The following is a 57,671-nucleotide window of genomic DNA, read 5'->3' as shown; positions in this document are numbered from 1 at the left end:
ACAGAAAGAACACGCTTTGCATGCTGCTGACCAATAACATAGTCATCAAGAACTGTTATAATTTCCTGTGGCGTAGGAACACCATCACGCACCTTAACCCCAGAAGACTTATTTTCTTCCCGAATAATATCCATGCAAAGCTCTACACATTCATCACAGATAAATACAGTAGGCCCCGCAATGAGCTTACGCACCTCATGCTGACTCTTGCCGCAGAACGAGCAATAGAGAGTATTTTTTGATTCGTTCCCGCTATTGCTAATTTTGCTCATTTTTCTTTCCTTTCACCACAATATATGAACACTTTGCCTTTTCAAAGGAAGCCTTTCATCATGAAAACTAAAAGACATATAGAAAACCATGCATGTCTCAATACTTTTAGGTGTTTCTCTTATTTTGCGATATTTTTTATAAAACTCTTGATTTAAAGTAGCTGTTTTTTCTATAAAAATTCTTAATCTTTTTCTTCTTTTTCAGTTTCTGCACGGTATTGTATAACATCATCAACTAAGCCAAACGCTTTGGCTTCTTCTGCTGTCATAAAATGATCGCGATCGAGAGTTCTCTCTATAACCTCATAATCTTGACTCGTATGTTGAACATAAATTTCATTTAAACGCCGTTTCATCTTTATAATATCTTGCGCATGTCGCTCAATATCTGAAGCTTGACCTTGAAAACCACCAGATGGTTGATGCACCATAATACGTGCGTTTGGCAATGTAAAACGATGACCTTTTGCTCCAGCCGTTAATAATAAAGACCCCATAGATGCCGCTTGCCCCATGCAAAGCGTAGAAACAGGAGGGCGAATAAACTGCATAGTATCATAAATAGCCATACCAGATGTTACGACACCACCTGGAGAATTAATATAAAGACTAATTTCTTTTTTAGGATTTTCCGCTTCCAAAAAAAGCAATTGTGCACAAACAAGCATTGCCATACCATCTTCAACAGGTCCATTAATAAAAATAATCCGTTCCTTTAAAAGACGGGAAAAAATATCATAGGCCCGTTCACCACGATTTGTTTGTTCAATAACCATAGGAACAAGGCTTAATGCTGTTTTCATTGGATCACTCATATTTTTACTTTCCGTTCATATAACAACCGCTCTTTACACATTCAATGTTTTTGTCCATATGTTAACATTACTCTCTTGTGCAAGCTACAATCAAGAGATTGTATAAGATAGATTAAAATCTCAATAGTTAAAATAGCAATAATAACTCTACCTAAACAAATGATGAACATCCGGAATGCGAGATACCGCCCAATGGTAAAAACTTCCTTCCTGAGGTCTTTTCGTAGTCTTTGTCTTTCTGTGAATATGAAAACCTATCAAGCGTGAATCTGTAAGCGGCTTTACGCCAAAAGCTGGTTCAAAAATACGTTCAGTTTTTCGCCCAGTCCAATAATAAAAAGTTTCCTTTTCCTTTGCTTCATGAAAAAAACCATATCGTTTTGCTAATCGTGAAATACCATCATTGCCAAATATTGTAACGCCAAGATTTCCCAGTAAAATCGGCATTTTTTTCCTCTTTAACCAGAACGGTCTCCAAACACGACGCTTAAACCCAAGCCAATGAGGAATAATTTCTGCACCTGCCCAATAATCCTCAAATATTTTTATAATAGGGTTATTGGGCGGAAAATAAAGTGCAGAAACGCCTACTCTTGTATTATTTTCTCTTGCCAACCAAACCTTATCCGCATCTGGATGAAATTGTTTAACAAGGTAAACATCTGTATCTAACCAAACACCTTGTTGATATTTCATCAGCATAACACGAAAAAAATCCGAGAACTGAACAATTGTACACCCTAATTTATCATCAGAAAAATCGGGATCAAGGCGATAAATTGCTGAGCGTGGTAAAATTGATTCGGCTTCATGCAGCTCAACACCAGCAGGGAGATTATCTATTTTTTATCATAACTAAAAAGCTTAACGCGCTGTCCAGTTTTAACCATTGAAGACAAACAAAGCCTATCCACCAATCTTAATTGTCCACTATACCAAAAAGTACAAATATCCATAGATAATACATCAAAAATATTCTAAACTTACGCGAAAGAGTTGTTCAACATCACGAACCCTATCAGCAAGAGCAAAAATCACTATTCTATCACCAGACAAAATACGCGTATCTGCCGAAAGCTGTATTATTGTCTTATTGCGATAAATTGCACCAATTCTCAAACCATCTGATAAATTGAGCTCTGATAATGACTTACCAACCAATGAAGATGTTTGCATCACTTCAGCTTCAATAATTTCTGCTCGGCCATTAAAAACTGAATGAACAGAACGAATACGCCCACGGCGCATTTGTTGCAAAATTCTCGATATTGTAACACTATGGGGATTAAGATATGCATCCACACCAACAGCACGACTAAATTCTTGATAGGCAACATTATTAATCAATACCATATTGGCTTTGCAGCCCAATCTTTTAGCAATAATAGCGCTTAAGAGATTAACCTGATCTTGATTGGTCAATGTAATCATTAAATCGGACTGATCAATTCCCGCATCTTGAAGAATCACTGGATCTAACACGTTACCGTATAAAACTGTTGTTTTTTCAAGCTGATCAGCAATTGTGAGGGCTCTTTCTCTATGCGCTTCTATAATCTTCAATTTTAATTTATGAAAACGCTTTTCAATAGCCTGTGCAACATAAAGGCCAATGTGACCACCCCCTGCAATAATCATGCGGTGGGCATCTTGTTCTTTATGACCAAAAAGCCCAACAGCACGACGCATCTGTTCACGAGAAACAACAAGATAGGTTATATCACCAACGCGTAATTGCGTTTCTGAATGTGCAACCAATAATTCCGCGCCACGTTTAATAGCAGTAACCGTCGTATGAAGATCTGGAAAAAGCTCTGTTAATTGACGCAAAGGTGTATTAATAACGGGACAATCTTCCATGCATTCCAAAGCTAGTGCCACAATATCATCATTACAAAAATAAAGAACATCTATTGCACCAGGTAAAGCAATACGGCGCAAAACCATTTCCCCAACTTCAACTTCTGGCGAAATAACCACATCAATGGGAATATTCTCTCTGGAAAAAAGCGTCTTATAACGTGGTTCTAAATAAGATTGTGAGCGAATACGAGCAATTTTTGTGGGCACATTAAATAATGAATGTGCTACTTGGCAAGCTACCATATTAACTTCATCAAACAAAGTGACAGCAATCAACATATCAGCTTTGTCTGCATCTGCAGCCAAAAGAACTTCAGGCCGTGAACCGTGACCAACAAAACCTCTCACATCCAATGTATCGCGAATCTTTTCAATTAATCTCGTTTCAATATCAATAACAGTAACATCGTGATTTTCAGCAGCAAGACGCTCTGCTATCCCATAACCAACCTGTCCTGCTCCACAAATAATAATACGCATCGCTTTAAGAAACTCCAAGCGCTTTAAGTTTACGGTGCAAAGCTGAACGCTCCATGCCTATAAATTCAGCAGTACGTGATATATTTCCACCCAAACGCCCAATCTGCGCCACTAAATATCTCTTTTCAAATAATTCTCGAGCTTCACGTAACGGCAAATCCATTATACTTTCATCTGAATCCATTTGAAGACGTGGCAAAGAATCACTTACTTCACTGGGAAGAAAGTCCGCTGTTATAGGACCATCACCATCCCGCACAAGAATAAGAAGACGCTCAATATTATTACGTAATTGCCGCACATTACCCGGCCAAGCGTGCGTTTGCAAAATAGCAATCACATCATCACTGATTGCACGCGGTTTAATCCCAACCTGCTGTGATATTGTTTTTACAAAATGATGTACAAGTTCTGGAATATCTTCACGACGCGCTGAAAGGGGCGGAACAACAATAGGAACAACGGAAAGACGGTGAAAAAGATCCTCCCTAAAGCGCCCATCAGAAATGAGGTTTTCAAGATTTTGCGCTGTCGAAGAAATGATACGGACATCCACCTTAACACGTTTTGTGCCGCCAATTCTCTCAAATGTTTGCCCCGTTAAAACCCGAAGAATCTTCCCTTGAGTCTCACGCGGCATGTCAGCAATTTCATCAAGATATAAGATACCGCCATGAGCTTCCTCTAAGGCACCAATTTTACGCTCTCTTCCCTCCATTTCGCTGCCAAACAGCTCTATTTCCATTCTTTCCGGAGTAATCGTTGCAGCATTTATTGTAACAAATGGCCCATTCGAACGCGTTGAGAGCGCATGAATAGCTCGTGCAACAGTCTCTTTTCCTGCCCCTGAAGGACCTGTTATCATGATGCGACTATTGGTTGGTGCTACTTTTTCTATGATTTGACGCAAATTTTTTATAACTGTCGATTTTCCGAGCAACTCTAATGTCTCGTTCGAACGCTTTCGCAATTCTAAAAGCTCACGTTTTAAATTTGAATTTTCAAGTGTTCTCTCTGCAACCAATACAAGTCTATCAGCTTTAAAAGGTTTTTCAATGAAATCATATGCCCCTCGCTTTATAGCGGAAACAGCCGTCTCAATATTACCATGACCAGAGATCATAACGACCGGAAGAGCCGGATATTGTGTTTTAATTTCATCAAGCAGTGCTAAACCATCGAGACGACTACCCTGTAGCCAAATATCCAAAAAAATGAGCTTTGGAATACGCTCACTAATTTGAGCCAATGCTTCATCAGAGTTACAAGCAACACGCGTTTCATAACCTTCATCATCTAAAATACCAGCAACAAGCTCACGAATATCTGCTTCATCATCAACAATCAAGATATCTGATACCATACTATTCCCCTATCTTATGATTTATGGCTTGTATAATATTACCCTGCTTACCCCCATCCGCTGGAAATATCAAACGGATCATCGCACCACGACCTTCATAAAAACTCTCCGGTGCATCATGAAGCTCCATGAAACCACCGTGATCTTCAATAACTTTGCGCACAATAGCTAACCCCAGCCCTGTTCCTTTTTCCCGCGTTGTTATATAGGGTTCTAATAACTTTTGTCTTTGCTCTTTAGGAAGTCCTTTCCCGTTATCAACAACATCCACAACCACCCATTCTTCCTGACGATAAGAACGGATAAGAATATGACCGTGAATATTTTCCTCTCGCATAACTGAATCTATGGATTCGCTCGCGTTTTTGATAACATTGCAAAAAGCCTGTACAATGAGACGGTTATCAAATGCACCCATAAGTGGTAGAGTTCCTAAATCTTGCTCAAAATGAATATCATGTCGCGTCACTTCTATCAAGAAACATGCTTCGCGCAACAATTCTCGTATATCTAAAATATGCATTTTGGGTTTGGGCATACGTGCAAAAGAGGAAAACTCATCAACCATACGCCCAATATCTCCAACCTGCCGAATAATTGTGTCAATACACCGCTCAAAGACCTCTCTATCTTGTGTAATAGCTTTGTTATAACGTTTACGAATGCGTTCAGCGGATAACTGAATAGGTGTAAGAGGATTTTTAATTTCGTGTGCAATACGCCGCGCAATATCCGCCCACGCCGCTGTACGTTGCGCTGCAACAAGGTCTGTAATATCATCAATTGTTAGAACCCAAGATTGCCCTTGTCCATCATCCTCCTCCATCGTAACTTGGACATTACAGACACGCTCTTTTCCTGCAACGTTTAAAGTGACCTGCTCACGATGGTTTTTACGATCCAATGAACGCACAAACTGAAAAACCTGCCAAATTTCAGCGCTTAAAGATAAAAGACTTTTTCCAACAACGTGCTCTGAGCGAATATCAAACATCGCTTCAATAGACCGATTGATAATGGTGATATCACCATTATCATCTATACCTGCTACTCCCGCTGTTACACCCGATAACACAGCTTCAGAAAAACGCCGTCTTTCATCAATTTGATCACGCACTGCAATCAATTCATTACGCCGACTTTTCAATTCACTGACCATGTAATTAAAAGTTTTGGATAATTGCCCAATATCTCCATCTTTTGCTCGTACTGGCACGAAAATTTCCATATTTCCAGAAGCAACATCATCGGCAGCACTAATGAGAAGACGAATAGGACGTACTAAGCGATCAGCAACAGCAATAGCAGCCCAAATGGCTGATAAGAATAAACTAAAAAAAAGACACAAATAAAGCATACCAAATGCAATCTGTGTCAGCAGGCGATTCTCATTTAAATCACGATAACGATCTGTATTAACTTCTGTCAAACGCAAAGCAGATAAAACACCTTTATCAACGTCACGCACCAAATATAAAAATGTGTTTGGAATATTGGTAAATTTTAAAATAATACCAAAATAATCATGAACGCCTGGTTGAAAAGAAAAAGGTCTCGCACTGGTTGCACGTTCAATAAGATGAGAAGGAGGAATTGGCAGTTTATCTTCATCACCAAGAGCACTCGATACAAAAATAGCTCCACTAGAACTTAACAAAAATGCACCACGCAAATTGCGTCCTAGAGCATGACGCGTCAATTGCATCCTATATTCAGCTGGATTACGTTCTAAGAGTTTTTTGTTATCAAGTGCAAATGCCATCGCATAGGATAAATTTTTTAAATTTTGGAGCATTTCATCTGCATAAGCATTTGCTAAATCAATAGAAGAGCCCACAATTTGCCGCGTTGTTGTATCAAACCATCGATCAAGTCCCAAATTTAGTGCTGGACCCGATACAAGAGCTACAGCAACAGCTGGCATTGTCGCAACAAGTGCAAACAATGAAATAAGGCGCACATGAAGACGCGATCCTGCACGCCTTGAACGCCAAGCACGAATGATCGGTATCATCTCATAAAAAACGATGACAATAAGCCCTAAAACCCAAAAACTATTAATTCCTATAAGAATAAGGGTTACTGTTCTACTGGGAACAACAGGAGTTAATCCAATAAGAATAATAAATGAAACAGAGGCCGTAAGTAAAGCCAATACAATAATTGTAATCCCTAAAAAAATATATACCTTACTTAAACGATACAACTCATCGTTATAAGTATTTTTATCTATGTCTTGAAGATTCGTCACAGATGTTATATTCGTCATGAGCTTACATACCCTTATCCCATTATTCTCATATAACCTTTTGTAGCAAAAATTGACAATACTAATACTACATTTAAAATAGGCAAATATAGTCAACGAGAAAAAACTTCTACATTTTGCAAAATATCTTTAAAATAGACTGTGTTCGACGATACTTTACGAAGGAAATGAGATGCGATTAACAAAACAAACAAATTATGCTCTTCGAATGCTTATGTATTGTGCAGATAATCAGGGAACTCTCAGTCGTGTTCCAGAAATTGCTAAAGCATATGCCGTTTCAGAGCTTTTTTTATTTAAAATCCTTCAGCTGCTTGTTCAAGCAGGTTTTATACAAACAGTGCGTGGACGCAATGGTGGAGTTAGATTGGCTAAACCCGCAGCAGAAATTTCAGTCGCGGATGTTGTGAAAGTAACAGAAGACAACTTTTCCCTCGCAGAATGTTTCGATACTGCAGAACCAACTTGCCCCTTGTTTGATTTTTGTGGTTTAAATACCGCACTTCAAAAAGCATTAAATGCTTTTTTTGAGGTGTTATCCGTGATATCCCTTGCTGATCTACAACAACCATCCTTTCAAAATCATTTTAAAATTAATGACAAAAAAGCAAACTAAGATTATAATACAAGGAGATTAAGTATTTCTATTGCAGCAATAATATTAGCCGCTGGACGGGGTGAAAGAGCAGGATCTCCCCATAAAATTCCAAAACAATATCGGCTTCTAGGACAAAAGCCAATTATTTATCATACCGTGCATTGTTTTTTGCAGCATCCAGCTATCACAACAATTATTCTTGTTATTCATCCAGAAGATCGTCAAATCTGTGAACAAGCTATTGACGATTTTAAAGAGCGCCTTACTATCGTTGAAGGAGGCAATACACGTCAAATCTCTACCTTATATGGACTTCAGGCACTCAAAAAATTTGCCCCCCAATATGTGCATATTCATGATGGTGCACGCCCTTTTATCGAAAACAAGCTTCTTAATAACATTCACAACACTATCACGCCTCAAGAAGGTGTTCTTCCTGTTCTGCCCATCTCTGATACCCTTAAACGTATAAATAATCAGCATGTTTTAGAAACAATTCCCCGTACCCATCTTTATAGTGCACAAACTCCACAGTGTTTTCCCTTTGAACATATCTTAGCGGCCCATAAACAAGCAAAACAAGCTTGCAAACAAGAATTCACTGACGATTGCGCAATTGCCGAATGGTTTGGAATTCCTATGCGTACCGTTCCTGGGGATCCTAACAACATAAAAATTACATGGCATGAAGATTTTAATGCTGCACATTTATATCTCCAAAAGAAAATGCAAATATTTCCTGATATTCGCACCGGCAATGGTTATGATGTTCACTCTTTTGAGGATGGTGATTTTCTTATATTATGTGGTATAAAAATTCCTTTTCATAAAAAATTAAATGGACACTCCGATGCGGATGTTGCTCTTCATGCATTAACAGATGCCCTTCTTGCAACTCAAGGTGCTGGAGATATCGGTACACATTTTCCTCCCTCTGATCCTCAATGGAAAAATGTATCATCAGAAATTTTTCTCCGTCATGCTCTTGATATTATAAAACAAGCAGGTGGTCGTATCGCCAATGTTGATATCACAATTATCGCTGAAAATCCTAAAATTAGTCCATATCGTCATGCCATGACAGAAAATCTTATAACAATACTTGCAATAACACCTGATCGAATCTCTATCAAAGCAACAACAAATGAAAGGCTTGGATTTATTGGTCGTGGTGAGGGAATTGCTGCTCTTGCAACAGTGAGCGTCCTTTATTCAGGAGAAATTCCCCAATGACATATCTTTGTGAAAAACACGCACATGAAGTCCTTAATACCTTTCGCCAAAAAGGTTTGCTGTTAACAACTGTAGAGTCTTGTACAGGGGGACTCATTGCTGCATGCCTCACAAATATAGCAGGATCGTCAGATGTTCTCGATTGTGGATTTGTTGTTTATTCAAATGAATCCAAAACACGCCTTGTTGGCGTTTGTGCTGAACTTATAAGAACCCATGGTGCCGTTTCAAAAGAAGTTGCTCTTGCAATGGCTGAGGGTGGATTAAAACATTCACAAGCTGACATTGCAGTTTCTGTAACAGGAATTGCTGGTCCAGGAGGTGCAAGTCTTGATAAACCTGTAGGACTTGTGCATTGCGCAGTTGCTTACAAAAACCACTCCCCCCTGCACAAAGAAATGCACTTTGCTCATCTTAGTCGCAATGCTATCCGCCACGCAACTGTTGAAAATGCTTTTAAAATGATTCTAGAATTGCTTCACTGAATTCCCCATACTAATTTCAAAATTCTTTATTCCCCATCGTGTCTATAATCGTCAACATCTTGAAAAAATTTTATTGTATCACAACTTGAAAATGAAAGATCTGAATAGCGTAAAGTTATCTCACTTCAGTCCTGTGTAGGTTGAATTAATCAAATTTATTCACTTGCACGCCACAAGAGAAAAAACTGTATAAATAAAATGATTAAAGAAAGAGACACTTGTACTTCTCTTAAGTGCTAAGAGCTGGCGCGCAACATCTTGAGAGATAGCAAATAAATGATGCAGGAGGACTTCTTCATAAGTGTACAGATGTAGATTTTATATACTTTTACGAGAATCTATACTATTTATTATGAGCACTATTATGAAATGGGTATGACGCAAGCAGGTTCTATTTGGGCGTTTTGTTTAACGAGTGTGCATCCATTAAAAAAAAGAGAAACAAAAGCATGAAGCTGTGCATCATCTTCATCATTATGCTTTTGAAAGCTGAATTAAAAACAAATAGTAAAGATGGAAACCGGTTTTCACCTTCACGCTGTTTAAGCAATAGGTATTGTTAAAAAATAACAGAATAGACTATGTTACCGTAGAGCCATAAATCTGATGCGCACGCTTCTCAAAAGCCTCGGTAAATTTACGAAACGCAATATCAAACATTGAGCCCATCACTAATCCAAGCGTTTTACTTTTAAATTCATAATCAATAAAAAACTCTATATTACATGCATTGGTATTCTCAATATCATGAAAGGCCCAACGATTTTCAAGATATTTGAATGGACCATCAATATATTTAACTTCTATAAGACTTTTTTCCGGCTGAAGAAATACTTGAGTCGTAAAAGTTTCACGAATAATCTTATAGCCAACGGTCATATCTGCAAGAAGCAATATTTTTTTTCCATATTCTTTTCGAGAACGTATTATTAAAGACTCACACATTGGTAAAAATTCAGGATAACGCTCAATATCTGAAACCAGATCAAACATTTCACTGGCACTATGGGTGATCTGCCGATGTATTGTAAAAATCGGCATAATTATCTCTGTAAGGAAAATTTTTCATCACGCGCTTTTTGCAAAATGGCAAAATCATCTCCAGCATGATGAGATGAACGCGTTAGAGGATTGGAGGCCATATGTAAAAATCCTTTTACTTTACCAATCTTGGCAAAAGACTCAAATTCTTCAGGAGGCACAAAACGAACAACTGGATGATGTTTTCGTGTAGGCTGCAAATATTGTCCAATTGTCATAAAGTCAACATCAGCAGCGCGCAAATCATCCATCAATTGCAAAACTTCATTTCGCTCCTCCCCAAGGCCAACCATAATTCCCGATTTTGTAAAAATTGTTGGATCAAGTTCTTTAACACGTTGTAATAAACGAATTGAATGAAAATAACGTGCCCCTGGACGGACCTTCAAATATTTAGAAGGAACTGTTTCTAAGTTATGATTAAAAACATCAGGCTTAGCAGCAACAACAACTTCTAAAGCGCCATCCTTATGACGAAAATCAGGTGTAAGAACTTCAATTGTTGTCTTAGGAGTTTTTTGACGAATCGCATAAATAACTTTTGCAAAATGCTCAGCACCACCATCAGCAAGATCATCACGATCAACAGATGTAATGACAACATGTTTTAATTCCATCCTTGCAACAGCATCAGCGACACGTTCTGGCTCATTATCATCAACGGCAAGTGGAATACCTGTTGCAACGTTACAAAAAGCACAAGCACGCGTACATATTTCACCTAAAATCATAAAGCTAGCATGCCTCTGGCTCCAACATTCGCCAATATTAGGACAACCAGCTTCTTCACATACAGTCACTAACTTATGCGTACGTACAATACCATGTGTTTCCTTATAAATTGGTGATGTTGGCGCTTTTACACGAATCCAATCTGGCTTTTTTTGAACGCTTGTATCAGGACGATGTGCCTTTTCAGGATGACGCAATCGTCTATTTGCAACTCTATCAACAACCGTAACCATTTAAGCCTTTGCCTTATAAATACGAAGTAACAATCAAAAATATAAAATTTTTCATACAATCCAGTCATCAAGCGTTTAAAACTTGACCATAAGCATCTAATACACTTTCTTTCATCATTTCCGATAAGGTCGGATGTGGAAAGATAGTATGCATTAATTCTTCTTCTGTTGTTTCAAGATTCATAGCAATAACAAAACCCTGTATCAATTCTGTTACCTCAGCCCCTACCATATGGGCCCCGAGAAGCTGTCCTGTTTTTTTATCAAAAATCGTTTTTACTAACCCCTGATCTTCACCCAAAGCAATCGCCTTACCATTCGCAGCAAAAGAATAACGCCCAATACGTATATCATAACCTGCTTCTTTTGCTGCCGCTTCTGAAAGCCCTACAGAGGCAACCTGTGGTGTACAATATGTACACCCTGGAATTTTTCTTTTATCAAGCGGATGAGCACTCTTCAAACCTGCAAGATGCTCAATACATATCACACCTTCTTCTTCTGCTTTATGGGCCAACATAGGAGGACCTGCTACATCACCAATAGCATAAATGCCTTCCACCCCCGTCCAACTCCATTCATCAGTTACAATGCACCCGCGATCGGTTTTTATTCCCAAAGCTTCTAAACCAAGATTCTCAATATTACCTTGCACCCCAACAGCGGAAATCAACCGGTTAACAGTCATTGACTCTATTTTACCTTGAACATCAATATGTACACTTACAGAATCGGAAGATTTTTCAACCTTTGTTACTTTTGCTTGACGAAGAATGCGTAAACCTTTTTTCTCTAACTGTTTACGAGCAAACGTTGAAATTTCAATATCTTCAGCAGGCATGATATGGGGCATCATTTCAACAACAGTTACTGTCGCCCCCATATCATGATAAAAAGAAGCAAATTCAATGCCAATAGCCCCAGACCCTATAACCAAAAGCGATTTTGGCATTGCTGGCGGTATCATAGCTTCAAAATAAGTCCAAATGAATTTTCCATCTGGCTCAATACCAGGAAGGACACGAGGACGTGCGCCCGTTGCAATAATGATATGCTTTGCTTGATAAGTTCCCTCCCCTAACGTCCCTTTAGGGACTGGATTTTGCGGTTGCATAATCGGTTTGGAGGATGAAGAAACCATAATTTCCGCAGGAAGGCTTCCCTTTGCTTCTTTAGTAAGCTTTGCTTCACCCCAGATAATATCAATTTTGTTTTTTTTCATTAAAAAACCAACACCAGCATTTAAACGTGCTGAAACACCCCGTGAACGTGCCACAACATCTTTGATGTTTGCCTCAATTGAACCATTAATTTTTAATCCATAATTTGTCGCATGTTCAGCAAAATGTTTCATTTCCGCTGAACGTAGAAGGGCCTTTGTTGGAATACATCCCCAATTTAAACAGATCCCTCCCAAATGTTCACGTTCAACAATCGCAGTCTTAAAGCCACATTGTGCTGCACGAATTGCGGTTACATATCCGCCTGGACCTGATCCAATCACAATTACATCATAAAGATTTACCACAGTAATTCCTCCATGGATATATATAAAATGGATATGCATTTTTTGAACTTAAGTCTGTAAAAAAACATGAGAGAATTATCTTATGTCTTTGCTTTAAGCTTCACGCAAATGCTTTATCCAAACCAGAAATAGCAATAACATTGCTCTTTAAACTCTTTAAATTTGTTTCTATTCTCTTAACACGCTTTCTCACAATTTACGTGAAGAACTGTTAAACAGTTCAAACCAACATTGCTAATGGATTTTCAATCATCTTCTTAAAAGTCCGCGCGAGCTCTGCTGCTAAAGCACCATCGACAGCACGATGATCCGCAGAAAGCGTAACTGACATAACTGTCGCAACAACTAATGCACCATTTTTAACAACGGCGCGTTGCTCCCCTGCACCAATCGCAAAAATCGTCGCATGCGGTGGATTAAGAATAGCCGAAAAACTTTTTATACCATACATCCCCATATTTGATACAGCTGTTGTTCCACCCTGATATTCTTCCATTTTTAACTTGCCCTCGCGCGCACGCTTTGCAAAATCCTTCATCTCTTTGGAAATAAGTGATAACGGCTTTTCCTCTGCATGGCGAATAATCGGTGTAATTAATCCATTGGGAATAGAAACAGCAACCCCAACATCACAATGTTTATGATGAAGCATCCCGCCTTCAAGCCAAGAAACATTCGCATCAGGAACCGCTTTCAAAGAAAGTGCGACAGCTTTGATCACCATATCATTAACAGAAAGCTTATAAGTAGGCTGAGTTTCTTCCTGCCCCTTAACCATTGGAGCAGCAGCATTTAGTTGTGTACGCAGTGCTAATAGCGCATCAAGTTCACAATCTACCGTTACGTAGAAATGTGGGACTCTCTGTTTTGATTCCACCAAACGTGTCGCGATTGTTTTACGCATATTACTATGGGGAGCGAAGCTATATTCATCCTCTTTGAAGAGTTTCAATATCTGTTTGTCCGAAGCACCTGTAGCTATTAGCTCCCCTATCGATGATGAATAAGACACTTTAGACATATCGCTGCTCACAGCTTTTTCTACATCGCGCTTAATAATACGCCCATGCGGACCACTTCCAGAAATAAGGGATAAATCAAGACCTGCCTGAGATGCTAATCGCCGCGCTAAGGGAGAGGCAAAAAGACGAGCTTCCTTTTCATCTTGCTGTATTAATTGCCCAGTTGATGATTCATGAGACATTTTTATTCCCTTTGAGTCCGTCTGTTTCAGAGAATCTGTCTGTTTGATGCCCTCTGGTTTTTGTCTTGTAGAAGAAGAGATTTCTTCTGCAACTTTTGCAGCTTCAGCTAAATCTTCACCTTCTTCTGCTAAAACAACAATTAAAGCATTTACTTTAACGCCTTGTGTTCCAGCAGGAACAACAATTTTAGCAACCCTACCTTCATCAACGGCTTCGACTTCCATTGTCGCTTTATCCGTCTCAATTTCAGCAATAACATCACCAGAGGAAACCTTATCTCCCTCCTTAATATTCCATTTTGTTAAATTTCCCTCTTCCATCGTAGGGGAAAGCGCTGGCATTGTAATTTTAATGGGCATTATGCTTTCCTCCGTTATGCTCTGTATGTCACAGCCTTAACGGCCTCAATAATTTCAGCAGTATTAGGCAAAGCCAACTTCTCAAGATTAGCGGCATAAGGCATCGGAACATCTTTACCAGAAATCGTAGCAATTGGCGCATCAAGATAGTCAAAAGCCTGCTGCATAACACGCGTTGCTATTTCAGTTCCCACAGATGACTGAGGAAATCCCTCTTCAATTGTGACCAAACGACCTGTTTTTTTAACTGACGAAAGAATTGTTGGAAGATCCATCGGGCGAATGGTTCGTAAATCAATCAATTCAACATCAATACCAAGTTTTTCAATTTCTGGTAACGCTTGAACAGCATAATGCATCCCAATTCCACATGCAACAATCGTCACATCTTGTCCAGACTTATGAATACGTGCCTTACCAATAGGCAAAAGAAAATCATCCAGTTGAGGAACATCAAATTGATGCCCATACAAAATCTCATTTTCAAGGAAAATAACAGGATTATCATCACGAATAGCAGATTTCAGCAAACCTTTTGCATCTGCAGCACTATAAGGCATGACAACTTTCAGACCTGGTACATGACTATACCATGCAGCATAACATTGAGAATGTTGAGCACCAACACGGGCAGCCGCGCCATTGGGACCTCGGAAAACCATAGGAGCGGTCATTTGTCCACCAGACATATAACGTGTTTTGGCTGCTGAGTTAATAATTTGGTCCATCGCCTGCATCGCAAAATTAAATGTCATAAACTCGACAATAGGACGTAACCCACCAAAAGCAGCCCCAACAGCCAGCCCAGCAAAACCGTGCTCTGTAATTGGGGTATCAATAACTCGGCGTTCTCCGAATTCTTCCAACAAACCTTGACTAACCTTATAGGCACCTTGATATTGCGCGACCTCTTCCCCCATGAGAAAAACTTTTTCATCACGCCGCATTTCCTCAGCCAAAGCCTGATTAAGTGCTTCACGAACTGTCATTGTAACCATTTGTGTTCCCGCTGGAATATCAAAATTAAGAGATGTATCAAAAGTAGGAGCAGCCTGCGGAACTGACAAAGGCAGAGAAAGAGCAGATTCCTTAGTTTTTTGTGCTGTATCAGTAGGTTGCGAAATATCCTCAGCACGCTCACCTTCTTCTAACAAAATTGCAATAACAGTGTTAACCCTTACGCCTTCTGAACCTTCAGGCACAAAAATTTTACCAAGAGTACCTTCATCAACGGCCTCTACTTCCATTGTAGCCTTATCCGTTTCAATTTCAGCAATAACATCGCCAGAGCTAACCTTATCACCTTCTTTCTTGAGCCATTTAGACAGTTTACCTTCTTCCATAGTTGGTGAAAGCGTCGGCATCAAAATATCAATAGACATACTTGCTTCCCTCGCATCAAACTAAAATATCAGTATAGAGCTCAGAAGCATCTGGCTCTTGATCACTTTGTGCAAAATCTACCGCATCAGCAACAATTGCACGGACCTCTTTCTCAATAGATTTTAAATCGTCTTCGCTCGCCCAATTTTTTTTAAGAATCCGACTTTTTACTTGATCAATCGGATCGTGCTCCTCTTTTATTTTTTGGACTTCTTCCTTTGAACGATATTTTGCTGGATCAGACATGGAATGACCACGATAGCGATAAGTCTGCATATCAAGAATGATCGGTCCTTTACCTGAGCGTGCCCAAGAAATTGCTTCATCAGCAGCTCCTTTTACTGATCGAACATCCATACCGTCAACAACAATACCTGGAATTTCAAAAGAAAGACCACGTCGGGAAAAATCAGTTTCTGCAGATGCACGTGAAACTGACGTTCCCATAGCATACTGATTGTTTTCAATAATATAAACAACAGGAAGCTTCCAAAGTGAAGCCATATTAAAACTTTCGTAAACCTGCCCCTGATTTGCAGCACCATCACCAAAATAAACCAATGTCACATTATCTTTACCAAGGTACTGATTCGAAAATGCCAAACCTGAACCAATTGGAACCTGCGCACCAACAATACCATGTCCTCCATAAAAGTTCTTTTCTTTAGAGAACATATGCATCGAGCCACCTTTCCCTTTGGAAAAGCCACCTTGACGTCCCGTTAATTCTGCCATGACACCACGTGGGCTCATCCCAACGGCTAACATATGACCATGATCACGGTAAGACGTAATAACCTGATCACCTTCTTTTGCCGCTTTCAATGTTCCTATAACAACGGCTTCCTGACCAATATAAAGGTGACAAAATCCCCCAATAAGCCCCATACCATAAAGTTGTCCTGCTTTTTCTTCAAAACGGCGAATTAAAAGCATTTCACGATAGGCATCAATTTCTTCTTCTTTTGTAAAGTCTGCTATTGGTGCTTTCTTTGTGGTGCTTGATAATGCAGTGCGCGCCACCGACGCAGAATTTTTTTTAAGTCGTTCTGCCATATTAAACTCCCTTTTATGATTATTTAGGAATAACCTTTACGAACAAAAGTTACAAGCCTTATCAATCGGCTTAAACAATATCATTGCTGATTGTTGTTTAAATTAAGCGATTTTTCATTTACCTTTGGTATCATTTCAAGGTATTAAGATTGTCAGTTCATTTGGCTTAGAAAAGTTCAAATTCTTTCGGACATACTCATCCAGCATATCTTTTTCTATATGTCCATTGCGTAAAAGAGAAATACGCTTTTCCATGAATATCCGCTCAGCTTCTATTTTATGAAGCTCCTTTTCTAATTCGCTAATATGCTGATTAACTTCACTGCGTGAATACAATCCATACTCACCATGATAAATGTGATAACTGAAATAGCTTAAGACTCCCACCGTCATAAGAGGTAGTACAAAGCGCACTTTGATTGATCGACGTTTCTGCTTTGTCCACATAAAATAGCACAGTCTTTACAGCACAAATTTCTTAATATTTTGCCCAACTATGCATGATTTTGATTAATACCTCATTACCAAATCTACACCAAAATAATTTGTTATTTCAATTTATCCCCCCCTTAATACGATCAAAGTAAGTTGAATGCCTCACTTTTTATATTTTGGATATCCTCTAATTTGTAGCTTTTTTCCTAAAATTTCCTATTAAAATGAAGATAAAATCAACGGTATCCCCTATGCTTGGTGGTTTTTTCCTAACCAATTCCAATCCTCAAATTGATAACGCTTATCATCACCTCCCAAAACGAAATAAACCCCTTGATTTTGAACAATAATTTTACTCTTCATCCTTACCCACGCTCCTTATGTGTTATTCATAAAGAGATTATTTCTAATTTGATAATATGCGGATTAACCTCACGGTGTAAATACAATTTGTAGCAGCCGTAATAAACGTGAAATTAGGATAGTTTGGAGCCTCCAATAATCCAATGCTATCCACTGCTATAAGCAGAAAAATAATGCACGCCTTAATTAATTTGCGTCTTTTCTTTACCCGTATAAAATAGCATTGCCTTTTTCAATACTTTTACTTAGCTATACATGTTTTTTAATATCTCATATTAAATAAATATAGTACAATAATTTCGCATAATGCAACTTAATTATTTATAAAAATAAAAAGCGAACTGAATTACTTTCTCTTTATTATAAAATTTTTAAAAATCTGTAATCTGATTCCCATCTTTATCCGTAAATCTTCCTCCAAGAATGACTATAAAATCAACAACTGCCCAAATTCCGGTAATTATCAATCCAAACAATGATAAAGATAGAACCAGCATTAAAGCACCAGTCCTAACTTTACCAACCATAAAGCGATGGACACCAAAGATACCTGCAACCCAACAAAGCAGTGCGAACATTATCTTTGTGTTCTCTGTACCTAATCTCAACAATGGAAAAACAGAACTGACAACACCCCCTTCATAGACAAAATCAACAGTATCACCAATCCTTGGTGGTTTCTTTCCCAACCAATCCCAAGTCGCAAACTGATAACGCTTACCGTCATCACCCGAAACGAGATAATTTCCTTGATCTTGAGTAATAATCACACCTCTCATCTTAATCCCTATAAATTTAAATACCTATAAAATTACTATGCATATGTCTTTGATAAGAAATCTCAATTTCATAATCTAAATGATCTTATACTTTCATATTTTTTGCTCACAACCACGATATAAATCACCAGCATAATGCGCTTGGGCTCCTAGCATTTCTTCAATACGAATAAGTTGATTGTATTTTGCTAATCTATCCGAACGTGCAAGAGAACCTGTTTTAATTTGTCCACAATTCGTTGCAACAGCAAGATCTGCAATGAAAGAATCCTCTGTCTCGCCTGAACGATGAGATATAATGGCACGATAACCTGCTTTATGTGCTACTTCTACAGCATCAAGTGTTTCACTCAATGTACCAATTTGATTAACTTTTATGAGAATAGAATTGCCTACCCCCATTTTGATACCATCACGCAAACGTGCTGAATTCGTTACAAACAAATCATCGCCAACAAGCTGACATTTTTCTCCAATTGTGTCAGTAAGTAGCTTCCAACCTTCCCAATCATCCTCTGCCATTCCATCTTCAATTGTAATAATAGGATAATTTTTCACAAGCTGCGCTAAATAATCTACCTGCTCTTGGGTGTCACGGCATTTCCCCTCACCTTTATAAAAATACGAACCATTTTTATAAAATTCGGTTGAAGCACAGTCTAAACCAATGGCAATTTGTTCACCTGGTTTATAGCCACATATCATGATAGATTCCATAATAAAATCAATTGCTTGATCAGCACTTTTAAATTGAGGAGCAAAACCACCTTCATCACCAACATTGGTATTATAACCCGCATCTTTTAAACGCTTTTTCAATGCATGGAAAATCTCAGCGCCATAACGGATAGCTTCTTTTACAGTAGGAGCTCCTATAGGAATAATCATAAACTCTTGAAAATCAATCAAATTATCAGCATGAACACCACCATTAATAATATTCATCATGGGGGTTGGAAGAATATGCGCTTGTGTACCACCAATATAACGATACAAAGGTAAATTTAATGAATCCGCAGCTGCTTTTGCAACAGCTAATGAAACACCAAGAAGTGCATTGGCACCAAGACGGGCTTTGTTTGGCGTTCCATCCAAAGCAATCATTGCTTGATCAATAGCAATTTGATTTGTTGCATCCCGCCCACCAAGTTCTTCAAGAATTTCGCCATTAACTGCAGCAACCGCTTTTTCAACACCTTTCCCTTGATAGCGCAAACCACCATCACGAAGCTCTATAGCCTCGTGTGCTCCTGTTGAAGCTCCCGAAGGAACCAGAGCGCGACCAAAAGCTCCATTCTCCAAATGAACATCAACTTCTACCGTTGGATTACCACGGCTATCAAGAACTTCACGCCCAATGATATCGACAATTATAGTCATATGTGTTTCCTTATCCAATAAAAGTCTCGATTCATTTATAATGCCCTATTAATGAAATATTTTTTCTCTTCTCAACTCAACTTTTTTGACAGATAATCAAATTCCATTAAAGTCTCAAGCAATCTTTGTAAATCATCAACTTTAACCATATTGGGTCCATCAGAAGGTGCATTATCTGGATCTTGATGTGTTTCTAAAAAAATACCAGCTACCCCAACAGAAACAGCTGCACGCGCTAAAATTTCAACAAATTGACGCTGTCCACCAGATGAAGCCCCCTGCCCCCCAGGTTCTTGAACAGAATGCGTTGCATCAAAAATAACAGGAGCACCAAATGAACGTAAAATAGGCAACGAACGCATATCAGAAATAAGTCGGTTGTAACCAAATGACGTGCCTCGCTCACAAAGCATAACATTCGGATTACCACTGTAAACAACCTTTTTTAAAACATTCTCCATGTCCCACGGCGCTAAAAACTGACCTTTTTTAATGTTAATAACACATTCTGTTTTGGCGGCTGCTACCAAAAGATCTGTTTGACGACATAAAAAAGCCGGTATTTGTAAAATATCAACTGTAGAAGAAACAATTGTACATTGCTCTTCTGTATGCACATCAGTTAATATGGGACAATTAAACTCTTTTTTTAAATCAGAAAAAATGGACATTGCTTTTTCAAGACCAATACCACGTGCCGCCCCCAAAGAGGTTCTGTTGGCTTTATCGTAACTTGATTTATAAACAAACCCGATACCAAGCTGATCGGTAATTGTTTTAATACGACCAGCCATTTCAAAAGCATGATCACGACTTTCCATCTGACACGGCCCTGCAATTAATGAAAGAGGCATTTCATTTGAAAAAATCATATTTCCAACTTTCACACGGGCATTTGGTTTAGTCATTTTATCCCTCAAAAGCAAAGTAATCCAATTTACGCATTAAACCAATCGACTTTGTTCTACAGCGGCTTCAATAAAAGAAGAAAAAAGAGGATGTGGATCAAAAGGACGTGATTTTAATTCTGGATGATATTGAACACCAATAAACCATGGATGATCTACATATTCTATCGTTTCTGGTAAAATACCATCAGGAGACATCCCAGAAAAAATCAAACCACACTGTTCTAACTTATCCTTATAATCAATATTGACCTCATAACGATGACGATGTCGCTCGACAATCTTGGTCATCCCATAAATTTGAGCAATATGACTCTCTTCTTTTAATTCAGCAGCAAAAGCACCAAGGCGCATTGAACCGCCGAGATCACCATTTCTTGTACGTTTTTCAAGAACATCTCCTTTAAGCCATTCTGTCATTAAACCTACAATTGGATTGTCTGTTTCGCAAAACTCACTTGATGAAGCATTCTCAATCTGTGCAATATTGCGCGCAGCTTCTATACAAGCTAATTGCATCCCAAAACAAATCCCTAAAAATGGAACTTTACGCTCTCGCGCAAATTGAATTGCTCGAATCTTCCCTTCTGCCCCTCGTGCCCCAAAAGCACCTGGAACCAAAATTCCATGGGCTTTTTGTAAAGCTGAAACAGAATCTTCTTTTTCAAAAAGCTCCGAATCAATCCACTCAATATTAACCTTCACTCTATTCGCTAAACCACCATGCGCAATCGCTTCAATAAGAGATTTATAAGCATCCTTTAAGCCCGTATATTTTCCCACAACAGCAATCGTAACTTCTCCTTCAGGATGGTGAATACGATGCGTAATATCTTCCCAACGATCCATCTTGGGGGAAGGTGCCGAATCGATTCCAAAAGCGCAAAGAACTTCAGAGTCCAAACCCTCCTTATGGTATGCCATAGGAACATCATAAATTGTTGGCATATCTAATGCCTGAATGACTGCATTGGAGCGAACATTGCAAAAAAGTGATAATTTGCACCGTTCTGTTTCTGGAATAGATCGATCTGCACGTACAAGCAAAATATCAGGAGAAATACCAACTGCTTGCAATTCTTTGACAGAATGTTGTGTTGGTTTCGTTTTTAATTCACCTGCCGAAGGAATATAAGGCATTAATGTGAGATGGACATAAACGACATTTTGTCTCGGTAGCTCATTGCGAAGCTGACGAATCGCTTCTAGAAAAGGCATTGCTTCAATATCACCAACCGTTCCACCTATCTCACACAAAACAAAATCAAATTCTTCATTTCCCATCGTAATGAATCTCTTAATTTCATCTGTAACATGAGGAATAACTTGGACTGTTGCCCCCAAATAATCACCACGCCGCTCTCGTTCAATGATATTGCGATAAATACGCCCTGTTGTAATATTATCTTGGCTATTTGCAGAACGCCCAGTAAAACGCTCATAATGACCAAGATCAAGATCCGTTTCTGCACCATCATCGGTCACAAATACTTCACCATGTTGATAAGGCGACATCGTACCTGGATCAACATTTAAATAAGGATCAAGTTTGCGAAGACGTACGCGATAGCCACGAGCCTGTAATAACGCTGCTAACGCCGCCGCTGCGATGCCTTTTCCAAGGGAAGAAACCACACCACCAGTAATAAAAACATAACGTGCCATGGGCTTATGGTGATAAGCAATTTATAATGATTTTTCCAGCAAAAAATGCAAAAAGAAACAATTTTTCTTCTAAAATAAAAAAGGCGAAAAAAATCACCTTTTTTAAAAAGTCTATGTTTTCTTAAAAAACTATTTTGTACTGTTATCGGGAACTGTATTTTCAAGAACCTGAGGAACTGGACTTTCTGCTTCAGGATTTGTGGACTGTTTCTGTTCCTGCGAAGAATTCGAAGTGCCTCCTAGCTGTTCAAGAATAGAAGGGGAGGACTCACCATCTGACGATGGGACTGATCCTGAGTCTTTATTGGTAGAATTCTGTTCTGAATTAACCGGTATACGCTTTAAGATATCAGAACTAGAATTTGATATATTACTCACCACGGTAAGTCCAATAGACACAACAAAAAAACAACAGGCTAAAATAGCAGTCAAACGTGTTAAAGGGTTTCGAGATCCACGAGTTTTCATCAACCCTGAGCTATTACTCACACCTAGCCCACCACCTTCTGAAGGTTGAATTAATATAACACCAACCAAAGTAATCACAATCAAAAAATGAATAACTATAAGTACTGTTTGCATAAACCCTGCTCTTCAAATAACTCTTTAATAGCTATTTACACATAAATAACGCACAATCCAAGGGGAAACTCAAATTTCTCTGCTATAGTTTACGACAAACATCGCAAATAGTTAAAAAATCAATCGCTTTTAAGCTTGCTCCACCTATCAAAGCACCATTAACATGAGCAATGCTTAAAAGCTCAAATGCATTGGATGGTTTTACGGATCCACCATAAAGCAAACGTATCTTATTGCCTTCATCACCAAAACGAGAGCGCACCCTATCACGAATGAAATGATGTACTTTTGCAATATCTTCTGGAGTCGCTGTGTTGCCGGTGCCTATCGCCCAAACTGGTTCATAAGCGATAATGGTATTCTCTGCTGTTGCATCATCTGGGAGAGATTCTTCAAGCTGCTGCGTGAGAATATCCAGTACTTTATTATTATTACGCTCCTCCAATGTTTCACCAATACATACAAGAGCCACAAGACCTGCTCGCCACGCAGCTTGCACTTTGGCACAGACAATCGCATCATTTTCCTGGTACACTGTACGACGTTCTGAATGCCCAATAATAACATGACTTGCTCCCGCTTCTTTAAGCATAAAAGCTGAAATATCTCCAGTATAAGGACCATGATCATCAAAGTGACAATTTTGTCCTCCCAAAAGGAGATTTTCACCATTCAGCGTATTAGAAGCACGCGATAAAAGCGTTGCTGGAACACAAATAAGCGCCTCAAAAAGATGACCTAGATCAGAGCTAACGCCTGTAGCAATAGCACGCAACTCTCCAAGCGATTCACTCGTTCCATTCATTTTCCAATTTCCAGCAAGAAAAGGCCGAATATTTGGAGACATATTTTCACCTCAAGAGCTTTTACAATACATTGTTTATCTGTAGTTACCAAATTATAAAATGAAAGCAAGTCTTTAAAGCTTGCATCTTTCATCTCTTTATTGCAAATTCCATTACAGCTTTGATAATAACTCATATTAAAAATGGACTTGAACAATGCTTGACATCATAAGAAATGCTACAAATTCTTGGATTTTTAGAATTTTCCTTGCTATTTTACTCTTATGCTTCATTCTTTTATGGGGGGTACCGCAGTTACACAAAAAAAGTGAAAGAGATCTTATTACTTCTGGAAAGTCCACAGTAACTGTCGATGATTATCGTCTTGCACTCGCCGATCAAAGCGCACGTTTAGCATATGCTGCTCATCTTGGACGAATGTTTACAACAAATGAAATGCAGCAATACCAAATTCCTGCTTTTGTATTTAATCAATTACAACAAAATGTACTGCTTGATGAACAAGCACGTAAAATGAAAATAAGTCTTTCAAAAGATACAATAGCTCATACGATTGGTTCTGATAAGATGTTCCAGGTAAATGGCACTTTTGATAAAAACTTGTTTTATAACTATCTTCAGCATTTACGTATTAGTGAAAGTGCTTTTCTTAATTATTACACCAAACAAGAAAAGCGTAATCAGCTTATTGCTGCTTTACTTTCTGATATGAAGGCACCAAATCTCTTTTATAAAGCACTTGCTCTTTATCAAGGAGAAATGCGTATTGCTGATTATCTCGTTATTGATCTAAAAGAAAAGAAAACAATTGCTGATCCTGATTACGAAACATTACAAAAATGGTTTGAAACACATCAAAGTCAATTTCGTGCTCCAGAATACCGTACTGTCTCTTTGCTATCTATGGAACTTAATGATTTTGTAAAACCTAAAGATATCTCAACAGATGAGGCGAAAGCCTATTATACACAAAATGCTTCACGTTTTGTAACGCCTGAAAAGCGTACATTCGAAGAACTGCGATTCCCCTCACGCGAAGAAGCCGATAATGCAGCAAAAAAAATAGCTGACGGATTGAGTTTTGATGAACTGGTAAAAGCTGAAAAAAAGACTCTTAATGACATAAAAAAAGGTCCTCTCGCAGAAAACGAACTTCCTAATCATCTGACATCTGAAATTTTTGAACTTCAACAAGGCCAAGTCAGTCCTGTGATAAATGACTTACAGGGACCTGTTCTCATTCGCGTTACGCATATTGAACCTTCAAGCTCTCTTCCTTTTGAAAGTGTAGAAGAAAATATTCGCCAAATACTTGCCAAAAATCGTGCTACTGATGATATCCGTAACAATTATGCTGCCATTGAAAATGCTCGTTTTGAGGGTGCTTCTCTCAAAGAGTTAGCTGACCAATACAAGTTATCTTTGCGCACAATTACTATTGATAAAACGGGAAAAACGCTTGAAGGTGCAATACTCACGGATTTACCTCAAAAAGATATTTTACTGAATGCCATCTATCAATCAAACGAAGGAGTCGATCTTGATCCTCTCTCTTTTCAAAATGGTGGATATCTCTGGTACAAGGTCGATAAAATTATTCCTTCCCGTGATAAGACACTTGAAGAGGCTAAGCTAGATGTTCTTTCTCAATGGAAAAATGAGGAAATCCAACGTCTTCTTGATGAAAAAGCCCAAAATGCTCTCAAACAGCTCACGGAAGGAAAAAGTCTTGTTGCTCTTGCTCATACCCTTGGTGTTACAAAACAAACAACACCAACCCTCCGGCGTCAAGACTCATCTGAAACCCTTGGCGTTGAAGGCATTAAAGCATTATTTTCCGCTCCCAAAGGTCATTATGGCATCATAAAAGGTCCGGTTGCAACAAACCGTATCATTTATCAAATAAAGACTGTAACCATGCCTAAAGATATCACGTCTCATAATCTTTCAACTGAGGTCCGCGCCAATATAGATATGATGATAAGAGAAGATCTCAAGCTAGAAATGCTACAAGTTGCCAATAAAGAACATCCTTTGGAAATTAATAGCACAAATTATAATCAGATCTTTAACGCTCTCCAATAAAAAGATTGTGCATAATTTTAAGAACTTATTGATAAAGTTTTCATCAGCTCTTCGTCTATAGTTGAAGAGGTAAGACGGATTTCTTGTCTGCATATCTTAGGATCAGCGTTTGTATAATGATTCATTTTCTCGCAAAACAGTGCATGTATGGATTTGCGAGAAAATAGTCAATGGAATGTAGAATCGTTTTTGCAATGCATTAAAAAACATTATCCATCCAAAGGTCGTAAAGGTTGCCGCCCATTGAGCTATAAACATCATCCCTATCGTCATTCATTCATAGCTCATTATATTGCTACTCTTAATATTCATTCATAGGGAGCGTATTGCTTCTTCCTTAAATGATTTCATTTACACATCCAACTTATAATAGATAAAAAAACTATTTTTAAAATTCATTATAAAAATGGAGAAATCTTTTTCTATTCAAGACTCTCATTCAATATAAGAAAAAACGTATTATCATTATAAATCAATATATTCATCAATCATAACAGTCATCAATTATGATGTTATAATTTCTCAAAAATAAGAGTTTTTTATAGACTTATAGACTGCTAAGATAACTTCTCTCATAAAATAGAAATTTTATTTCATTTGCAAATGAGCTACAATCAATACATTCAGAGTACTTAAAAGTTCTTCATCAAACAAACCAATGTATTAAGATTTATCTCATGTTTTTCTTTCTCTGCATCTCACCCATCCAATACACTGAATAAAACATATTACTGATGAAGAAATACAGCGTATTTTCAAGATCATAAAATTTCTTATTCTTCTGTGTTCATAACAACCAAAACATCTACCTTTTTTATAACAAAAAATGGTTTGGAATCACAATAGCTCCTTTTATCTTCATATGAAAAAATCAGTCTACATGTTACGCATTCCAACGTAGTAATATTTTTTTACAATATCTTTGGAAAATTGCCGCTTATTGCTGCCCTTGTTATCAACCAATAGCGATACATCAATGGCAAAGTTGCACTCTCTTGAAAAATTGCTGCCCCCAGCTGTATAGCTTTTTGAAGAGAAGCTGGTACAATGACCAATGGAAGAAAAGCTGGCTTAAGAACTCTAGGTAAAGTACAAGAATACTGGTAAAATTGGGTATAATGATCGCGCGATAATGCTACCATAGCTTCAACAATACAACCCTTTTGTTGATCGCTGAGACGATGAGATTCCAAATCTTCCCTATTCACTCCTACAGCCTTTAATATATCAGTGGGTAAATAATATTGATATCGTGATTGCATGAATGATAAAAGACGCAATACACCGCTTAATCCTTGAGAAATCCCTCCATGTTCATAGATATCTGTAAACTCTTGTGCAGTTTCAGGATCTAATATCTGACAAGAAAGCTGTAAAATTATGCCTGCTGTCTCTCCACAATAATGCTCTAGATCATGAAGTGTTTCTATTGGATTGTGATAAAGATCTAAAATTTGCGCATCACAATAACGTAAAAAAGCTGTCTTAGGTAAATTAAAAAGAGTGATTGCTTTTAATAAATCATTCAAAATCGGATTGTTTCCACTCGTTTGCATTTCACCATGAGCAATAGCATCATACCACCAACGTAACCGTATTTCTCCTATGAGTGGGTCATGTACACTTTCGCGGATACGAGAAACTTCAGCATTAAATACATAAAGAGCAGCCAATGCTTGGCGCTTTTTTTTAGGTGCAAATAAAACCGATATATAGCGATCACGATCTATGGTACGTAAAATATCAAGACAATAAGGAAGAGAGCCTATCATTCTATGAACCTATTAACGTCCCTTTTTTAGCAATTAAATTAATACCCTCTTTTTATTCATATTAAAAAATGAAGGATAAGCAAATACAGTTCAGAAAATAAGATTTTTAAATGTGTCTCTTAACTGTATTATGAATTAAAATTTCTTTTCTAATCCCTTTTCGTTTTAGAAAGAAAAAAATTAAATAAATAATTTTTCTGATAAAACTTATCTTATCGGACTTCAAGTTTTCATTTGCAATAAAAAAGCTAAAAACCAATCGTAACATGCATAGTAAAACTTGAACAACAAACAACGCAAAACACTTTTTCAGTGGATAGATGACAATGTTATTTTATAAAAAATGCACTGATCACAAAAACTTCATCAATCATTGACCTCCTCCCCATCCTAAAAGACAAAGGTTCTTACCAACACCAATTTGTAAAAAATCCAATTGCTCTCGGTGCGTTTCTGTTACTATAAACGCATTGATTTATAATCATAATTTTGTGTTTTGTATATTAAATTAGAATCCCAAATATCGTAGATATGCTTTCATTTCAAACCAATTCCATGTTACATCAATAAAAACTATTCCCTTGCACGTCATAAGCGGAACTGGCTTGTAGGTAAAAACTGTATAAGAAAGAATTAAAATGCCTCTTATGAACTGTCTTAAGTCCCAAGAGCTGATCACTCATGTGATTCATTAGGAACTATGAGCAAACTTTGTCCTGAATACTTGCTGCTGTATTTAAAAAACACTTAATGTGTTAAGTTATGTATATTCTATACCCTTATATCACCGCCTTAAACGACAGTATTTTACAGCGCAGAAAATAATCACACAAGTCTTTCATGCTAGACCAGAGCCTTTGTTTTATTAAACAATACTCTATTCTACCGCAAATAATAACGCCGCAACAGCGCGATCTTCAGCCAATAAAACATTAAATGTACGCACCGCCGCTCCCGTACTCATTGTATCTGATGAAATACGTTTTTCCCATAAAAGCACCCGTAACTCTTCAGGTAATCGTAATAATTCAATTCCAGTACCTATTAATAAAACTTCGATTTCAGAAGCTTCTTCTAAAATACGAGATATATCCCTTTGAGTGGGAACAGGCCCTGCCATCTCAATGCCATAAATACCTGATGGTACACAAATAATAGAACCTCTATGAGACATATCAGCAAAACGAAACCCACCATTTCCATAAGCATCAATAGGTGCGCGACTTGGAAAATGTGCTTCACGAATTTGAATTGCATCGAACATGAATATGCACCTTTTATTTTTGAATAATCCAATTGTCTTTGCTTCTTCTCATCATAAAAATTAAAATAAGGCTAATATAAACATTGATATGTTAAACATAGCCTAGTATTGAAGTAAAAATTTTTATATAATGCCCTAATCTTCTCATACAACAAATATATGAAAATTTGGGAATAAACCGCGGTAAAATGCTATACCTGCTTAAATAAATCTATCTTTTAAAAAGTTTCCTCAGCTTATTTACTCACAAATTGCTTTTTATAAAAACAATGATCTTGTTTAAAAAACAGAAAAAAATTGCGTAATATTCTATAAATAAAACAACTATTTTAATAATCTAAAGAAAACAAAAACTCCATTTTCTGTAGCCACTATAAAAGCCTCTTTTTCAATGAAATTGTCTTGATCTTGCCAAGCTTTTTATAAAAATGCTTAAAAAATGTAATAAACTGCCATTACACCTTAAGATGCATTTTCCTTTGATATAGCTTTTTTCTCTTCAGAGATACTCATATCTTCTTTCGTTGTCGTTTTAGATTTAGATTTTTGTGGTGTTTTTGCTTTAGCATTAAGTTTTGATTTTTTTTCTGCAATCGGCTCACCTTTAACGCGCACATCAGCTAATGTTGAGCGAATAACACGAATATTTATACTCTCACCAATTTCAACCTCTAATTCACCACTCTCGTCGTGAACCTTCTTAACCTTGCCGATAATACCACCACCCGTTATAACTGTATCACCACGACGTACTGCATTAAGCATTTCTTGGCGTTTTTTCATTTGGGCACGCTGTGGACGAATGATAAAAAAATACATAATTGCAAAAATTAAAATGAATGGGACAGCGTTAGCAAATGAAATTCCACTGGAAACATCGCCTGCAACTTGAGCATAAGCGTTCGTAATAAACATTTTTATCTCCTATAGTTAAACCTCAGGTATTTCCCACTCTATTAAAATGAAATTCCGATACAGAAAAAATTCCTAAAGAATTTATCATAAAAAGCAATAACTACATAATCTAATCACAGCTTTACAAAAATACAATAAATCCTTAAGAGGCAGAATACCAAAATACAATGAGAAAAATCTTAAAAAATAGATTCACTTTCCCCTATTGTATATCCTACAATATAAATCTTTTCACTAACTCAATAAATTATACAAGATAATTTTTCTAATGAACAAACTTTAATTTATATAGATAATTTATCGTTTTTGATATCGAACGACAGATCTAAATACAATAAAATGCTCTCATTTCAAATCTTCTGAATTAATCAAAACGATTGTCTTGCACGTCACACATATGAAATGAGCCTGTAGATAAAAACTTTTTAAGAAAGGCGTGAAAATATCTTTTTTCATGCTTCTCTCAAATGCAAGAGCAATTGAAACACTCAAAGCTGACAAATAGTATGATACTATTGTCTTACACTTTCATAAATACAAAAATGGTAATATCTACCGACCCCAACGAACTACTTTCCTAAAACCAATGATTTTTTGCTGCAATGTCATTGATTTAAGAAAATCAATTATTTTTCATGAATTTTCTATAAACTGTAAGACTATTCAAATGTAAACGTCATCAATAAATTAGTTTTCTAAATATTTAAGGGGATCAACAGGTAATGAATTCTTACGCATCTCAAAATAGACACGTGGCGTTTTAACATTTCCTGAAACACCAGATTTAGCAATCTCATCACCGCGTCTTATCCTTTGTCCTTTGTTAACAACAAGCTTACTATTACATCCATAAATAGTGATAATATCATTTTCATGTCGAATCATCACAACATTACCAAGCTCTTTTAATCCATCTCCCGCATAAATAACCACACCATTTTCTGCCGCCTTTACCGAAGACCCTTCAGGCACTGCAATATCTATTCCTCGATTCATTACTGTTCCCTTTTTTTGACCGAACTGGCTTAATAAACGCCCTCGTACTGGCCAACGCATCTTAGAAATTCCTGTGGCTTGCGGAGTCGTCATATTATCTGTATTCGTAACAGTACTTGACAAACCAGTCTCATGTTTCAATTGCGTCATCTGTTTAGAAAAATTTTTCTCAGAACTTGATTTGTTCATCTTTGCAGAGGGTGGCGTTGTTACAGGAGCTTTATATATAGGAGAGGACTTCTTGTTTTTTATAGAGGACATCACAGATTGGGATGCAGATTCTGTTGTTGACACTGCCCAATCGTTATTATTGTGTGCATTTGAAGCTGCTAATGTACGCCTGCTTGGAACAACAAGGACCTGACCGATATAAATGGAATTGCTGTTTATACCATTTGCTAATTTTAATGCCTCAACACTAACCCCTACTTGTCGTGCAATACTGAGCAGTGTATCTCCACTCTGGACAATATAAGAATTCCGCCGAAAAATAGGAGATTTATCCATTTGTGAACGAGAAAGTGTTCCAAGATTACGTGGAGGGGAGCCCATAACGCGACCATCAGAAGAAGTTATCCTATCTTGATGTGGAAAATTATAGGGGGAATTATCATCTCCCCACGAATCATCGCTTGATTCCACAGGTGGCAATTCAGTGCTTTGTATCATACCACTACCGTATGATAGCATTCGCGGGTCTGTATACATAGTGCTTGATATATTTGATTGAGATGATACCGTACGATGAGAGAACGTATTGGAAAAACGCTGTGTACCAGAACTACAACCAGCAACAATAGTTACCACCGCTAACAAAGTTATTCTCTGAAAATTATGCTGGAAAATATTATCCAAAGCTTTTAGATACATCGTTTTGCTCACTCATCAATAATCAACTCACTCCATTAAAGCTTTTTTAAATTACCGAAGAGTTAAAATAAGATGTTTTATTCATAAATATCTTTATATAAGATCAAAATGAATTTAACGTAGACAATTTGCAGAAACTTCTTAGCTTTTAAAAATTAAAGTATCTCCGCAATGCCTTTAATAAAAGGTTGGTAACGCACTTGGAACAGTTCTAAACACTCAAATCGACTACCAATTTTTGTATAGCGCGTCACCGTTTGTACCCCTTCGTCAGGTCCTATCGCCTGAATGAGAATTCCATTTTCAGCTAAAAGTTCTAAAAATTCCTTTGGTTCATCAAAACGTGATGGCCAAATAAGAATGCGATCAAATGATCCTAAGCCTGTCACACTATGACTTCCATCAATCTGCCTTATAACAATATTTTCAATTCCTAAAGTTTGAAATTTTTGGCGTGCTAAATCAACAAGCGTTTTATAACGATCAATCGTTGTCACGCGGTCACTCAGACATGCCATAAGAGCAGTACAAAAACCAGATCCTGTACCAATTTCTAAGACACGATGCCTTTTTTTCAACGATAATGCCGAAAGAATTAAGAGTTGCTCTTCCAAACGTTCCATATATTCACCGCACTCAAGGGGAATAACTTTATTATCATAAGCACTATTGAACCAAGGAGCAGCAACAAACTGTTGACGCGGAATTTTCTCTAATGCCGAAAAAAATCGCACGTCATCAATGCCTTTGCTACGCATTTTCAGTACAAGAGCGGCTAACTCCTCACGAAATTGTAAAATACCCTTTTGCCCCATAGTATCATTCAATCTCCAATGGAGGTACACTTTTATCATACTGACAAACTGCTTCTTTTAAAATGGCAAAAACTTGCGTCTGTGTATCATCACCTCTTGGCAATAAACGCATATTGTCTCTCCTTTCGTAAAATTAAGCAGTAATACAGCGCATTCCTCCCATATAAGGTTGTAAAACATCTGGAATAATAATTGATCCATCAGCCTGTTGATAATTTTCAAGTACGGCAATAAGACAACGTCCAACAGCCGTACCAGAACCATTAAGGCTATGAACAAAATGCAATTTTTTATCGCCTTCTTTACGATAGCGCGCATTCATACGGCGACCTTGAAAATCTCCACAAACTGAACAGCTAGAAATTTCACGATAACATTCTTGACCAGGAAGCCAAACCTCGATGTCATAGGTTTTACGCGCTGCAAACCCCATATCACCCGTAGAAAGAACCACTGTGCGAAAAGGCAAACCAAGCCGCTTTAATATATCTTCTGCACATTCCGTCATACGTTCTAATTCAATTAAAGACTGCTCTTCACTGGTAATCGAGACCATTTCAACTTTCCAAAATTGATGCTGACGCAACATACCGCGCGTATCACGACCGGCTGCTCCCGCCTCTGAACGAAAACAGGGAGATAAAGAAGAAAATCGCAGTGGTAAATCTGATATTTCAAGAATTTCATCGTTGACCAAATTGGTTAATGGCACTTCTGCTGTGGAAATAAGCCATCGACCATCTGTTGTACGAAAAAGGTCTTCAGCAAATTTCGGTAATTGTGCTGCTCCGTAAACAATCTCATCACGAACAAGAAGAGGTATTGAGACTTCTGTGTAACCATTCTCATTGACATGCACATCAAGCATAAACTGGCCTAATGCTCGTTCTAGCCGTGCTAATGCCCCTGAAAGTACTGTAAAACGTGTTCCAGACAAACGACTAGCTCGTTCAAAATTCATCTGCTTGAGATCTTGACCAAGATCAAAATGTTCCTTTGGTGTAAAATTAAATGTTGGAGGTGTACCAAAATGTCGAATGACGACATTATCACTTTCATCTTTACCTTCTGGAACATCATCTAATGGAATATTTGGAAGTGCTGAAAGAATTTTCTCAAGACTCTCCGTCAGCTGTTTTTCTTCCACTGTTGCAGAGGAAAGAAAAGCTTTAATCTCTTCAACTTCAGCTCTAAGACGTTCAGCCATTTGCTGATCCGATACCGCTAAAGCCTGTCCTATTTCCTTTGAAACAGCATTGCGACGTTCCTGCGCCAATTGCACCTTAGCAATATGCGAGCGACGTGCAAGATCAAGTTGTATTAACCTTTCAGCTTGTGGCTCAAGACCTCTACTTACGAGTGCTTTATCTAATTTCTCAGGATTGTCACGAATCCACTTAATATCAAGCATAAAAATTCCTCATTTATATTGTTTTTATTCATTCCTTATCGCATAAGATTATACACTTTTCTTAAGCGGATTTTCTTCTCTTTTCTATACTGTAAGCAATTAAAATTGAAATCTCGTAAAGTGCTATCGTTGGTAAAGCCACTGCAAACATCGTAAAAAAATCCGACGGCGTTATGATTGCCGCAATAATAAAAGAGAGCAAAATAGCCCATTTTCGTTTAGACGCCAAATCATGAGACGTTAAAAATCCAATTTTTGTTAAAAGACTGATGACAAGAGGTAATTGAAAAATCAAACCAAAAATTAGGATAAATGATGTCATAAAGCCCAAATAATCAGAAATACGCACTATAAACTCTATTTTTAAATGAACATCTGGAAGAAATTGTTGAGAAAGGCTAAACCATAGTATTATTGGCGCTAATAGACCATAAACAAACGCTCCCCCAATACAAAATAAAATAGGCCCCCCAATGAGAAATGGTAAAAAAGCCATCCGCTCATTTTTATAAAGCCCTGGTGCAATAAAACTATAAAACTGAAAAGCCGTATAGGGAAAAGATAAAATAATTCCCCCAAAAGCAGAAAGCTTCATCTTCGTTAAAAAAGTTTCCCATACTTGCGTTGATTGCAAACGAATACCCTCAGGATTACCCCCTGCTATTTTCATTGCCCACTGATATGGCCATAGTAAAAAATTTAAGATATAATCTTTAACAAGAAAACACATCATAAAAGCGATCATAAATGCAACCAAGGCAGCAATAATTCGCTGACGAAGTTCAATTAAATGTTCTAAAAGTGGAGCCATATTAGCATCAACTTCATTTTTCTTAGCATTCATGACATATCTTCTTTATCTTTAGAAGCAATAGATACTGTCGTATCTTTATTGGTTACGTTTTGATCGCATTCCAAAATTTCTTTATCTTTTTTTGATTTATGGTGTGTTGCCTTAACATCCAAATTATCGTGGATATCTTCTAATGTATTTTGAATGGGATCAAAAGTCTCTGTCAACTTCTTGCTTGAATCGCTAATATCCGAACATACTTTTTGCAAATTATCGCGCTCGATTTGTTTTATTACATCATCAAACTGATGACGAAGTTCATTTGCTGTTGAATACACATACGCTCTTATCTTTGCTACTGTCTTTAATATTTTAGGTAAATCTTTTGGTCCAACGACAATGATGAGAACAAGTAAGATTACGATAAACTCTGGTCCGTCAATCCCAAACATCTCTTAATTCGACTTTCTCATCAAAAAATATTGCACAATGATGATTGCGTTTTTGTTACTGTTTTTTAGCAACAGATGTTTTGCTTTTTTTAGAAGCAGAAGAAACCTTTCTGCGCGCTGTTGCATGTTTTACCGATAACGGCTGAGATTGTTGAGATTCTACATCAATCATTTGGGAAGTAGGAGCCATTTCAACTTTATCCTCAATGCTATCATCTTCTTCTTTCATATTTTTTTTGAAGGCTTTAATTCCTTTAGCAACATCGCCCATTAATTCAGAAATTTTACCGCGACCGAAAAGCACAAAGATAATCAATAAAATTATAATTAAATGCGTTGGTGAAAAAATATTACCCATTATTCTCTCTAACTTTATGCTTTTAAATTTGATTTCATTTATTCATGCTTCCTCTGAAGGAGGTATCAAATATAATATCTTACTTATATATTTTCTTCTTAACTTAAAAGCAATTACACGCTTTTATTGCAAAAAGAACTTTTTATCCTCTCATCCTTTTTTAGCGTATTATAACACAAACCATTCAAAAATGATAAACCACTTCATACAAAGTTCAAAACACTTAAAAACTTTTCTAACATAACTTCATCTGATCTCTTAGGTTACTCATCTTCCTGTAAATACTATAGCCAATGTCTTTCCTTTTACACAATGTTTTACGTATCATTACAAACATTTCCGTCAAATTATCCTTTACTGATAAAGATCATAACATGTTGTAAAACACTTTACGTATTCAATTAAAAAATTCAGAAAGAAAAATCTCTAAAAAACTTTCTTAACACATCATCAGTCTCTTCAAAAACTATCATCTTACGCACAACATTTATTCTTTGCGTTGGGGTAGGAATTTTATCATCCATTATTCCATATACAATACGAAATATGAGCCATCATCGCATTCAATTAAATATCTGTCGTGTAAATAAAAACTATTAGCGAAAAGAGTAAAAATGCACTTTATGAACCAACTCAAGTGCCAAGAGGTATGGCAATACTGCTAAAAAATAAAAAAGGTACCAGCTTGTGCCTTTATTCAGTAAAATACCTCCATATAACCAGCTCTCTAAGCCACGGCATGCTCTAACTATTACACGTCTCCGGATTCTGGGCATGCGTTCTCATAATATCATGTGTTTAACCTATCTCAGTATTGAAAACAGAATGGGCATGAATAGAAAATTACATTCAATCAAAAGCATGGTATAGAAGCATAATCCATATAAAAAGAATTTCTTATCCTAGCCTTTTTTATAAGATTACCTCATAAAGCCGCTCGATAATACAGTGTTAGAGATAGATAAACCTATTTACTTTAGTTTAAAATTCCTCATTTTGATTGAGATAGCTTGCAGAGCACATATCAATTTTCAAAAGTTTTATTTTAGCATCATACACAATAACCTAGCTATTTAGCGTGTATAATGTAAAGCTTCGGCTCCGCTTAAAACAATGAAATTCATTCACACTTTTACAAAAATCTATCACTATAACACCAGCAATTTATTGCTCTATCCATAATTTTACGCTTGCTAAAAAACTTATAAATGTAACAATGTTTTTATCAAGCATTTGAAAGATACCCTTCAATTTTTCAACAAACTTCACTAATATTCTCGTTAATTGAGTGTTTTTTATAGTCTTCCTGGAAGAGTCCGCGATCATAAAGAAAAATCTCTTACAACATAAATATCTCTATTGAAATGTTTGATCTCTTCTTGTCTATCTTTCATATAAAAAATTAAAATTTTAACGATTAATCTCATTATATAAAAATAGCTCTGTGAATAAATGCTCTGATGACATTAATATTTTTTCTGTAGTGTATAATGTGGGAGTGAGGGTATTGTTTGATTTCTACAAGAGTATTTTTATGGATATCAATTCTATTATTCTATGCTAATAATCCGGTACAGTTATACATATGGTAGAGTTTACTCCATGAATTATCGGCATATTTATCATGCTGGCAATTTTGCTGATGTTTTTAAACACATTATTGTCACTCGCATTGTAGAATATCTCAAACGCAAAGAAAAAGCTTTTCGCGTTATAGATACGCATGCTGGAATCGGTATTTATGACCTTTCTTCTTTAGAAGCACATAAAACAGGAGAGTGGCGCGAAGGTGTCCAACGACTTTTTTCAACTCCTATCCCAGAAGATTTAAGAACACTCCTTTGTCCATGGTGTGATATCATTGATGCCCTCAATAAAGGGGAAAAAGAAATTGTATTTTATCCTGGATCTCCTGTTCTTATTCGTCAATTATTACGGAAACAAGATCGCCTCACCGCAATAGAATTGCACAATGAAGATTATCATATTTTAGCAAAAAACTTTGCAGGAGATTATCAAACAAAAGTTCTGCATTTAGATGGTTGGCTTTCCTTAAATGCTCATGTACCACCAAAAGAAAAACGTGGGTTTATCCTTGTTGACCCTCCCTTTGAAAAAACTGGAGAGTTTTCCCGCCTTATTGATGGATTAACGAAAGCCTATCGTCGCTTTTCTGGAGGAATCTACGCTTTATGGTATCCTGTTAAATATGACAAAGAAATTGAAAGTTTTCTTCACGCGCTTTATCAAACCGGAATTCCTAAGATTCTACAGCTTGAAATGCGTATCCGAAAAAGTTCAAGTCCACCGACAATGAATGGAAGTGGTATGATTATTATTAACCCTCCCTACCTTTTGGAAGAAGAAATGAAAAAACTCAGCCCCTTTCTTATCAACCGTCTGGGACAAGATGAAAATGCCCAAATAACGCATAAGTGGCTTCAAAAAGAACATCTGTTATGTTAGATCTTTCTCTGATATTTTTTCTAAATCAAATATCATGTTGTAAAATACAAAGGCATTAAATGATAAAGTTCTTTGATTCTTTGGATAATACCAACATATTATAATGGTAAGCTAATAACGATCAGCGTGAATTAATTTTTTTCCTTTTAGAAAGTCTATCCTCTTAATCATCATGGATTTCTTATTTCAATCATTTTAATGGATAAATTGGGCAAATTCATAAAGCTGTCTTAGAATAACAACTCTCATATTTTTTATGAAAGATCGGCTCTCTAAAATCATACTCTTATGTTATAAGATATTATTTATAGAAAAAAATTATAAAGACATAAATAATCATTATTTAATAAAAAAGAATATTTCATATATTAAACAAACAACATATTCGTAACAAACGGAATGGTCCTGAAAAATAATACAAATTGTCCGCAAAATGAACGGGAAAAACTTTCTTTTCTCTCTAATATTACATGGCATAATGCCAATCAAAGCAATGAGAAAAATCAATTCCAAGGTATCAAATTCATACAAGAGTTTGTTAGACACCTTCCGCATAAGCCAGGGGTTTACCGGATGATTGGTGAAAATGGTGATATTCTTTATGTTGGCAAAGCCCGTAATCTCAAAAAACGTGTTTCAAACTATACACGTGAACAAGGACACAATAATCGTATTACCCGGATGATTCGTGCAACATATCATATGGAATTTATCGTCACCCATACAGAAACAGAAGCACTCCTTTTAGAAGCCAATCTCATCAAAAGATTGCATCCACATTTTAATGTACTCCTGCGTGATGATAAAAGTTTTCCTTATATTATGATTACAGATGATCATCGAGCGCCTGCACTTTACAAACATCGTGGTGCTCGAACACGAAAAGCTCACTATTTTGGTCCTTTTGCTTCTGCTGGTGCAGTGACACAAACAGTTCATGTTTTACAACGCGCCTTTTTATTACGAACCTGTACTGATTCAGTTTTTGAAAACCGTACACGCCCCTGTTTGCTTTATCAAATTAAGCGATGTTCTGCACCTTGTACTCATGAAATTAGTGACAGTGATTATAAAGAACTGGTGAAAGGAGCAAAAGCGTTCCTTTCGGGAAAAGATCAATCTATTAAAAGCGATATGGTTCAAGCTATGCATAAAGCCGCAGAAAATCTTGATTTTGAACAAGCAGCTTCCTATCGTGACCGCTTATCAGCCCTTTCTCACATACAAAGCCATCAAGGTATTAATCCTCAAACGATAAAAGAAGCGGATGTATTTGCAATTGCGCAAAAAGAAGGAATGACCTGTATTCAAGTGTTCTTTTTTCGCATGGGGCAAAATTGGGGAAACCGTGCCTATTTTCCTAAAGCAGATCCCTCTTTTTCCCGTACTGAAATTTTAGCGAGTTTTCTTGCCCAATTTTACGATGATAAACCACTTCCCAAAAGCATCCTTTTATCTGAAGAAATTGAAGAAAAGGCACTTCTTACAGAAGCATTTAGTCTCAAAGCAAACCACAAAGTATCCCTCTCTTTACCCAAACAAGGTGAACGGAAAACTCTTGTTAATCGTGCCTATCTCAATGCTCATGAAGCACTTGAACATAAGCTTTCTGAAACAGCCACCTATACAAAATTGCTTCAAGGTCTTGCTAAAACATTCCAACTACCTGTTCCTCCACGCCGGATAGAAGTCTATGACAATTCTCATATCATGGGAACAAATGCTGTAGGGGCTATGATTGTTGCTGGTCAAATGGGATTTATTAAAAATCAATATCGAAAATTCAACATTCGCTCAACAGATATCACGCCTGGCGATGATTTTGGCATGATGAAAGAAGTGATTAAACGAAGATTTTCACGCCTTATCAAAGAGTATGATCTGCCAAATAGAAGTCATGACATAAAAGATGATGATCTTTTTCCCATTTGGCCTGACCTTATCTTAATCGATGGTGGTGAAGGACAAATCAACAGCGTACATGCAATACTTGCTGAATTACAATTAAATGATCTCTTCACAGTTGTTGGAATCGCCAAAGGTGTTGACCGTCATGCGGGACGTGAACGATTTTTTATAAAAGGTATTCCCCCCTTTACACTTCCTCCACGTGATCCTATCCTCTATTTTTTGCAACGTCTGCGTGATGAAGCACACCGTTTTGCGATTGGAACTCATAGGATAAAACGAAAGAAAGCAACATTCAAAAACCCACTTGATGAAATCGAAAATATTGGTCCGACAAGAAAGCGTGCATTGCTTCATCATTTTGGAAGTGCCAAAGCTGTTGCTAGTGCCTCATTTGAAGATTTAAAAAAAGTTACGGGAATTTCTATGACAATTGCACAAAAAATTCATAACCATTTTCATGAAAAATAAGCTTGTTTCATAACCTTCTCCTTGTTACGTTAAGGAAATATATTCTCTTTCACAAGAATTAAAAATGGCTCCATGAAAAATCATACTTTTTCTTTTCCAAATATTTTAACTTATGCACGAATTGTTGCAGTCCCAATGGTTGTTGCATGCTTTTTTTTAGAAGGGCGGCTACAATCAAGTGATATCACTCGCTGGATTGCTGTTTCCATTTTTATCGTTGCATCCATTACTGACTTTCTTGACGGTTACCTTGCTCGTATTTGGGAACAAACATCCAATATTGGTCGCATGTTAGATCCAATTGCCGATAAACTTCTCGTCTCTGCTTGTTTGCTCTTGCTTGCCGCAGACAGTACCATCGCTGGGTGGACACTATGGGCAGCTATTATCATTCTTTGCAGAGAAATTCTTGTATCAGGATTACGTGAATATTTGGCTGAGTTAAAAGTTAGTGTTCCTGTCTCTCGTCTTGCAAAATGGAAAACTTTTGTACAGATGATCGCTATTGTATTTCTTTTAGCTGGACCAGCCGGTAATAAAATTTTCCCTTACACAGTAGAGTTTGGCATTACTATGTTGTGGATTTCTGCCCTCCTTACATTGTGGACAGGGTGGGATTATTTTCGTGCAGGTTTAAAACACGTTATCCTATGAATCATATGGAATTTTATAATGGTGATTTATCTTTTTGTACTTAAATAAGAGATGAGAATAGCATAAGATTGATTTATTTTAAATCTATTAATGATAGATCATTAAAACACTTTTTTGCACATTACAAGTAAGGGTAGCGTGTAGATAAAAACTCTTCAGAAAAGAGTAAATAGGCTTTATATTTTCGTAAAAGCAGCTGCAATATTAAAAGCTAAAAAAACGATTAATGCTTCATATGCTTTCAAAAAAATCTATAATCTTATAAGCAAAAAACCGAAACATAGTGTTTCGGATTTTTGCTTCTTATATACGCTTTATTATTATAAACGCTTTATTAACCAACAATTTCTGCCTCAGAAAACCAAAAGGCGATTTCTGTTTTTGCCGTTTCAGCACTATCGGATCCATGGACAGAATTTTCGCCAATCGATAAAGCATGAACCTTACGAATTGTCCCTTCTTCTGCATCACTAGGATTCGTAGCCCCCATTACTTCACGGTTTTTAGCTATTGCATTTTCACCTTCCAAAACTTGTACAACAGTTGGACCAGAAGACATGAATTCAACCAATTCACTAAAAAAAGGACGTTCTTTATGAACAGCATAAAATTTTTCAGCCTCACGTTTGCTCATCCAGACACGTTTAGACGCAATAACACGTAGCTCCGCATCCTCAAGCATTTTAGTAATTGCGCCAGTCAAATTACGACGGGTTGCGTCTGGTTTAATCATCGAAAAAGTACGCTCTAAAGCCATTTAACCACCTTTATTTCATTTATAATATTCTCTAGCCATTTCTATAGCGAGCAAGGAACCCTTTGCCAAGTGACTCTGCAAAAATCTACACAAATTCTCAAAAACATAGAATAAATTATAAAGAAAACTTTAATAAAAATACCTGCAATTGCTCATCCCATCATAAAGATACGCTACAGAATCTCAATAAATATTGAATCTTCTTTCATAATCTTAAATGCTTCCTATCAAAATTATCATTGAAATCAATCAAAAAATAACCATGTCGTTAGAAACTATAGCGTACACCTAAAATACCCTGAAGGGACTGTTTTGTTTTACGCCCTTTAATATAATGGGCCTCACCATATAACTTTAACTTCTCACTCACTAAACTGCTTAAACCTATTCCTAATTTACCTGCATTCCCCGATAAGTCAGTGGTAAATGGATGGCGTTGATTAATTAACGTTTGATTGTCATCTTTATTCTCACGCAACCATGCTGCTGTAATATACGCAAACGATGAGGAATCTATATGAGAACCAAATTCATATCCTAAAGATAAGCCAACCTCATTGCGTAATGAAGTGAATGGACGCATGTCACCTGTCATGTCATTCGATAACTTTATTTCTTTACCTTCAACTTGCAACCATGTAAATTGTCCATAAGGCTGTAACCAACTGTTCTTTGACGTCTTAAGTCGATAACCAGCTTCAAAGGAAGTTCCCAATGCCCTTTGAGTATATGTTCCTTCAATCTCTAAACCATTCGTTGAAACGGCTTTTAGAGTATTTTGATAATGATTGTATTTTAAAATACCATCGAGATACCATCCACTATGATCAAAATAAGTGACATAAGCACCAATACCATAAGTATTGATTCCACTGTTACCCCCCCGTGCATGCGCAACACGGGCACGATCATAACTGCCAAAACCACCTATATAAAATTCTCCATTTTCCCACTCGCTTAAACCATTGATCCCCAAAACGATACCGGTCTGATCCAGTTTAAAATCTATATGCTCTGTAGTAACACTCTCTTTAGATTTAATCGCATAGGTCCATAAAGCCGTATTCTTTTTACTTTTATCTAGAATTCCTCTTCCCGCACGTACGGTTTGCATTTCATTGTGAAAAACCATCGCTGGAGCCACAGACATAGACAATACCGCATCTGTAGAGGGAGTGGTCAAAAAGTGAGAAACTGAAAGTTTCTCACTCAATTGTGGAAAAGGTTGTTCTTTATGAACTGGACGCACAATCATTTGATCGGCTAAAGATTGAGAAGAGGTTGAAACAGCAGTTTGTTGTTTTTCATCAGAAAGAGGATGAGGACCTGATGGAGGTAACGCTACAAGAGTCTGATTTTCTTGAGAGGGAGATACAGAAACACTAGAGACATTCTGTGCCCCTCTTAAATGACGTGGAGGTCGTGGTTTAGATGGCTGTTTTTTAGTAAGTGAACGAGGACCGGTATTTTTTCCTTCAGAAGAAGCCCCTTGATCAGACTGTGTACCCGTATCAGCAGACAATGCAAGAGGAATCTTCGCTTTCTTATTCACACACTCTACTTCAGAATTAGAACCTTCCGTATCTCCAGAAGCTCTACTTAAATACCAAATTGTAGCACTACCACTAGAATCAGCACATCTTCCTCTCTTCACTAAGCGATACTGATAGGTTCCACCATCAACAGCTGTAATGTCCTTGCCCAAAAGATCTGCCAGAGTAAAATTAGCTCCGCCATTGTGGCTTCTATCGGTAATTAACGGAAGCTCAGTAACCAAACTATTCCTTTGTGAGAGAGGACCTGTAATTTCACGTCCAGAATCTGCAATATTTATTTTGTGATTCCCTGAGCCCTCACCAATCAACAAATAATCACTCGCATCCCACGTAGCGCTAATATTGAATCGAAAATGTAAATCCCCTGAAAGTCTCTCAACATAAAGTGAAATATGACGTGGATCATACGGAATAGAAGAAAAAATAACAGTCCCACTCTGCCCCCCTAAATCTTTAATTTTAATCTGTGGTTTTTCTCCTATCTTCCGTTCACCAACCTCAAATATTATCTCATCCACGCTCTCTTCTATAGGAATTTTTTTCTTAGTTATATGATTTGTCCTATCGCCAGCGAATAAATAAAGTTCTCCACCACCATTGATCCTTACTTCTCCAACGACTTCTTGTACACCAACATGGAACCACGATTTAGCAAAATCCGTAATTGTTAAAGTATCTACAAATCCCATAGGATATACAACTTGAATAGCTTGATCCTTCAAAGTAGTTTTCACAGACTCCCCTAGTGCTAAGACATGCTGTCTCCCATTCCCAGAAACTTCTGTAAACATTGCTCTCCCCCCTTCCTTTCTTTGCCCCGCATAAATATTTTGTTCTCCATCATTTCCCACTTTCGCATACCAAGCACCTCCCCCATCATACACATTCTGCTGTCCCACTGCTCCACCTCCACCCGTAACTGTGGAATTATATGCACTACTTCGTCTAACCACGCGTGTAAAATCAATATTTGGCTCTTCATGAATAAACTGCTGACCTCCCCAAATTTTGGCGCTCATTGCAATTCCTGCTCGTGTAACTATTTGCATCCCTCCTTTTTTAATAGTGGACCCCACGGAAGTTTTTCCATTCTCAACAAGCTCTACATCACCATATTCAATCGTAATATTATTTTTGAAAAAACTAGCAATCAGTTCTAAATTTTTTTCTTCCTCTTCTCTATTTCCCACATCTGTTGCTCTTGTTAGCACTCTATTCCTACTCTCAACTACACTTGCAGATTGCAAAAGACAACTACTGATCATCAATACTGAAAAACTTAATTTGTATTTATACCGCATTATCCACACTCCACTCTCAATTATTTAGAAAAATACCCCGCGACTACATAGATAGCTCATTTTAGATTGTATCATAATGTGTTTTATTTATGTCTAAATACAATTTTTTAGTGTATTTTTTAATTTAAACAACTTAAAGTTGTTTATCTATAAACCACTAAAAAAACTCTAACTTAAGGCAGAAAAATTGAATAAAATTCAAAATGTTCACTTAAGTTAAAGGAATAATTTGCATATCTGGAATTATAGATGAAAAAAATGCTCGTGTCCTTTAATGGGGCCCCCTCTTCACGTAAAACAAAACGCCATTGGGTTGTACATTCACTCACTTGTTTTAAAGAGACATCTCTCAATGCACTCAAGCCCATTTCGCCACGTCATCCATGAATGATATACCGGTAAAGCCATTGATCCCCCAATCTTTACGCTTATGAAGAAGCGAGCCGATATCATCATACACTTTTCCAGCCCTAAAATGTTGCAACGCGACACCCTTTGGTACTTGAGGCAGTTTATAAGAGGTATTTTTAGTTCTTTCTTGTACAATTTTTATCCACGCAGGCTTCCCTGCTTGTGACGTGCAAGAAAATGGTTTTGATTGATTCAACATAAACAGATTTGGAATGAGAGAATCCTATGATTTTCGCGACTCTCATTCAACATGCATAGAAATGAATTATTATTATAAATTCAGTATGTTGCCTTTAAAAGAGAGAGTATAAAGACATTTCTACTATTTGAGAAAGTCCTTACACTCTCGAGAAGACATAGCCGAACGTTATCTGTTTAAGTTTGCAAAACAATTACATTTGTAAAGTTAATCAGCCATGCACACATATTTAGAAACTATAGCGTAATCCTAAAATACCTTGAAGAGCATTCTTAATCTTATGTCCTTTTAGATAATGTGCTTCCGCATAAAGTGTTAGTTTATCATTGACCGAACCGTTTAAACCAATTCCCAATTTACCCGCACTGCCTGATAAATCTGTAATAAATTTATACTGGTTATTAATTGTCGTATAATTATTATTTATATTCTCACGCAACCAAGCTGCCATAATGTAAGCTGTTAATGAAGTTTCTGAACTCACAAAAAATTCATGTCCTGCAGTCAATCCAACTTCACTGCGGAATGAAGTTAATGGGCTTAGATCACCTATCATTCCATTGGAAAGTTTTATTCTTTTACCTTCAACCTGCAAACCTGTTAGCTTGATATAAGGCTGCATCCAAGTATTCTGTGCCGGTTCAAAATAACAACCAATCTCAAATGATCCACCTATCGCCCACTGATTGTAATGACTTTGAATGGCTAAACCATTCGTTGATATGGCTTTCAAATTATCTCGGTAATAATTATATTTCAAAACACCATCCATATACCATCCACGATGATCAAAATAAGTTGCGTAAGTTCCAATACTATAAGAGCTCAAATCGCTGTCACCACCTCGTGCATGAGAAATACGTGCTTGATCATAACTCCCGAAACCACCAACATACAACTCTCCATGCCTTAATTCACTCAACTGATCAGCACCAAAGACTAAACCTGTCTGCCCAAGCTTAAAGTGTGTATGGCCTGTCGCAACACGTTCTCTGCTCTTAATCCCATAAGTCCATAATTCGATATCTTTCTTATTTCTGTCCCAAATTTTTCTACCATTCCGTATAATTTGCAACTCATTATTAAAAATAAGCCCAGGAACTACGGACAACGTTAACACTGCATCTGTAGAGGGGGTTGTTGATGTTTCTCCAGGAAAAAAAGGATTTGTCGGATTTGGTATAGAAGGTTCTGGTCCACTGAGGCGGTCTGCCGATAAAAACCAAACTTTTCCATTTTCATCCTTTCTTTCTTTCAAATCATACATATAAGTCCCACCATCAATGGCGTTAATTTTTTCACCCTTAAGATCTGTCAGCGTAAAATGCGCTCCACCACTTTGATCCGTAATTAAATCACGCTTATTTGAAAAAGGATCCGTGATTTCAACTCCAGAATCAGCAACACTTATTGTATGTTTCCCAGCGCCTTTCTCAACCAAGAGATAATCACCACGGTTATGGGCAATCGTAGTATTGAACGCGAAATGTAAATTTCCTGAAAGATTATTCACATGAAGCTGAGAATAATATGGATCAGAACCTGTAAACGAAAAAATAACACTCCCTTCACCACTTAATTTTTGTATCAAAGAACTTTTTCCATCAAACTCATCAGTAATAGAGTATAGTTTTGTATCTTTTCCATTTAAAATAATATCTTCTACTGTGGTGCGCTGTTGATCATTTCCAGCATAAAGATGGATCTGCCCAGAATGGTTTACTTGTGTCTTGCCTTCTAATGTTGCTCCAGCATGCACCCATGATTTTGTTTGATCATTCATTGTTAGATTTTTTACAGATCCATCAGTATATATTTCCTGAATAGCACTCTCATTTAAAGTGACTCCAATAGCCTGACCGCCTTTTAAGATACGTTGTTTACCACCACCAAAAACTTCTGTGTCAAATGCAAAACCACCATTTTTTGCACTTTGAGACTTTTGTCCAACCTCTTGGACACCCCCTTGCATAACTTTTGTATTCCAAACTTTTCCGCCATCATATACTTTTTGTTGGCCTAGTGTTTCATCTTGACCATAAATGATAGTATGAGAAGCACTACTGCCTTTAATCTCTCCTCCAATATCCCCCTCGCCGAAAACAAGCTGCTCACCGCCATAAATTTTAGTCCCCTCTACTTTCCCTCCATTTCCAACACTTTGGTGCCCGCCTTCTTTAACAACAGCATTTTTCGAAAAACCTTGTTTTCCCTTTAAAGCCTGAACATTTTCAATTCCACCATGTTCAATTTTACTATTCTCACTGAGTCCTCCTGCATACACATAAAGCTCTGCACCATTCCTTACAGTGTTATTAATGGATCGCCCTGGACTATCAATCTCACCATCATTTGAAACGTATGCTTTACCTTCATTATCAAGGATATAATTTTCTAACATTGCCCCATCTTTAATGGAAATAAGTTCAGGCTTTTTAAGAAATGCAGTATTTTGTTCTTGTGCATTATATCCAGCATTGTCACGATGACTGCTGTCAAGCTCCTGTTGACTCGCAAACACTCTAGCACCCTTATCCATGATAAAATCTCTAGGCTTTTTCAAAAAGTCTAATTCATTGCGCGTTCTTACCATGACATCATTAGAGGCTCCAAGTATGCATCTGCCTGTTTTCATATCCTCATTGTATTGATCTTGAAATACTTTATCATCTTCATAACTTGAAGATTGACAAAAAAGTGCTGTTCCCCCCTCATTTGCAGCAGCAGCTTGCACAAAACAGCTGCTCAACATGAGTATCCAAAAATTTCGTTTCCATTTATATTGTAGAGCCATATCCTCCCCCCTTCACGCCTGCATAGACACTAAACGTAATTAGCTCTACAAAACATATTTTCAACCTTAGATTGCAATAATCCTTCTTAAAAATCCCCCTTATCTCATAAAAAACCGTTCTTTATAGTTTTTAAATACTTTTTTGATCAAGAATATAAGAGCGCTTTTATAGTGCTTCTTTAGCATTTTCTCGGAGTTTTCTTATCAAAGATAAAAAGTAATGCATAATCAAGTATATAAGGCTATACAGTTTATCATGAATAACGAAGCTGCGTGCTCTGAAAAATTGTTCTCTGATGCTGCATTAAAAACTTTAAAAAACTAATCATACATTTAAAGATAACTAAAAAATAACCATATCGTTAGAAACTATAGCGTACACCTAAAATACCCTGAAGGGACTGTTTTGTTTTACGCCCTTTAATATAATGGGCCTCACCATATAACTTTAACTTCTCACTCACTAAACTGCTTAAACCTATTCCTAATTTACCTGCATTCCCCGATAAGTCAGTGGTAAATGGATGGCGTTGATTAATTAACGTTTGATTGTCATCTTTATTCTCACGCAACCATGCTGCTGTAATATACGCAAACGATGAGGAATCTATATGAGAACCAAATTCATATCCTAAAGATAAGCCAACCTCATTGCGTAATGAAGTGAATGGACGCATGTCACCTGTCATGTCATTCGATAACTTTATTTCTTTACCTTCAACTTGCAACCATGTAAATTGTCCATAAGGCTGTAACCAACTGTTCTTTGACGTCTTAAGTCGATAACCAGCTTCAAAGGAAGTTCCCAATGCCCTTTGAGTATATGTTCCTTCAATCTCTAAACCATTCGTTGAAACGGCTTTTAGAGTATTTTGATAATGATTGTATTTTAAAATACCATCGAGATACCATCCACTATGATCAAAATAAGTGACATAAGCACCAATACCATAAGTATTGATTCCACTGTTACCCCCCCGTGCATGCGCAACACGGGCACGATCATAACTGCCAAAACCACCTATATAAAATTCTCCATTTTCCCACTCGCTTAAACCATTGATCCCCAAAACGATACCGGTCTGATCCAGTTTAAAATCTATATGCTCTGTAGTAACACTCTCTTTAGATTTAATCGCATAGGTCCATAAAGCCGTATTCTTTTTACTTTTATCTAGAATTCCTCTTCCCGCACGTACGGTTTGCATTTCATTGTGAAAAACCATCGCTGGAGCCACAGACATAGACAATACCGCATCTGTAGAGGGAGTGGTCAAAAAGTGAGAAACTGAAAGTTTCTCACTCAATTGTGGAAAAGGTTGTTCTTTATGAACTGGACGCACAATCATTTGATCGGCTAAAGATTGAGAAGAGGTTGAAACAGCAGTTTGTTGTTTTTCATCAGAAAGAGGATGAAAACTTCCTGAACCTAAGACTTCAATAACATGACTTCCAAGAGAGGAAACAGTTGGAGATACAGAAGCCTGAGATTTTTGCCTTAAGTTTTGGCGGTTTTTTCTTCGACGTGGCAATTTAATAACATGCGCTTGTGGTGCTGCAATAGTTGAAAGAGAAAAAACTGATTGATTTTGATTTAAATGCCGCATAGATCTGCTTCTGTGTGACGCACTATCCATGTAAACTGCAGTCAAATACCAAATTTTTCCCTCTTCATTTTCAATATTTTTGTGTTTTAAGCCATAAGTATAAGTTCCTCCATCAACCATTACAGTTTTTGCGCCAGAAAAACTTTGTAGAGTAAAATGTGCGTCACCACTTTGATCAAAAATTAAATCAAGTCCTGCTGAAGAAGGATCAACAATTTCAATACCAGAATCTACGACACTTATTGTATGAAAACCACTCCCATTCTCAATAAAGAGGTAATCACCTTTTTCTTCTGCAAGGCTAACATTAAAGTTAAAATGTAGACTCCCTGCTAGATTATCAATGTAAAGCTGAGAGTAATATAAATCATCTTCAAAAGAGGTAAAAATGACTTTTCCTACACCGCTTAACTGCTGAATGCGTGTACTTTTGTCGTCAAACCCACGAGCAACGGAGTATAATTGAGCATCTTCTCCATTTAATTCAATGTTTTCTACTATAGTTTGTTGACCATCGTCTCCAGCATCAAGATGGAGCCCACCAAAATCCTGAACTTTTATTTCTCCTCCTAATATTGCACCAGGAGAAATCCATGAATTAGCATTACCTTCAATCGTTAGATTCTTTACAATTCCACCTGCATAGACTTCTTGAACACCACCAGTGCGTAAAATGACTGTATTTGCTTCACCTCCTGCTAAAACACGCTGCACACCCTCTGAAAAGATTTCAGCATTTACAGCTAAACCGCCGGCTTTTTCTGCAAAGTTATCATCATTAGGAAACCACTTAGCAAGAGTTTGTATTCCTCCACTCATCACTTTTGTTCCCACAGCCATCCCATCATCATATACATTCTGCTGTCCCGGCGTATCACCTTGACCATAAAGTGTCGTGTTATAAGCGCTGCTCCCCACAATTCCACCATTTACATAACCATCTCCGAAAACAAGCTGCTCCCCACCATAAATTTCAGCTCTCAATGCGGTTCCTCCTCCCTCCACTTTTTGTTTTCCACCCTCGTAAATAATCGTAGATTCTGAGACCCCCTGTTCCCCTACAATCTCAGTACCACCATTTTCAATGGTTGTATTTTTACTGAAACCACCAGCTTCAACATAAAGTCTTCCTGATCCCTGAATTGTATTATTAATAGACTTCTTAAGAACACCTTGCTCTCCATCATCAGAGACATAAACTACGTTATCATCACCGAGCAAAGAGCTTTGTAGAATTCCTCCTCCTTCGCCAATACTGTAATCAATTACATCAGAGATACTAAAATCTTTTGACGATATCATATTTTCTTCTTTTTCAGGAAGCTTATCTATAGGCGACTCCGCATGAGGTGAAGGGATTACAGGAGCAGAAATTATTTGTAACGTAGTCAAATACCAAGTTTTTCCCCCATTATCATCTTTTGTCTTTAAGCCATACATGTAGGCTCCACCATCAATCGTACTCGTCTCTTCACCAGAAAAATCTGTCAGAGTAAAATGCGCATTTCCGCTTTGATCATGAATTAAATCAAGCTCCAAAACTAAATTCTGATCTTGTAGAGGAGAATTGGTAATTTCAACACCAGAATCGATAACGCTTATGGTGTGATGACCTGCTCCTCTTTTTATCAGAAGATAATCACCGCGCTGTTCTACAAAATTAGTATTAAACCTAAAATGTAAATTACCTGAAAGATTACCGACCTCAAGTTTAGAATAATGTGGATTAAACACGGTAGAAGTAAAAATAACGCGTCCATTCCCGCTTAAATCCTCAATCAAAGAGCTTTCACCATCCATCTTGGAAGCAATAGAGTATAATGTGGTATCTTTGTCATTTAAGACAATTTTTTCTACTTCAGTACGAGATCGCTCAGCACCAGCATAAAGATAAATCCGTCCAGAATCATTAACCGTTGTCTTTCCTTCCAATGTTGCGCCACCATGTAACCATGATTGTGCTTGATCCTTAACGGCTAAATCTTTTACATAACCTCCTAAATCTATTGCCTGAAAAGCAGTCCCTTCTAAAAGAACGCCAATCGCGATTCCTCCCGCTAAAACATGTTGCTGTCCACCAGAAAAAACCTTCGTATCAAAGGCAAAACTGCTATACTCGTCTAGATCCTCTTCTCCATAAAGATTTTGTATCCCTCCTTCCATGATCTGTGTGTTAAAAACCTCTCCATCATCATACACATTCTGATATCCTCGCACTCCATTCTCACCAGAAACGATAGTGTCATAGGCGCTGCTCCTCACCATCGCACCTTTAATATCAGACTTTCCTGAAACAAATTGCTCACCTCCGTAAATTTTAGCCCCTTCAGCTTTTCCCCCCTCTTTAACCTTTTGTTGCCCACCTTTATGAACAATAGTATCCTGTGAAAGCCCCTGTGTTTTAATAAGCTCAGTGCCACCTCTTTGAATTGTCGTATACAAGCTAAAACCACCGCTATAAACGGAAAGCTTTCCACCATCTTTAACTGTATTACTAATTGAAGTTTCTCCATTGCTATCAACTTCCTTGCTACTCGTGTCAAAGCTAGGATCTGCAATAGAAACAGTTGTTCCTTGATCAATTGTGAGTTCTGTAAGTAAATCACTTGATGAACCAGTATATGGTTTCAATACACTATCAAAAACTTGAGAAGTTGTCTCATCAATGGTGTGGTTTGCATCTAAGTACCAAATTTTACCAGTACCCTTATTGTTTCTATGTTTCAAACTGTACCGATAGGTTCCGGCATCAACAGTTCCGATTTTTTCACCAAAAGTGTTTGTCAGAGTAAAATGAGCATTTCCACTGCGATCAGTAATTAATTTAAGCTTTTTGTAAGAAGAATTTGTAATTTCACGCCCAGAATCAGCCACACTTATTGTGTGAGAACCAGAGCCCCTTTTTTTAATCACAAGATAATCACTAAGCTGCTTGGCAAAATTGACATTAAAATCGAAATGTAAAGAACCTGAAAGATCATCGATATTAAGCTGTGAATAATGCTTATTAGTCCCTAAAGACGTAAAAATAACTCTCCCATTTCCTTTTAAATTCTTAACATTAATCTCAGTTTTTTTGCTGTTATCTTCAGACGCAATAATGTATAGTTTGGTATCTTCTCCATTTAAATTAAGATTGTCTACTTCCGTAACAGCTTCACCATTCCCAGCATAAAGATAGAGGTTGCCAAAATTATTAACATTTGTATTTTCACCTAATATCGCACCAGCAAAAACCCATGATTTTGCTTGATGATTAATTGTTAGATTATCCACGTATCCAGAATCATATATCTTCTGAGTAGCTCTATCGTATAAAGTAACTTCGCTCGCATTCCCTCCTGCTAAGATATTCTGCGCACCATTTTTAAAAAGTTCTGTACTCAGTGCAAAAGCCTCTTCATTTATTGTAAAATCCTCACCCTCTATATCAGTATCTTCTGCAAAGCCGTTATTAGAATTCTCTTTACCATCAAGATTCTGGACACCTCCTTTCATAACCTTTGTGTCAACAGCCATCCCCCCACTATAGACACTTTGTATTCCTAGCATTCCATCTGCAGCATGAATTTCAGTGCCATAAGCACTACTTTCCTTATCTTTACGCGACAAACCAGTTCCAAGGACCCCTTTACCAAAAATAATCTGCTCACCACCATAGATTTTAGCCCCTTCTGCATTTGCACCACTCTCAACAATTTGTTTACCACCTTTTTTAACAGCGGCATATTCTGAACTGCTCAGATTTTGGACGAATTCAATACCACCACTCTCAATTGTCGTATCCCTGCTAACACTTGCTGCATCAATGTAGAGTTTTCCCCCTTCTCTAACCGTATTATTAATGGAATAAGCTGCATCTTTATAGTTAAAGCTATTTATTTCAGAACCTTCAGAGTCACGGTTAGTAATATAGATCGCAGCACCATCGCTTATTATTGAATTTGTGAGTACTTCAAAGAATAGGTTTTCTAATCTCTTCCTTTCCTCTTCTGAAAGATCACTTCCTTCTGCTGTCTGTTTATTCTCTATCTTTTTTGATCCCCCCTTTTTTTCTTTTAGTCCCCTCACTTCTGATAACAACTTTCTTGTCTCTTCTAGGTGTTCACTGATACTTACTGGTGTTAATAACTTTTCTCTTGGTGTAGCTACTCCATATGCACTCGCAATCTTGACAAAAAAACCACTGGCCATTACCGCACAAAAACTTAATTTCAATTTGCGTTGCATTATTTACACTCCATAATTTTAAATTTAAATTCTCCCATTTAGAAAAAAGTGCATAGATCAAAACAACACAACGTAATTGCTCAACCTCATGTCTTTTAAGATAGCAAAGCATTCGATGGATTAAGCTCTGACAGATCAAATATACACCATGTGTTTTAAAATGCACGCACAACTAAAAGATTTAATTTGTTTTAGATACACTTTAAAAGTGTTATAATTGCATCCATGAAAAATATTTTTAATATTTTGAGACACTAAACACTGATCTACGAATAAGATTGATTCCTTAATAGATAAAAATGGCATTAAACTTTAAAGGAAACAGCAATGTGAATGAGAGCTGCGTTTATGGCCACCTATTTCCATCTTCTACAGCATTTAAAGCAGTGTCTTTATTTTATTCAATATGGATAATATATAGACCACTTATTCATACCCATCAGTCCATAATCATTGTTCTAATATATAACGAAGTGTCATAATATTGACTCGACACCGATTTGAAATTTCTATAGTTATAGTCAGTTAACTCGTCATTTGATTTGTCATATACTAAAAGGGACATTCTATTCATGTCTATAAACTCAGAAATGAAAGCTACAAGCAACAGAAACTCCCCTCGTCGGATTTTATTTGCAAGCCTTATTGGCCCAACAATTGAATTCTTTGATTTTTATGTCTTTGGCACTGCCGCAGCTCTTATATTTCCTCATGTGTTTTTTCCAACACAAAATGATCAAATTGCTATTTTACAATCTTTCCTAATATTTGGAGCAGCCTTTTTTGCCCGCCCTTTTGGATCAGTTGTTTTTGGACATTTTGGAGATAAGATTGGAAGAAAAGCAACACTTATCGCTTCTCTTCTCACAATGGGTCTTTCAACAGTCATTATTGGTTTTCTTCCTACTTATGAAATAGCTGGGTGGTTTGCCCCTTTCCTCTTAACCTTGTGCCGTATTGGACAGGGAATTGGATTAGGAGGAGAATGGGGAGGAGCTGTTTTGCTCGCTACAGAAAATGCCCCTCCAGAAAAGCGCGGCTGGTATGCAATGTTCCCCCAATTAGGCGTTTCAATAGGTTTGTTTTTATCTATTGCTGTTTATTTGGGTCTGCTGCATTTCCTTGATCGTGAAGAACTTTTAGCCTGGGGATGGCGTATTCCTTTTATTGCTTCAGTTGTTTTTATGATTATAGGATTATGGGTCCGTCTTTCAATCAATGAAACTGTTCAATTCAAAAAAACTCTTGAAAGTAAAAAACATGTCAAAGTTCCTATCATAGATGTCTTTTTAAAATGTCCACGAATCCTATTTCTTGGAATATTTTCTGGTATGGCAACTTTTGTTTTGTTTTACTTGGTTACTACATATTTGTTAAGCTATTCAACAAACCATTTGCAATTGCCATTTCATCAAGCTCTTCAAATCGAAATTGTCGGTGCTATTTTTTGTGGGATTTTTACTGTCATCACGGGAAGACTCGCTGACCGTATTAGACGTAGAACTTTGATGATTTGGATTACAATCATCACCGGTATTTATTCTTTCGCAATTCCTTATTTCTTAAATTCTGGAGTTATAGGAGTCCTTGCAATGTCTGTTATCGGTTTGTCTCTCATGGGAATGATATACAGTCCTCTTGGTGCTGTTTTGGCTTCACCATACCCAACAGCAATTCGATATACCGGTTCTTCTATTACTTTCAATTTATCTGCTATTATAGGAGCATCTCTCGCGCCTTATATTGCAGAATATCTGGTGCAACATTTCGATACATCTTATATCGGTTATTATTTGCTTCTTGCTTCTTTTATTTCACTGATTTGCTTCGTCGGATTTACAGATGATGAAATATCCAACTAAAATATAATAACGAAGAATAAAATAAGGACTGGCGGCAAAAATGCTGCCAGTTTCGTTTTTAAAGATAGGGGTTGAGGTATTTTCCACCACAATATTCCTGCAAACAAGGCACTCAAAAAGAAAAATAAAAAATCTGCAATATTGCTTATATAAGAAACAGCAAACATTTCTGATAAGATATGCGTTGTCCCCAACCATGAAACGCAAAAGAAGGCCAACATCACAGCCCATAAAACAAGCAAAATTCGATCAATGATCATCATTATGGCGTTTCGTTTTTTTAATTATAGTCCATATATTTAACATGCCTAAAAGAAAAATCACAATAAAAACCCAACGCCCTCCCCCTGAGCCTTCCGTAATAAAAAGTGCAGGATTTACTATTCCCAGTAATCCTATAAAAATCAGAACAATAGATACAAGACGCATTAAATCTGTTTTTCCCAGCGACGATCTTCAGTCTGTTGCCAATACGTTAAATTATGATTTTCCATTTTATATTTTTTCCACTGTGCACGAACGAGATTCAACTGCTCTTCACTTCTACCATCAAATATCACGACAAGCCGTTGATAAGCATCAATATCCGAACAAACAGCTCCCTCTATGAGAAAACGAATTTTTGAATCATTCGGATTTTCTTGTCCTGTCGTAAGAAATACAGGCTGAAAGTTTGGATATTGATCACACTCCGTTCCATGTCCAATAAATGATTCATCAGTATAAACCCATAAATGTATATCTATAGAATCGCGTTGTTCTTTACTCACACACTGTATTGTTACTTTACCAAAACGAGCCAATGCACGCTCCACAAGCGTCGGCAAAATATCCTTCAGCGTTGACTGCGTCAAATGATAGAATAAAATATCCAATCTCTTAAGCTTTCATCATTCTTTATAAAAAAGCTAACATCTTTTTAAAAAAACTTCTATATCCCTAATACAAAGGAAACGGTTCAAGATATAAACCCTCTTTTTTGATTGAGATGCATTATCTTTTTGCACGTGTCTTTAAAAGACAAAAATTTTTATCTTCAACGTTAATAAAAAAGTTTTTTAAGTTATTTTCTAGATTCTTCTAGATTCTTTGTAGACTATAGTTGAAAATAAAATATAATGTACGGAAAATTTAAAGAGGACCTCATAGGCAATTTTATATTATTTATTTGGTAAAAATATCCAATTCATGAAAGGATATTTTTACAAACTTTATTACATTTTAACCGAAAGCAGTAAGAATATTTGCTATCGAATTAAAAACTGAGGATTTTCCCCAATTTATGCGTATTATTGAGTTCTACATCCTGAAACGTGTCCTTGTTTTGTTTAGTTCTGTCATGATTGCAGCAGTGGGCGTTAGTTGGACTATACAAATTCTTGCACGGATAAACTTTCTCACAACAAGTAAACAAACACTCCTCACAGTCTTACAATTTTCACTCTCATTGGTTCCTTCTGTTATTTTTGTTGTCATTCCGTTTGCATTAGTGATCGCAATTACAACCATCCTCTCAGCAATGCATCAAGACTCAGAACTTGCTGTCATCAATGCCTCTGGTTTTCCTAAAAGTACTGTTTGGAAACCTATCCTTCTTCTTGCTATTGTTGCATCCTGTACCTCCTTTTCTATAGCTAATTTTGTTGTTCCTCAAGCGCGTCTTCATATGCGACAAATGCTAGCAAGCGCTCATTTTGATCTTATTAATCTATTCATTAGTGAAGGGAGCTTCCAAAAACTCACCAATAACCTTTACATAGAAATTGGCGAACGAAATCCAAATGGAACACTTGAACGCCTTTTCATTGCCGACCAGCGTGATCCTAAGACTGATCTTTTTTATTATGCAACAGACGCATCCATTGTGAGCAATAAAAACGGCAGTTTTCTG

The 57,671-nt window shown here is 37.0% G+C and carries 44 protein-coding genes and 1 pseudogene (2 of these 45 only partly in view); 9 read left to right on the top strand and 36 right to left on the bottom strand.

Annotation, left to right across the window (positions count from 1 at the left end):
- The 6 genes and pseudogenes from clpX to ACFINH_RS01355 form a co-directional block, all read right to left on the bottom strand.
- A protein-coding gene (gene clpX, locus ACFINH_RS01380) for an ATP-dependent Clp protease ATP-binding subunit ClpX (RefSeq protein WP_273723371.1) crosses the window boundary here: on the bottom strand, positions 1 to 272 show its 5' end (the start). 1,003 nt of this gene lie to the left of the window's left edge; the window shows 272 of its 1,275 coding nt (coding positions 1–272); it begins with the start codon at positions 270 to 272; the stop codon falls past the left edge of the window.
- A 182-nt stretch (positions 273 to 454) separates the two neighbouring features.
- A complete protein-coding gene (gene clpP, locus ACFINH_RS01375) occupies positions 455 to 1,087 on the bottom strand; it encodes an ATP-dependent Clp endopeptidase proteolytic subunit ClpP (RefSeq protein WP_375611281.1) in 633 nt (210 codons plus the stop codon).
- 147 nt (positions 1,088 to 1,234) lie between these two features.
- A pseudogene (locus ACFINH_RS01370) lies at positions 1,235 to 2,043 on the bottom strand (hypothetical protein).
- A gap of 10 nt (positions 2,044 to 2,053) precedes the next feature.
- Positions 2,054 to 3,430, bottom strand: coding sequence for a Trk system potassium transporter TrkA (gene trkA / locus ACFINH_RS01365; RefSeq protein WP_375611279.1), 1,377 nt, complete (start codon positions 3,428 to 3,430; stop codon positions 2,054 to 2,056).
- Between the two features lie 4 nt (positions 3,431 to 3,434).
- Entirely contained in the window at positions 3,435 to 4,793 is a 1,359-nt protein-coding gene (locus ACFINH_RS01360; RefSeq protein WP_375611278.1) for a sigma-54-dependent transcriptional regulator, read from the bottom strand.
- Position 4,794: 1 nt separating this feature from the next.
- The gene (locus ACFINH_RS01355; RefSeq protein ID WP_375631782.1) at positions 4,795 to 7,062 is read right to left on the bottom strand and encodes an ATP-binding protein; all 2,268 of its coding nucleotides are present in this window, start codon (positions 7,060 to 7,062) and stop codon (positions 4,795 to 4,797) included.
- A 172-nt stretch (positions 7,063 to 7,234) separates the two neighbouring features.
- On the opposite strand from ACFINH_RS01355, the gene rirA reads away from it, so the two are divergent.
- The 3 genes from rirA to ACFINH_RS01340 are packed head-to-tail and all read left to right on the top strand — an operon-like array spanning position 7,235 to position 9,378.
- The gene (rirA, locus tag ACFINH_RS01350) at positions 7,235 to 7,678 is read left to right on the top strand and encodes an iron-responsive transcriptional regulator RirA (protein WP_375611276.1); all 444 of its coding nucleotides are present in this window, start codon (positions 7,235 to 7,237) and stop codon (positions 7,676 to 7,678) included.
- 24 nt (positions 7,679 to 7,702) lie between these two features.
- The gene (locus tag ACFINH_RS01345; protein WP_375631815.1) at positions 7,703 to 8,893 is read left to right on the top strand and encodes a bifunctional 2-C-methyl-D-erythritol 4-phosphate cytidylyltransferase/2-C-methyl-D-erythritol 2,4-cyclodiphosphate synthase; all 1,191 of its coding nucleotides are present in this window, start codon (positions 7,703 to 7,705) and stop codon (positions 8,891 to 8,893) included.
- A complete protein-coding gene (locus tag ACFINH_RS01340) occupies positions 8,890 to 9,378 on the top strand; it encodes a CinA family protein (protein WP_375631780.1) in 489 nt (162 codons plus the stop codon). The genes ACFINH_RS01345 and ACFINH_RS01340 overlap by 4 nt, the downstream gene beginning before the upstream one ends.
- A 579-nt stretch (positions 9,379 to 9,957) precedes the next feature.
- Here ACFINH_RS01340 and ACFINH_RS01335 read toward each other — a convergent pair.
- The 13 genes from ACFINH_RS01335 to tpiA all read right to left on the bottom strand — a co-directional run bounded on the left by ACFINH_RS01335 (position 9,958) and on the right by tpiA (position 23,874).
- A complete protein-coding gene (locus ACFINH_RS01335) occupies positions 9,958 to 10,419 on the bottom strand; it encodes a type II toxin-antitoxin system RatA family toxin (RefSeq protein WP_375611274.1) in 462 nt (153 codons plus the stop codon).
- Positions 10,420 to 10,421: 2 nt separating this feature from the next.
- Positions 10,422 to 11,384: a lipoyl synthase gene (lipA, locus tag ACFINH_RS01330; RefSeq protein ID WP_375611273.1), complete on the bottom strand. Its 963-nt coding sequence runs from the start codon at positions 11,382 to 11,384 to the stop codon at positions 10,422 to 10,424.
- 67 nt (positions 11,385 to 11,451) lie between these two features.
- Entirely contained in the window at positions 11,452 to 12,912 is a 1,461-nt protein-coding gene (lpdA, locus tag ACFINH_RS01325; RefSeq protein WP_375631778.1) for a dihydrolipoyl dehydrogenase, read from the bottom strand.
- A gap of 220 nt (positions 12,913 to 13,132) precedes the next feature.
- Positions 13,133 to 14,476, bottom strand: coding sequence for a pyruvate dehydrogenase complex dihydrolipoamide acetyltransferase (locus tag ACFINH_RS01320; RefSeq protein ID WP_375631776.1), 1,344 nt, complete (start codon positions 14,474 to 14,476; stop codon positions 13,133 to 13,135).
- A gap of 14 nt (positions 14,477 to 14,490) precedes the next feature.
- Complete coding sequence (locus tag ACFINH_RS01315; protein WP_375631774.1) at positions 14,491 to 15,858, bottom strand: pyruvate dehydrogenase complex E1 component subunit beta; 1,368 nt, start codon at positions 15,856 to 15,858, stop codon at positions 14,491 to 14,493.
- 16 nt (positions 15,859 to 15,874) lie between these two features.
- Positions 15,875 to 16,915, bottom strand: coding sequence for a pyruvate dehydrogenase (acetyl-transferring) E1 component subunit alpha (gene pdhA, locus ACFINH_RS01310; protein WP_375617693.1), 1,041 nt, complete (start codon positions 16,913 to 16,915; stop codon positions 15,875 to 15,877).
- Between the two features lie 135 nt (positions 16,916 to 17,050).
- A complete protein-coding gene (locus ACFINH_RS01305; RefSeq protein ID WP_012754998.1) occupies positions 17,051 to 17,362 on the bottom strand; it encodes a septum formation initiator family protein in 312 nt (103 codons plus the stop codon).
- 722 nt (positions 17,363 to 18,084) lie between these two features.
- Entirely contained in the window at positions 18,085 to 18,492 is a 408-nt protein-coding gene (locus ACFINH_RS01300; RefSeq protein ID WP_375631772.1) for a TM2 domain-containing protein, read from the bottom strand.
- A gap of 93 nt (positions 18,493 to 18,585) precedes the next feature.
- Positions 18,586 to 19,872 carry a phosphopyruvate hydratase gene (gene eno / locus ACFINH_RS01295; protein ID WP_375631770.1) on the bottom strand — a complete coding sequence of 429 codons (1,287 nt, stop codon included), beginning with the start codon at positions 19,870 to 19,872 and terminating at the stop codon, positions 18,586 to 18,588.
- 71 nt (positions 19,873 to 19,943) lie between these two features.
- The gene (gene kdsA, locus ACFINH_RS01290; protein ID WP_273791141.1) at positions 19,944 to 20,780 is read right to left on the bottom strand and encodes a 3-deoxy-8-phosphooctulonate synthase; all 837 of its coding nucleotides are present in this window, start codon (positions 20,778 to 20,780) and stop codon (positions 19,944 to 19,946) included.
- Between the two features lie 36 nt (positions 20,781 to 20,816).
- Complete coding sequence (locus ACFINH_RS01285) at positions 20,817 to 22,445, bottom strand: CTP synthase (RefSeq protein WP_375631768.1); 1,629 nt, start codon at positions 22,443 to 22,445, stop codon at positions 20,817 to 20,819.
- Between the two features lie 129 nt (positions 22,446 to 22,574).
- Positions 22,575 to 23,027, bottom strand: coding sequence for a preprotein translocase subunit SecG (gene secG / locus ACFINH_RS01280; RefSeq protein ID WP_375612906.1), 453 nt, complete (start codon positions 23,025 to 23,027; stop codon positions 22,575 to 22,577).
- Positions 23,028 to 23,109: 82 nt separating this feature from the next.
- The gene (gene tpiA / locus ACFINH_RS01275) at positions 23,110 to 23,874 is read right to left on the bottom strand and encodes a triose-phosphate isomerase (protein ID WP_375620758.1); all 765 of its coding nucleotides are present in this window, start codon (positions 23,872 to 23,874) and stop codon (positions 23,110 to 23,112) included.
- Between the two features lie 154 nt (positions 23,875 to 24,028).
- Between tpiA and ACFINH_RS01270 the strand changes: the two genes are divergently transcribed.
- Positions 24,029 to 25,918, top strand: coding sequence for a peptidyl-prolyl cis-trans isomerase (locus ACFINH_RS01270; RefSeq protein WP_375631766.1), 1,890 nt, complete (start codon positions 24,029 to 24,031; stop codon positions 25,916 to 25,918).
- A 911-nt stretch (positions 25,919 to 26,829) separates the two neighbouring features.
- Here the strand turns inward: ACFINH_RS01270 and ACFINH_RS01265 are convergent.
- From ACFINH_RS01265 to tatA, 9 genes are all read right to left on the bottom strand, one after another.
- On the bottom strand, positions 26,830 to 27,690 hold the full coding sequence (locus ACFINH_RS01265) for a phytoene/squalene synthase family protein (protein WP_375631764.1): 861 nt from the start codon (positions 27,688 to 27,690) through the stop codon (positions 26,830 to 26,832).
- Between the two features lie 877 nt (positions 27,691 to 28,567).
- On the bottom strand, positions 28,568 to 28,954 hold the full coding sequence (locus ACFINH_RS01260) for an Mth938-like domain-containing protein (RefSeq protein ID WP_375611259.1): 387 nt from the start codon (positions 28,952 to 28,954) through the stop codon (positions 28,568 to 28,570).
- 462 nt (positions 28,955 to 29,416) lie between these two features.
- Positions 29,417 to 29,869: a preprotein translocase subunit YajC gene (yajC, locus tag ACFINH_RS01255; protein ID WP_375631762.1), complete on the bottom strand. Its 453-nt coding sequence runs from the start codon at positions 29,867 to 29,869 to the stop codon at positions 29,417 to 29,419.
- Positions 29,870 to 30,556: 687 nt separating this feature from the next.
- Positions 30,557 to 31,735, bottom strand: a complete 1,179-nt coding sequence (locus ACFINH_RS01250) for a peptidoglycan DD-metalloendopeptidase family protein (RefSeq protein WP_375631759.1) — start codon at positions 31,733 to 31,735, stop codon at positions 30,557 to 30,559.
- 155 nt (positions 31,736 to 31,890) lie between these two features.
- Positions 31,891 to 32,550, bottom strand: a complete 660-nt coding sequence (locus tag ACFINH_RS01245) for a protein-L-isoaspartate(D-aspartate) O-methyltransferase (protein ID WP_273791164.1) — start codon at positions 32,548 to 32,550, stop codon at positions 31,891 to 31,893.
- A 133-nt stretch (positions 32,551 to 32,683) separates the two neighbouring features.
- The gene (gene serS / locus ACFINH_RS01240) at positions 32,684 to 33,961 is read right to left on the bottom strand and encodes a serine--tRNA ligase (protein ID WP_375631757.1); all 1,278 of its coding nucleotides are present in this window, start codon (positions 33,959 to 33,961) and stop codon (positions 32,684 to 32,686) included.
- A gap of 61 nt (positions 33,962 to 34,022) precedes the next feature.
- Complete coding sequence (tatC, locus tag ACFINH_RS01235) at positions 34,023 to 34,805, bottom strand: twin-arginine translocase subunit TatC (protein ID WP_375631755.1); 783 nt, start codon at positions 34,803 to 34,805, stop codon at positions 34,023 to 34,025.
- The gene (locus tag ACFINH_RS01230) at positions 34,802 to 35,206 is read right to left on the bottom strand and encodes a twin-arginine translocase subunit TatB (RefSeq protein ID WP_375631753.1); all 405 of its coding nucleotides are present in this window, start codon (positions 35,204 to 35,206) and stop codon (positions 34,802 to 34,804) included. Before ACFINH_RS01230 ends, tatC begins: the two co-directional genes overlap by 4 nt.
- Positions 35,207 to 35,261: 55 nt before the next feature.
- Positions 35,262 to 35,564, bottom strand: a complete 303-nt coding sequence (gene tatA, locus ACFINH_RS01225) for a twin-arginine translocase TatA/TatE family subunit (protein ID WP_375612915.1) — start codon at positions 35,562 to 35,564, stop codon at positions 35,262 to 35,264.
- A gap of 1,602 nt (positions 35,565 to 37,166) precedes the next feature.
- Here tatA and ACFINH_RS01220 point away from each other — a divergent pair.
- From ACFINH_RS01220 to pgsA, 3 genes are all read left to right on the top strand, one after another.
- Entirely contained in the window at positions 37,167 to 38,030 is an 864-nt protein-coding gene (locus ACFINH_RS01220; protein ID WP_375631751.1) for a 23S rRNA (adenine(2030)-N(6))-methyltransferase RlmJ, read from the top strand.
- Between the two features lie 399 nt (positions 38,031 to 38,429).
- Complete coding sequence (uvrC, locus tag ACFINH_RS01215) at positions 38,430 to 40,409, top strand: excinuclease ABC subunit UvrC (RefSeq protein ID WP_375631749.1); 1,980 nt, start codon at positions 38,430 to 38,432, stop codon at positions 40,407 to 40,409.
- Positions 40,410 to 40,481: 72 nt separating this feature from the next.
- On the top strand, positions 40,482 to 41,063 hold the full coding sequence (pgsA, locus tag ACFINH_RS01210) for a CDP-diacylglycerol--glycerol-3-phosphate 3-phosphatidyltransferase (protein WP_273723320.1): 582 nt from the start codon (positions 40,482 to 40,484) through the stop codon (positions 41,061 to 41,063).
- A 334-nt stretch (positions 41,064 to 41,397) separates the two neighbouring features.
- Here pgsA and ndk read toward each other — a convergent pair whose 3' ends face one another.
- The 5 genes from ndk to bafA (ACFINH_RS01185) all read right to left on the bottom strand — a co-directional run bounded on the left by ndk (position 41,398) and on the right by bafA (ACFINH_RS01185) (position 53,918).
- A complete protein-coding gene (gene ndk, locus ACFINH_RS01205) occupies positions 41,398 to 41,820 on the bottom strand; it encodes a nucleoside-diphosphate kinase (protein ID WP_375631747.1) in 423 nt (140 codons plus the stop codon).
- Between the two features lie 268 nt (positions 41,821 to 42,088).
- On the bottom strand, positions 42,089 to 44,677 hold the full coding sequence (bafA, locus tag ACFINH_RS01200; RefSeq protein WP_375631745.1) for a BafA family autotransporter: 2,589 nt from the start codon (positions 44,675 to 44,677) through the stop codon (positions 42,089 to 42,091).
- 358 nt (positions 44,678 to 45,035) lie between these two features.
- Positions 45,036 to 45,161 carry a hypothetical protein gene (locus ACFINH_RS01195; protein WP_375631743.1) on the bottom strand — a complete coding sequence of 42 codons (126 nt, stop codon included), beginning with the start codon at positions 45,159 to 45,161 and terminating at the stop codon, positions 45,036 to 45,038.
- Between the two features lie 355 nt (positions 45,162 to 45,516).
- Complete coding sequence (gene bafA, locus ACFINH_RS01190) at positions 45,517 to 48,081, bottom strand: BafA family autotransporter (protein WP_375631741.1); 2,565 nt, start codon at positions 48,079 to 48,081, stop codon at positions 45,517 to 45,519.
- Between the two features lie 362 nt (positions 48,082 to 48,443).
- Entirely contained in the window at positions 48,444 to 53,918 is a 5,475-nt protein-coding gene (gene bafA, locus ACFINH_RS01185) for a BafA family autotransporter (protein WP_375631739.1), read from the bottom strand.
- 572 nt (positions 53,919 to 54,490) lie between these two features.
- Here bafA (ACFINH_RS01185) and ACFINH_RS01180 point away from each other — a divergent pair.
- A complete protein-coding gene (locus tag ACFINH_RS01180) occupies positions 54,491 to 55,780 on the top strand; it encodes an MFS transporter (RefSeq protein ID WP_375620745.1) in 1,290 nt (429 codons plus the stop codon).
- On the opposite strand, the gene ACFINH_RS01175 is transcribed toward ACFINH_RS01180, so the two are convergent.
- From ACFINH_RS01175 to ACFINH_RS01165, 3 genes are read right to left on the bottom strand one after another with little or no spacing between them, the layout of a single operon-like run.
- Positions 55,777 to 56,040: a hypothetical protein gene (locus tag ACFINH_RS01175; protein WP_375629333.1), complete on the bottom strand. Its 264-nt coding sequence runs from the start codon at positions 56,038 to 56,040 to the stop codon at positions 55,777 to 55,779. The two genes, ACFINH_RS01180 and ACFINH_RS01175, sit on opposite strands and share 4 nt — an antisense overlap.
- On the bottom strand, positions 56,030 to 56,209 hold the full coding sequence (locus tag ACFINH_RS01170; RefSeq protein WP_375629223.1) for a hypothetical protein: 180 nt from the start codon (positions 56,207 to 56,209) through the stop codon (positions 56,030 to 56,032). The genes ACFINH_RS01175 and ACFINH_RS01170 overlap by 11 nt, the downstream gene beginning before the upstream one ends.
- Positions 56,209 to 56,655 (bottom strand): DNA polymerase III subunit chi, encoded by a 447-nt coding sequence (locus ACFINH_RS01165; RefSeq protein WP_375629226.1) that lies wholly within the window; start codon positions 56,653 to 56,655, stop codon positions 56,209 to 56,211. The genes ACFINH_RS01170 and ACFINH_RS01165 overlap by 1 nt, the downstream gene beginning before the upstream one ends.
- Positions 56,656 to 57,062: 407 nt before the next feature.
- On the opposite strand from ACFINH_RS01165, the gene lptF reads away from it, so the two are divergent.
- On the top strand, positions 57,063 to 57,671 hold the 5' portion of the coding sequence (gene lptF, locus ACFINH_RS01160; RefSeq protein WP_375631736.1) for an LPS export ABC transporter permease LptF. It continues 582 nt past the right edge of the window; 609 of the gene's 1,191 nt are visible here — the first part of the coding sequence; it begins with the start codon at positions 57,063 to 57,065; its stop codon lies beyond the right edge, outside the window.

Origin of the sequence: Bartonella sp. AA74HLJMH (genome assembly GCF_042197045.1) — a bacterium.
Taxonomy (GTDB): Bacteria; Pseudomonadota; Alphaproteobacteria; order Rhizobiales; family Rhizobiaceae; genus Bartonella.
Note: the sequence above shows the minus strand (reverse complement) of the source record. Positions and strands in the feature narration are given on the sequence as shown.

Coding starts and splice junctions, on each gene's coding strand:
- yajC (WP_375631762.1), bottom strand. CDS start 29,869: ATGTTTATTACGAACGCTTATGCTCAAGTTGCAGGCGATGTTTCCAGT.
- tatC (WP_375631755.1), bottom strand. CDS start 34,805: ATGAATGCTAAGAAAAATGAAGTTGATGCTAATATGGCTCCACTTTTA.
- serS (WP_375631757.1), bottom strand. CDS start 33,961: ATGCTTGATATTAAGTGGATTCGTGACAATCCTGAGAAATTAGATAAA.
- uvrC (WP_375631749.1), top strand. CDS start 38,430: ATGGTCCTGAAAAATAATACAAATTGTCCGCAAAATGAACGGGAAAAA.
- lipA (WP_375611273.1), bottom strand. CDS start 11,384: ATGGTTACGGTTGTTGATAGAGTTGCAAATAGACGATTGCGTCATCCT.
- ACFINH_RS01270 (WP_375631766.1), top strand. CDS start 24,029: ATGCTTGACATCATAAGAAATGCTACAAATTCTTGGATTTTTAGAATT.
- ACFINH_RS01315 (WP_375631774.1), bottom strand. CDS start 15,858: ATGTCTATTGATATTTTGATGCCGACGCTTTCACCAACTATGGAAGAA.
- bafA (WP_375631739.1), bottom strand. CDS start 53,918: ATGCAACGCAAATTGAAATTAAGTTTTTGTGCGGTAATGGCCAGTGGT.
- ACFINH_RS01170 (WP_375629223.1), bottom strand. CDS start 56,209: ATGCGTCTTGTATCTATTGTTCTGATTTTTATAGGATTACTGGGAATA.
- pdhA (WP_375617693.1), bottom strand. CDS start 16,915: ATGGCAGAACGACTTAAAAAAAATTCTGCGTCGGTGGCGCGCACTGCA.
- tpiA (WP_375620758.1), bottom strand. CDS start 23,874: ATGTCTCCAAATATTCGGCCTTTTCTTGCTGGAAATTGGAAAATGAAT.
- kdsA (WP_273791141.1), bottom strand. CDS start 20,780: ATGACTAAACCAAATGCCCGTGTGAAAGTTGGAAATATGATTTTTTCA.
- ACFINH_RS01355 (WP_375631782.1), bottom strand. CDS start 7,062: ATGACGAATATAACATCTGTGACGAATCTTCAAGACATAGATAAAAAT.
- ACFINH_RS01180 (WP_375620745.1), top strand. CDS start 54,491: ATGTCTATAAACTCAGAAATGAAAGCTACAAGCAACAGAAACTCCCCT.
- ACFINH_RS01245 (WP_273791164.1), bottom strand. CDS start 32,550: ATGGGGCAAAAGGGTATTTTACAATTTCGTGAGGAGTTAGCCGCTCTT.
- ACFINH_RS01175 (WP_375629333.1), bottom strand. CDS start 56,040: ATGATCATTGATCGAATTTTGCTTGTTTTATGGGCTGTGATGTTGGCC.
- bafA (WP_375631745.1), bottom strand. CDS start 44,677: ATGCGGTATAAATACAAATTAAGTTTTTCAGTATTGATGATCAGTAGT.
- clpP (WP_375611281.1), bottom strand. CDS start 1,087: ATGAGTGATCCAATGAAAACAGCATTAAGCCTTGTTCCTATGGTTATT.
- ACFINH_RS01285 (WP_375631768.1), bottom strand. CDS start 22,445: ATGGCACGTTATGTTTTTATTACTGGTGGTGTGGTTTCTTCCCTTGGA.
- bafA (WP_375631741.1), bottom strand. CDS start 48,081: ATGGCTCTACAATATAAATGGAAACGAAATTTTTGGATACTCATGTTG.
- tatA (WP_375612915.1), bottom strand. CDS start 35,564: ATGGGTAATATTTTTTCACCAACGCATTTAATTATAATTTTATTGATT.
- ndk (WP_375631747.1), bottom strand. CDS start 41,820: ATGGCTTTAGAGCGTACTTTTTCGATGATTAAACCAGACGCAACCCGT.
- ACFINH_RS01260 (WP_375611259.1), bottom strand. CDS start 28,954: ATGTTCGATGCAATTCAAATTCGTGAAGCACATTTTCCAAGTCGCGCA.
- ACFINH_RS01250 (WP_375631759.1), bottom strand. CDS start 31,735: ATGTATCTAAAAGCTTTGGATAATATTTTCCAGCATAATTTTCAGAGA.
- ACFINH_RS01300 (WP_375631772.1), bottom strand. CDS start 18,492: ATGAGAGGTGTGATTATTACTCAAGATCAAGGAAATTATCTCGTTTCG.
- ACFINH_RS01335 (WP_375611274.1), bottom strand. CDS start 10,419: ATGCCGATTTTTACAATACATCGGCAGATCACCCATAGTGCCAGTGAA.
- secG (WP_375612906.1), bottom strand. CDS start 23,027: ATGCAAACAGTACTTATAGTTATTCATTTTTTGATTGTGATTACTTTG.
- ACFINH_RS01305 (WP_012754998.1), bottom strand. CDS start 17,362: ATGTGGACAAAGCAGAAACGTCGATCAATCAAAGTGCGCTTTGTACTA.
- ACFINH_RS01265 (WP_375631764.1), bottom strand. CDS start 27,690: ATGATAGGCTCTCTTCCTTATTGTCTTGATATTTTACGTACCATAGAT.
- eno (WP_375631770.1), bottom strand. CDS start 19,872: ATGACTATAATTGTCGATATCATTGGGCGTGAAGTTCTTGATAGCCGT.
- rirA (WP_375611276.1), top strand. CDS start 7,235: ATGCGATTAACAAAACAAACAAATTATGCTCTTCGAATGCTTATGTAT.
- ACFINH_RS01340 (WP_375631780.1), top strand. CDS start 8,890: ATGACATATCTTTGTGAAAAACACGCACATGAAGTCCTTAATACCTTT.
- pgsA (WP_273723320.1), top strand. CDS start 40,482: ATGAAAAATCATACTTTTTCTTTTCCAAATATTTTAACTTATGCACGA.
- ACFINH_RS01230 (WP_375631753.1), bottom strand. CDS start 35,206: ATGTTTGGGATTGACGGACCAGAGTTTATCGTAATCTTACTTGTTCTC.
- ACFINH_RS01320 (WP_375631776.1), bottom strand. CDS start 14,476: ATGCCCATTAAAATTACAATGCCAGCGCTTTCCCCTACGATGGAAGAG.
- ACFINH_RS01360 (WP_375611278.1), bottom strand. CDS start 4,793: ATGGTATCAGATATCTTGATTGTTGATGATGAAGCAGATATTCGTGAG.
- trkA (WP_375611279.1), bottom strand. CDS start 3,430: ATGCGTATTATTATTTGTGGAGCAGGACAGGTTGGTTATGGGATAGCA.
- ACFINH_RS01220 (WP_375631751.1), top strand. CDS start 37,167: ATGAATTATCGGCATATTTATCATGCTGGCAATTTTGCTGATGTTTTT.